This window comes from Shigella sp. FJ200513, from assembly GCF_040495915.1.
GTDB lineage: Bacteria > Pseudomonadota > Gammaproteobacteria > Enterobacterales > Enterobacteriaceae > ECMA0423.
On sequence record NZ_JBDYCV010000025.1, the window covers coordinates 1 to 46365 of the forward strand.

A 46365-nucleotide genomic window follows, 5' to 3' on the forward strand; every position below is an offset into this window, starting at 1 on the left:
ATCGGTGGAGCTGCATGACAAGGTCATCGGGCATTATCTGAACATAAAACACTATCAGTAAGTTGGAGTCATTACCTTTTGTTGTTAATAAAAAGCTTATAGATTTATAGTTGATAATTAAAACGCATCCGATATTTCAGCTTTTTCTATGCAAGATACAATTTTATAAGGTGTCCATTTTTATATGGAGGCGGTAGCGTGTCTGTTACTAGTGGTTTTATTTGCATAGTGAATATATTGGGATTGTTAAATACATAACTATGTATCCGCTCTGGTCGTTGTAAATATTGCTAATTGCTTAATATTATTAGTGATTATGACTGGAAAGATAAAGTGTGCTGTAAAGCGGTGATGGGTATTACATTCATGATTAAAAAAACAGAACCTGTCAATAAATAATTCCTTTATTAAAACGGACTATTTACATTATGACGGAATATTATCTCAACGAGGCGGTTTGGAAATACAGAGCCAGTTTCTCCGGGGTAACGAGCAGGTGTACCAGTGTCAGGTGGCATTTGTATTGCCGGGTGAGCGGGTCATGATGGCCTTCACCTACGCCAGAACCACACCGCTGACCCCGGCAGATATGACGCGCTGGGCTGAAATTAAAAAGAATCTGCGCTTCAGGATGCGGCAGGAAGTCAGGACGAATTAATCATACAGGGAACGGGACATGGAAGAGGCATTCTGGGCGGCAAGACAGGGTGATGCCCTGCTGCATACGTCGTTTATGGCAGATGTGCTGGGGGCGGTGCTGGAGGTGGCCGCAAATGTCGTTATTGATGCCCTCATTGTCGGCACAACCTCGTTACTGGCGACGTCAGTGGGGATCACGATGGGGTGCACGGCCGTCGTGCTGACCGGTTTTGTGGCGGGTGTGGCGATGGTGTACACCGGCGTGACAGAAAAGGTCAGCGAAGCCTGTTCAGCCCTCGCAAATATGCTTTTCCCGCCTCAGATTGAAGGTTACATCCTCACCGGCTCTGGTGACACATGGATCAACAGCAAACCTGCCGCGCGGGCAGCGGCGACTGCGGCATCGCGGCAGGACATAGAGGCGCAGGAAGCGCAGGCGAAGGCAGAACAGGAAGAAGCGCAGCGTCAGGAGGATGCCAGAACGTTCCGGGATGTGGCCGGGGAATATCTGGAAATGGCGGGGGCCATAGCCCTGGCGGTTAACCCGGTGACAGGGCCTGTGCTGATGTCCCGGGCTCTGCACGACCAGCTCAGTACGGAAGAAGGGCGTTCTGAAATGGTGGATGGCGTGACACATTTTGTGTCGGAACTATGGCAGCCCACTGTGGCCAGTGCGGCCCCGGGATCCACCCCGACCCCTGACGATAAAATCGACTGCCATAAACATCCTTCCTCACTGACGCAGTTTCTCGCACAAAAAAAAGCCGCCTTTCTGGATGACCCCCTGGGAACGGCCCTTAACCTGCTGAATCCGGGCGGTATGCTGGAAACCGCCTTTCAGGGAGTGAATGCGGTTATTGGCAGCATCAGTAATCTGTTCAAAGGCGATGACGAGCCGCCCGCAGCGGAATATATCGCGGAAGGCGCGCGGGATGTGCGTATCAACAGCCAGCCGGCGACACGCAGCGGGGCACGCTGTACCTGCGAGGCCAGGGTGGTGAATGAGCCGGGGAACGGGGCGTTTGTGTCACCGGATGTGCGCATTGGCGGTCCGTTACTGGTGGTCAGGGATATCAGAAGCGGCAGGTCGCAGATAACCCTGGTGGCAACCGTGGCGCTGATGTTTCTTCGCCCGGGCAAAATGCTTTCTAAAATCGCCTGTTTTGCTGCCAGTGTCGGGATGAGCATGCTGACGCAGAAGGCCACCAGTGCCCTTCCGCATCCGGTCAATGCCGCCACCGGGGCCAAATACCTGGCCGATGACGATGACTTCGATTTCAGTCTGCCGGGCCACTTTCCGCTGGACTGGCAGCGCGTGTACAGCAGTCGTGACGAACGTACGGAAGGAATGTTTGGTCAGGGCTGGAGTGTAATGTATGAAGTCAGCCTCGTGTGCACACCGGGTAGCGCAGACGAAAACTGCATGACCTTTGTGTCGGGCATGGGGCGACGCTTGGATATGGAAGCCGTACTGCCGGGGGGCGGGTTTTACAGCCCCGGTGAAGGGCTGGCGGTAAGGCGTGGTGAGCAGGGGCACTGGCTTATCAGCAGCGATGACGGGCAGTGTTTTCTGTTTGAGGCTGACCCGCACCACCCGCAGCGCCAGCGGCTGAAAATGCTGGGCGACCGTAACAGCAACTGTCTGAATCTGTACTACGACGACCGGGGCCGCATTGTGGAAATCAGCGGCGAACAGCAGCGTCCGTGCATCCGTCTGTATTACGAACTGGCGGCGCATCCCCGGCGGGTGACACAGATTTATCAGCATTTCCCTGAGACTGCACCTTTACTGCTGCGTCGTTACAGCTATGACGAGGCCGGCCACCTGAACGGCGTGTACGACAGCACGGGGCACCTGCTGCGTGAGTTTGCTTACGACGAAAACCACTGCATGACGCTGCACCGCCAGCCGGGCGGCGAAGGGTATTATTACCAGTGGGGCTGGTATGAAGGTCCGGATGACGCGGCATGGCGGGTGACGGGGCACCACACGGACAGCGGTGAACAGTACCGGCTGGCGTGGGACCTGGCGCAGCGCAGGCTGTGCGTGACGGACGGACTGGGGCGCACACGTTATCACCAGTGGGATGCGCAGAATCAGGTGACGGCGTACCAGGACGAAGCCGGACAGGTGACGACATTCCGCTGGAGCGACGAAGAACGACTGTTGCTGGGGATGACCGACCCTCAGGGCGGCAAATGGCGCTATGTGTATGACCTGCAGGGGCATATCACGGAGACGCACGACCCGCTGGGGCGGGTGGAGCAGGCGCAGTGGCACCCGGTGTGGCACCAGCCGGAAACGGAGGTGGACGCGGCGGGAAACCTGCTGGGGAGGCGCGCGGGGGAAAGGGCCACGGCAGAAAACAGCGTGGTGCCGTTCAACCGGCTGATGTCTTACCGTGGTGTGCACTACCGTTATGACGAATTTGGCCGTGCGGTGGAAAAGGAGGGCCGGAGCGGAACGCAGAGTTACCGTTATGATGCGGAACACCGGATGGTGGAAGTGACGACAGCGCGGGGGACATACCGGTATGTGTACGATGCACTGGGGAGGCGGACGGAAAAACAGCACATCAGCCCTGACGGTAAGCCGTACAACCGGACAAAATTTTTATGGGACGGAATGCGGCTGGCGCAGGAGAGCAGGCCGGAGGGAACAGGCAGCCTGTACATCTACAGGGACCAGGGGAGTTATGAACCGCTGGCGCGGGTGGATAAGGCGGGCAAAGAGGGCCCGAACCGGATACTGTATTTTCACACGGATGTGAACGGCGCGCCGGAAGAGATGACGGACAGCGACGGGAAAATCGTGTGGGAGACGGGGTATCAGGTCTGGGGTAACACGATACAGGAGAAGGACCACGGCGGGGTGGAGCAGAACCTGCGCTACCAGGGACAGTACCTCGACAGGGAAACGGGGCTGCACTACAATCTGCACAGGTACTATGATCCGGATGTCGGGCGGTTCATGGTAACTGACCCGATAGGGTTGAGAGGCGGTTTAAATCTCTACAGTTATGCACCTAATCCTCTAAAATATGCTGATCCACTTGGATTAACTCCATGTGCTGTTAGTAACCAAAAAGCGAATCGTTTATTAGATAGTAGTGAAACCAAAGTTACTGTTAGGTCTAGAAGTGACGCTGAACAATTGTTTATGGATAGATATTTAGGTCATAATTATAAAAATATGACAGGTGAGTCAGGCCCCAGCACTAAGAACTTAATGGAATATCTTACTGAAAATAAAACAAAAGCAGGTTCATATCATTGGGATGATATAAAAGATCCTTCTGTAACAAAACCTTCATATAGAGTGTCAGGTCATGGGCCAGGAAATCCTGATGGTGATTTACCACATTTACAAGTTCATCAACATGGTGGAAGTGTTAGACATATATTTTTCCCGTGGGAGACATAATAATGAACAATCTCAATACATTATTAAGTGGAAAGGTTTTGCTCAAAGAAATTAGTCCATTAATGCCTGGATATAGAACATGGATTGAAATTTCATTGATCGATGAATTAAAACCATCTTATCCTTTTAGATTAGATGAATATGCTATGATAGGGCATTCACCTTATGCCAATGAATGTAATAAAGATGAAGCTAAATTTAAACTACGAATATCATCATTTTTAGCTTCTGACATAGATAATGAATACGATCCATCATATGATTATGTTGGAAAATATGAAATTATCGCTTCACTTAATGAGTTAAAAACTAGGTTAAGTACTCTTCATGTAAACTTGGAGCAATTTATAAATTCATCGGAAGATGATGAGTATCCATTATAATAAGACAGAATAAAAAGCTAGGAAGGTTTTAAATCTTCCCAGCTTTTTTAATATTTAACTTTCGTTCAGCACACTAAACATCCCATCCCGCAGTTCCTGCACCTCGTCACTGTCAGCGATGATGGTCAGGCCCCCCTCCGAAATCTTCACCGTGACACCCCGTCCGGTATCAAATCCGGCCTCTTTCAGCCAGTCGCCCTTAAGGTGCAGACTGGGATGTTGTGAATAATACCGGGCTATACCGGTTTTGCGGTCCTGGTGGCGGGCTCTGACATAGCCGACTTTATAGCGGCGCTGTGTTTTGGAAATAGTGACTTCTGGCGTAATATCGTGTTCAGCCATGATTAACTACCTTGATTAGTTGCTTGCGGGGAGCGCGCTTTCGTAATCTTGCCCTGCTAGCGGATTAACTTCACAAACATCATTTACCAACGCCTACACTTACTCCTGTATACCGTTCAGGAGCAGTAATGAATCTACAACGATTTGATGACAGCACCCTAATCCGTATCTTCGCCCTTCATGAGTTACATCGACTGAAAGAACATGGCTTAACGCGCGGGGCGCTTCTCGATTATCACAGCCGCTATAAACTCGTCTTTCTGGCCCATTCTCAGCCCGAGTACCGCAAACTTGGCCCGTTTGTGGCTGATATTCATCAGTGGCAAAATCTGGATGATTTTTACAACCAGTACCGCCAACGCGTAATTGTTTTGCTTTCTCATCCCGCCAACCCGCGCGATCACACCAACGTTTTGATGCACGTTCAGGGTTATTTTCGCCCGCATATTGATTCCACAGAACGCCAGCAGCTGGCTGCGCTTATCGACAGTTATCGCCGTGGCGAGCAACCACTTCTTGCGCCGCTGATGCGTATCAAACACTATATGGCGCTTTATCCTGACGCCTGGCTTTCAGGGCAGCGTTATTTCGAACTTTGGCCGCGTGTGATTAACTTGCGCCATTCAGGAGTTTTATGACTACCCATCTGGCCTGGTTTCGCCAGGATTTACGTCTGCACGATAATCTCGCACTGGCTGCCGCCTGCCGCAATTCGTCTGCACGCGTGCTGGCGCTGTATATCGCTACACCACGCAAGTGGGAGACGCATAACATGTCGCCGCGTCAGGCTGAACTTATCAATGCTCAACTGAATGGGCTACAAATCGCGCTGGCGGAAAAAGGTATTCCTTTATTGTTCCGTGAAGTGGATGACTTTGTCGCCAGTGTCGAAATAGTTAAACAGGTGTGCGCGGAAAACAGCGTTACTCATCTTTTTTATAACTATCAGTATGAGGTGAATGAGCGAGCGCGGGATGTGGACGTTGAAAGAGCGCTGCGTAACGTGGTGTGTGAAGGATTTGATGACAGCGTGATCCTGCCGCCGGGGGCGGTGATGACCGGCAATCACGAGATGTACAAAGTCTTTACGCCTTTTAAGAATGCCTGGCTGAAACGGCTGCGGGAAGGGATGCCGGAGTGCGTCGCTGCACCAAAAGTTCGTAGTAGCGGATCGATAAAGCCCGCGCCATCCATTACGCTGAATTATCCTCGTCAGTCTTTCGATACTGCGCATTTCCCGGTGGAAGAAAAAGCGGCGATTGCGCAATTACGCCAGTTTTGCGAGAACGGTGCTGGAGAGTATGAGCAACAACGAGATTTTCCGGCAGTGGAAGGCACCAGCCGTTTGTCCGCCAGCTTGGCAACGGGCGGGTTATCGCCTCGCCAGTGTTTGCATCGCTTGTTGGCGGAACAGCCGCAGGCGCTGGACGGTGGGGCCGGTAGTGTCTGGCTTAGTGAGCTGATCTGGCGCGAGTTCTACCGTCATCTGATGACGTATTACCCCTCGTTGTGTAAACATCGTCCATTTATTGCCTGGACGGATCGTGTGCAGTGGCAAAGCAATCCCGCACATTTACAGGCCTGGCAGAAAGGCAAAACGGGATACCCGATTATTGATGCCGCTATGCGTCAGCTTAACAGCACTGGCTGGATGCATAACCGGCTACGGATGATTACAGCCAGTTTTCTGGTGAAAGATTTGTTGATCGACTGGCGCGAAGGCGAGCGATATTTCATGTCGCAGCTGATTGATGGTGATTTGGCAGCTAATAACGGTGGCTGGCAGTGGGCGGCTTCTACGGGTACTGATGCTGCGCCGTATTTTCGTATTTTCAATCCGATAACTCAGGGCGAGAAATTTGACCGTGAGGGCGAGTTTATTCGTCGATGGTTACCGGAGCTGCGCGATGTACCAGGGAAAGCGGTGCATGAGCCGTGGAAGTGGGCGCAGAAAGCAGGTGTGAAGCTGGATTATCCGCAACCGATAGTCGAGCACAAAGAGGCGAGAGTACAAACGTTGGCAGCGTATGAGGCGGCGCGGAAGGGGAAATAACAGACGCGTCAGGCAATCGAGCCCAGATGCCGGATGCGGCGTGAACGCCTAATCCAGCCTACAAATTTGTGCAAATTCAATAAATTGCAGGAAATACGTAGGCCTGATAAGACGCGTCAAGCGTCGCATCAGGCATCGGTGCTGGCCTATTATGACTCCAGCGCCAGCGCGCGGTTTCTGAATTTCAGCGCCTGATACAGCCAAATCATCAGTACCAGTCCTACACACGCCAGTGCGCCCCAGGTAATTTGATCAAATACTTCAATATATGCATTGATGGAGTAGTTGATCGCCCCGGAAGCATCAAACGAAGCCTGCGATGTCTGATCGGCAATCACGCCCGCCAGATAGTTCGCGATCGCGCCAGAAAGCAGCATGTAGATGCCGGTTAATACGCCGGTCACGCCCGGAATTTCAATGCGCGTAATTTGCGACATGGCAACCGGGTCGATAAACAGTTCCGCAAAGCCCATCACCGCGAGGCCTAACACCATCAGTGGCAGAGAAGAGTGACCATACATTGCGGACCAGCGGGCGCTTAAGGTCAGAATGCAGAATCCGGCGCTCATCAGGCCAAGGCCAAGAGCAAATTTTCCCCAGATGCGCACGGTACGATTACCTGCGACGCTTTCTTTAACCACCCACGCCAGGAACACACCGCACAGCATAACTGCGAAGGCATTAATCGACTGGAACATCGCGGTCGGAACGGTATAACCAAACATATCGCGGTTAACGAAGCGGTCGATATAAAGGCTAATCGAGCTACCGCCCTGTTGTGCGAAGGCCCAGAACAACATACTGAAGAAGGTGAGCGTCACAATCAGCCCCAGCTCCTTCCGCTGTTTCTGGTTTTCTGCTTTGCGATAAATTTTTGCCAGTACACCCAGGCCAATAATAGTCGCGACAATTAAGGCGTATACCGACCACTCTTTCCAGAACAGCACGGTAATCAGTGCAGGCGTTGCCACCAGCAGAACCAGCAGCCATCCCCAGTTCGGCAGGAGAAAGTTTGTCGCACGCAGTACTTTTTTGTTAACGCCGCGGGTATGAGTGAAATGACGATTGCCACATAAGAAAATGACCAGACCCGCGATCATTCCAACCGCCGCCAGGCCAAAGCCCATCGCCCAGCTGTACTCTTCCTGGGCGTAACCACAGGCGATAGGTGCGATAATAGACCCCACGTTACCCGCCGCATACATCAGCGAGAAACCGCCATCACGACGCGGATCGGTTGGCTCATACAGCTCGCCGAGCAGACAGCTTACGTTAGATTTAAACAGGCCATAGCCGCAGACGATAATCGCCAGGGACAGATAGAGGAATGACGGATGGATCTCACTGGCACCCAGCACCACATGACCGATCGCCATCAACAACGCCCCCAGCATCACCGCCATGCGATTGCCGAGAACTTTATCCGCCAAAAAGCCACCGAGGATTGGCGTGACATACACCAGCGAACAGTAGGCGCTAAATAACTCGTAGGCGTGAGTATCGTTGTATTTTAGTTGATTGGTGAGATAGAGAATCAGCAGGGCACGCATGCCGTAAAAGCTAAAATATTCCCAGATTTGCAGCGCAACGACATAGTAAATAGCGCGCGGTTGTGATGCGTGTTTATTCATAATAATTCCACAATTGACGGCAACGTCACGTAATAGTTGCGCGGCGTGCTTGTGTTTCCTTAAAGTTAAAACTTTGATACAGATCTGATTATTTATGCAATATGCTGTCTGATTGCATAAATATACATTAGCTGAAGCGTGATGATATAAACAATTTGCGTCTTTTGGCGTCGGGTTTGTTTCTTAATATGTCAAAAGATTGGCTATCGACGAACAGGCGATGTAACGCTATGTTAACGGTGTAGCTATCAGAATACGGAAGGCGCGAAGATGAAAAACACCGAACTGGAACAACTGATTAACGAAAAACTGAACAGCGCGGCGATTAGTGATTACGCGCCGAATGGTTTGCAGGTGGAAGGCAAAGAGACGGTGCAAAAAATTGTTACCGGTGTCACCGCCAGCCAGGCTTTGCTCGATGAGGCAGTGCGTCTGGGCGCGGATGCGGTCATTGTGCATCATGGCTACTTCTGGAAAGGAGAGTCTCCGGTCATTCGCGGAATGAAGCGTAACCGTTTAAAAACGTTGCTGGCGAATGATATCAACCTGTATGGCTGGCATTTGCCGCTTGACGCACATCCTGAGCTGGGCAATAACGCACAGCTGGCGGCGTTACTGGGGATCACGGTCATGGGCGAAATTGAGCCGTTGGTGCCGTGGGGAGAGCTGACCATGCCTGTGCCGGGAATGGAACTAGCCTCCTGGATTGAAGCGCGTCTGGGACGTAAGCCGTTATGGTGTGGCGATACCGGACCTGAGGTGGTCCAGCGCGTCGCCTGGTGCACGGGCGGCGGGCAAAGTTTTATCGATAGCGCCGCGCGTTTTGGCGTGGATGCTTTTATTACTGGCGAAGTTTCTGAACAGACCATTCATTCAGCCCGCGAGCAGGGATTGCATTTTTATGCTGCAGGTCACCATGCCACTGAACGCGGTGGTATTCGCGCATTGAGCGAGTGGCTGAATGAAAATACCGATCTTGATGTGACCTTTATTGATATTCCTAATCCTGCATAACGAATAATCAGAGGGATCGAAAGTGCAACGAGCGCGTTGTTATCTGATAGGTGAAACGGCGGTAGTGCTGGAACTGGAACCGCCGGTGACGCTGGCTAGCCAGAAACGGATCTGGCGACTGGCGCAGCGTCTGGTGGATATGCCGAATGTGGTTGAAGCCATTCCCGGCATGAACAATATCACGGTGATTTTGCGTAATCCTGAGTCGCTGGCGCTGGATGCCATAGAGCGTTTGCAACGCTGGTGGGAGGAGAGCGAGGCCCTGGAACCTGAGTCTCGCTTTATTGAAATTCCGGTGGTTTACGGTGGTGCAGGCGGACCGGATTTGGCGGTGGTCGCGGCGTATTGCGGGTTGAGCGAAAAACAGGTTGTTGAATTGCACTCCTCCGTGGAATACGTGGTCTGGTTTTTAGGTTTTCAACCGGGCTTCCCGTATCTCGGGAGTTTGCCGGAACAACTACACACGCCACGGCGCGCTGAACCGCGCTTGCTCGTTCCGGCAGGTTCTGTCGGGATCGGCGGGCCGCAGACTGGTGTTTATCCGCTGGCAACGCCGGGTGGCTGGCAGTTGATTGGTCATACCTCACTCAGCCTGTTTGATCCGGCGCGTGACGAACCCATCTTATTACGTCCGGGAGACAGCGTGCGATTTGTACCGCAGAAGGAGGGAATATGCTGAAGATTATTCGTGCGGGCATGTACACCACTGTGCAGGATGGCGGTCGTCACGGTTTTTGCCAGTCGGGTATCAGCCACTGTGGCGCACTGGATATGCCTGCGCTGCGCATTGCTAACCTGCTGGTGGGTAATGACGCCAATGCCCCCGCGCTGGAGATCACGCTCGGTCAGTTAACAGTTGAGTTCGAAACTGATGGGTGGTTTGCCCTGACGGGTGCAGGTTGCGAAGCGCGGTTGGATGATAACGCCGTCTGGACCGGCTGGCGATTGCCGATGAAAGCAGGCCAGCGTTTAACGCTTAAACGCCCGCAGCACGGGATGCGCAGTTATCTGGCGGTCGCGGGTGGTATTGATGTTCCGCCGGTAATGGGGTCATGCAGCACCGATCTCAAAGTGGGGATTGGCGGGCTGGAAGGCCGTTTACTGAAGGATGGTGACTGACTCCCGATTGGCAAATCGAAGCGTGATTTTATGGAAGCGCAGGGCGTTAAACAGCTGCTGTGGGGCAACCGCATTCGCGCCTTGCCGGGGCCGGAATATCATGAGTTCGATCGCGCCTCGCAGGATGCATTCTGGCGTTCGCCCTGGCAGCTTAGCTCGCAAAGTAACCGAATGGGCTATCGTTTACAGGGGCAAATTTTAAAACGCATCACCGATCGCGAACTGTTATCTCACGGTTTGTTACCGGGCGTGGTGCAGGTGCCGCATAACGGGCAGCCGATTGTGTTGATGAACGACGCACAGACCACCGGTGGTTATCCACGTATTGCCTGTATCATTGAGGCTGATATGTACCATCTGGCGCAAATTCCGCTCGGTCAGCCGATTCATTTTGTCCAGTGTTCACTGGAAGAGGCACTGAAAGCGCGGCAAGATCAGCAACGTTATTTTGAACAATTAGCGTGGCGGCTGCACAATGAAAATTGACCTGAACGCCGATCTGGGCGAAGGCTGCGCCAGCGACGCAGAGCTATTAACGCTGGTTTCCTCTGCCAATATTGCTTGTGGATTTCATGCAGGCGATGCGCAAACCATGCAGGCTTGCGTGCGTGAAGCAATAAAAAATGGTGTCGCGATTGGCGCTCACCCGAGTTTTCCCGACAGGGAAAATTTTGGTCGCAGCGCCATGCAGCTGCCGCCGGAAACCGTTTACGCCCAGACGCTGTATCAAATTGGCGCGCTGGCAACGATTGCCCGTGCGCAAGGCGGCGTAATGCGTCATGTCAAACCGCACGGCATGTTGTACAACCAGGCGGCGAAAGAAGCACAACTGGCAGACGCCATCGCCAGAGCGGTATACGCTTGCGATCCGGCATTGGTTCTCGTTGGGCTGGCAGGAAGCGAGCTGATTCGTGCAGGCAAGCAATATGGCCTGACAACGCGCGAGGAAGTGTTTGCCGATCGCGGTTATCAGGCTGACGGCTCGCTGGTGCCGCGAAGTCAGCCAGGCGCGTTGATTGAAAACGAAGAACAGGCGTTGGCGCAAACGCTGGAGATGGTGCAACACGGCAGAGTCAAAAGTATCACCGGCGAATGGGCAACGGTCGCGGCGCAAACGGTCTGCCTGCATGGCGACGGCGAGCACGCTCTGGCGTTCGCCCGCCGATTACGAGCTACATTTGCCAAAAAGGGGATTGTTGTCGCAGCATAACCCCGCTTAATAAAGAATGAAAAAAGGATATCACCATGCCTGAAGGCCCGGAGATCCGCCGTGCAGCGGATAACCTGGAGGCGGCGATCAAAGGCAAACCACTAACTGATGTCTGGTTTGCCTTCCCGCAGTTAAAAACTTATCAATCACAACTTATCGGTCAACACGTTACCCATGTGGAAACGCGTGGTAAGGCGTTGTTAACTCATTTTCCCAACGGTTTAACGCTCTACAGCCATAATCAGCTTTACGGCGTCTGGCGCGTGGTTGATACCGGCGAAGAGCCGCAGACCACGCGAGTATTGCGGGTAAAACTGCAAACGGCTGACAAAACCATTCTGCTTTATAGCGCCTCGGATATTGAGATGTTGAGGCCGGAACAACTGACCACGCATCCGTTTTTACAACGCGTTGGTCCCGATGTGCTGGATCCGAATCTGACGCCGGAGGTGGTAAAGGAACGGTTATTGTCGCCGCGCTTTCGTAACCGTCAGTTTGCAGGATTACTGCTCGATCAGGCGTTTCTGGCTGGGCTTGGCAATTATTTGCGGGTGGAGATCCTCTGGCAGGTTGGGTTGACTGGAAATCATAAAGCGAAAGATCTCAATGCGGCGCAACTGGATGCACTCGCACACGCGTTACTGGAGATTCCTCGGTTTTCTTACGCTACGCGGGGGCAGGTGGATGAGAATAAGCATCATGGGGCGCTGTTTCGCTTTAAGGTTTTTCATCGTGATGGCGAACTGTGCGAACGCTGTGGCGGCATCATTGAGAAAACCACGTTGTCCTCGCGCCCGTTTTACTGGTGTCCAGGCTGCCAGCACTAGGCCGACCGCTTCGGCGCATAGGTTGAAATAAACCGCGCAATGGCTGGCCCCGTCAGCAAAATACTGAACAGGCGCAGGGTTTGCATCGCCATAATAAGCGCCATATCGGCATTGCTCCCTGCGGCGATGACCGCCACGGTATCAAGCCCGCCGGGACTGGTGGCGAGGTAGGCAGTCATAAAATCAATATGCATAAACCGGGTCAGTCCCCACGCCATACCTGCACAAATAGCCAGCAGAGCAAAAATCGACAGCAGGATTTGCGGTAGCGGGCGTAGTGCCCGCAGTAAGATTTGTTTATCGAAACCAAGACCAATCCGCCAGCCAATTGCCATATACGCCATCGCCAGCAGCCATTCCGGTAGTTCGATGGTGATGAGCTGACCAGACTGGAGCACTGCGCCCGCCAGCATCGGGATGAGCATCGTGCCGGAAGGAAGACGCAGCATGCATCCCGCCGTACCGGCAACGACTGCGAGCAAAATCGTAAGCAGGAGATTAATGCTCACTGGCGGGAACCAGACGATTTGCTGGTTAACCGCTTCAGCGTTATCACCCAGCATCATGCGGGTGACCAGAACAGCGGCCCCCGCGACGAACAGCACTCGCAGATATTGCATAAACGCCACCAGGCGAATATCTGCGCCGTAATCTTGCGCCATAGCGACCATTGCCGCTGCGCCGCCTGGAGAAGAACCCCAGGCACCGGTATTTCCAGGCAGTGAGCTATAGCGCACCAATAACCAACCCACGATGGCGCTGGAAAGCAGCGTCACCAGTAAAATAGCAAGCACGATCGGCCAGTTGGCGGCCAGCGTGGTGAGAATCGAACCAGTGAGGTTTTGCGCAATCATGCAGCCAAGAATGGCCTGCGCGGCGAGAAAAGCGGAGCGGGGAAGTTGCAGAGTAATTCCGCGCATACTGAAGATGATCCCGGCGATCATCGGCCCAAGTAATAGCGCCGCCGGGAGATGTACCGCGAGGAAACCAATAGAAAGGAGAAGTGATAGCACACATAACATTCCCCACTGCAAAACTGGCATCCTTCGCTCCCTCATTATTTTCTCTTTGGTGTATCGATACAGCATAAAGAAAGCCGGGCTAGGAAAAAATAACAGCAATCAAGGAAAAGGGGAAAATCAGCAATTTTCTGAAAGAGATGCCCTTTCCGGCTGCAAAGGGCATCATGGCAAATCAGTTATAGTTAATTTTAAAAAGCACCACTGTATCGAAGGGCCCAGCCTCGATGGGGGTACCTGCAATGGACGAAAGTTCAGCTGTATAGGTTTTTTCGTAGACCAACATGTCGCTGGTGAAATCGGCGTATTCAGCATATTTATTGAAGGTATAAGGCGAGGCGTTTTCATCCAGCAAACGTAGCTTCAGACCATTACCAATCAACAATGCTTTATCTTCTTCAACCAACGTTTCTTCGGTATAAAAGGAGGAACTGACTTTAAATCCGTCGGTGCATTGGTCATTTTGTGATTTTGTCGTCTTAATACTGAATGTTTTCGACATTGTGTGGCGACGAATATCCAGCAAATTAAATTTACCAAAATCAATCATCTGTGTTTCCGGTGAAATGGAAAAATTGACGCTGCAATCCAGCACGCGAATGTTTTCCAGACCAGTAATATGATATTTCAGGTTTTGGGCAGTAGGGTCTTCGTTAACGCTACCGGCACCGTCAAATTGCACGACGATATAGTCGCTAAGCGTACTTTGATAATCATGCGGCGGCATTTCTCGTATTTTGACGTATAACCGCATGCGAGCGAGAAAGGTTCGCGACATGTGAATATTAGCGGGATCACCCGAGCAAATTTTGTTCTGCCATCCCATCAGGGGTATAAATGTCAATGTTCTTACTGTCGATACACTGGTTAGTGTCGATGCGGCTTTTTCCCTGGTTGGCGTCATAATCAACGCCATTGTAAGTTACTCCGAGTTGATAATAACGATCCTGCACCCCCGGGTAGGGGTTTACCCATACGTAGACATGTTCGCTTTCAAAGTTGCCGTTGGTATTGTTGTCACAATAGACGGGAATTTTAATATCGTCAGATTCCCAGATCTTATTTTAATATCGTCAGATTCCCAGATCTTATCGCCGAGTTTGGCATTGCCTGGTACAGCAAAAGGTTGAATCGCTTCTGATTTTTCTACCGAGCCACCGGATGAACCAAAGTAGCAGTTCAGGGCAAGCGCAGACTTCAACGACAGAAATAACAGACAGATGACGAGCAACACTCCCTTGCCAGCACTCATTTCTTCGCCTCCACGGCTTGTAAATGGCATTGTCCGCTGCAGTTGAGCGTCGTCATGCGTAACGCGCCGTAATCATCCATATAACCGAGATAAAACTGGCTGCCGCTATAATTTCCGGTGTTTGTGTTGACCGTACTAAAAGGCGCAACCATCACGGTTTTGAAGCCGGGGAGAACGCCTTTTTCATTTCGTCCCAGGTAGGCAATGGTCAGATAATACGCGGTAGGATTTTTCAGTGTCAGTTGGTTGCCCTGCTGGCTGACCTGTAACTGCAGTTCGACCTTTTCTCCTGCTTTCTTGCGTAATGCAGCCGGTCGCCAGAACACCTTGATACGACTCTGAATGGCGACTTGCAGAACGGCATGGTCGCTGTTTTTTTCCGGGGCGGGAGGAATTTCACGCATATTGTAGAAAAATAGCGTTTCGCGATCGCCCGGTAATTTTGTGGTCGAGGCTTGCTTTACTATCCGTACCTGTGTTGTTGCTTTCGGTTCCAGACGTTGTATCGGCGGCAGGGCGACCAGAAGATCATCGCTTTTCTCCCCTTTTTCATTTTCGAGCCAGGAATAAGCGAGGTAGGGGAGTTTATCGCTACGATTATCCACCCGCAGACTGGTAGCTTTATCATTAGCGTTAAACACAATACGAGTGCGATCGGGTTGTAGTGCAGCGTGGCTGCACAGACTGGCAACCAACAACAAAAGGGGTAGTCCTTTCATAAATGTCATTTTCATTTCCTTAATTAATGACAAGGTAAAATCAGGCGATTTGCGGTGTCTTCCATATGTTCAGGAAGATGGAGCGAGCAATGCTGGCTATCACCCCAGACCACGGTAAACTTTTGATTTTCAGCGACTCCGCTTAACCAGGCATGTCCTTCCTCGCCAACCATCCCCACGCTAATGCCGCTGTCATCCTGGCGGATATCCGCTCCGAGGGGAGGAAACTGACCGCTGGCGTTGCGAATGATGACGTTAACGTCTTTACCGGAACGGGAAGCCAGTGATTTGTAACCTATCGCGCCTTCAATCCACGTTTCTTTGATAACGTTTTCTGCAACTGTTACGCCGTCGGGTAAGTCATTCATGTTCACCGCCACGGTGGAAGGCTGGTAACTGGAAATCAACGGCACCACCGCAATGCCAAAATGGTTGGTGTAGTCGAGATTGCCCTGAACCGGAATATCTGCCACGCCATCGGTGCTGACCATCAGGCGTGGTTCATTGGTGGAGCTGCGGCGATGAAACGCTGCACCATATTGGGTTGCGGTGAAAGAACCGCTCCAGCTGCTGCTGACGGAACTGTAATCATTGGCGGCATAGGTACCAGAAATATCCCACTCACCCGCTGAACTCAGGTGCTGATAGTTACCGCTCACCTGGGCTCCATTGTCAGGACGGTCGGATTGCAGTCCGGCAGACATGCCCCAGCTATTACGTTCATCCAGCGTATCGTTCCACGACATGCGGTGTGTGGTGCTGTGGCTACTGTTTTGCATGTCATAGCCAACCCGACCACCGTTACCGAAGGGGAGCGAAATCGACAGGTAAATCTGGTTGTCGCGATCTTTATCTTCGTAATGGGTTGTATTGAATGACGTAGAAATAGAGATATCTCTCCAGTCACCAATATCAACATTAAAACCTGCCGTGATGTTGGCGGTCGTGGAGGCGTCTGCATTCCACCAGGTTTGATGTAGCAGGTTGGCGTAAAGATTGAGGTTTAGTGGGGTAATCGGTTGGCCCACAGATAAGCTGATCGTCTGTTTTTCGTCCTGCGCATCGCTGTCGTTGTATTTGTGATCCAGATAGTTGGCGTAGCTGTGAAAATGACGATCGGAGAAACGATAAGCGGCGAGGGAAATCGTGCTGTTAGTGGCATCCACTTGTTTGCTGTAATTAAAACGGTAGCTTAAGCCCCGCTCGTCCTGCTGAGTATCAAAATGGCTACTGGCCCACGTGACATCAAACGACAGCGCACCAAGCCACAGCATATTTTGCCCAATACCCATTGCGGCAGAATGGTAGTCATCACCAGAAAGCAGCAGGCCGCTGTACAGCGAGGTGTTTGACAGCATCCCCCAGGAAACTTCATTGCTAAAAAAGGTTTCATTTTCAGTTTGATGTGACATGGAGGGCCGTGGCTGACCCGCGGCCAGTTTATAGCGAACCTGTCCCTGACGAGTCAGGAAGGGCGTCGATGCTGCTGAAACCTGGAAATTGTTCACCCGACCATCTTCTTCCGTCACTTTGACATCCAGTGTGCCCTGAACAGACTGATTAAGGTCGTCAATGATAAATGGGCCTGGTGGGACTTTTTTCTGGTAAATGACGCGGCCTGATTGACTGATCGTCACCGTGGCATTGGTCTGTGCAATACCGCTAATTTGTGGGGCGTAGCCGCGTAGTTCCCATGGCAACATTCGATCGTCACTTGCCAGTGCCGCGCCGGTATAAGAAAAACCGTCGAAAATATTGGGACTAAAATCCGTTTCGCCGAGGGTTAATTTTGAACCTAATTGCGGTAACGGGCGAAAAAGATAGGTACGTGATATTTCGCCTGACTGTTCATGGTTATCATCGCTATCAGTATGATTCAACTGATAATCACTGCGTAAGCGCCATGCCCCCGTGTTGATTCCGGCTGTTCCATAGGCGTTAAGATTAGTGCTGCTGCTGCCATCCTGTGGGCGGTAGCTGCTGGCAAACAAGTTGTAATCCATCAGGACACCGGCGACACCTTCTTTCCATGTGGAGGGTGGGGTCCAGTTTTCTGAGTGCCACGCCAGCCAGGCTTGCGGAATACTAATATTCAGTTGCTGATTGGCTTGATCGAAATTGAAGAGCATTTCAGGTCGGGAGCTAAAATCGACGCACTGATTTATCAATGGTAACGACTGACGGACTTCAGGTTTTAAGCCAAATTTATCGACCAGTAAATCATTGATGCACGGAATGGTTTTATCGTCATTTTTGTGCCAGTTAATCTTTTGCTCGTTACTGATTTGGTTATTATTTACCGCAACGCTAACAAAATACTCACCGGGAGCAATGACTCCTTTTTCCTTTAATAATGAAATATCAATGCGGTCGCGCATTGATTTATCGAGAACATTCAGATTGAATTCGACCGCCAATGCGCAAGGCATCGCCACGACCAGGCAGGATACAAAAGAGAGTCGATAAATATTCACGGTGTCCATACCTGATAAATATTTTATGAAAGGCGGCGATAGCGCCGCCAAAGTAATACTTATTTATAATCCAGCACGTAGGTTGCATTCGCCGTAACTGCGCCTGGCGTTACAGGTGTAGCCTGATCAATTTGTTCCATCCAGGCAAAGAAATTCAGCGTTTGTTCGCTGGAGGTCGGAGCCAGGTCGATATCTGGAGTAGCGGTGCCTAAAACGATATTGCTTTGATCTTTATTCATTAAACGTACGCCGACGCCGGTGGCTTCACCCGTGCTGGTGTTGTTGAGAATCGGATCTGCGCCGGTGGTTTTCGCTGAGCTATCAAAGGTGACTGCAACTTTAGAAATCTTGCCACCGGAACCGTTGCTGGAGTTTTCCAGATCACAGTTGACTAAGAGCAGGTCGACAGCAACGGCATCGCTGTGATGTGACTGATTAATGTGGCTGGTGGTCACCTGACCGAGTTCAACCTCTTTATCAATATCATCCTGATGTATTTCACACGGTGCTTCAATAACTTCACCTTTAAAGTGAATTTCACCGGATCCTTCATCAGCCGCATAAACAGGTGCTGTGAACAGCAGAGATACGGCCAGTGCGGCCAATGTTTTTTGTCCTTTAAACATAACTGAGTCCTTTAACAGAAAAGAAAAAAGTATATCGGTGCAAGAATATCTTATTTGATTGTCGAATGTTTTTAGTTTTTCTTAAAAATATTATTAATTTTATTAAATGTAAAAGTAATTAATTGATGGTATGAATTAAATGTTTGATGAATAAAGTATTGGGAATTATAGGGGTGCGCTATATTTGGTGGTTTATTCATGTAACTGAGAGGAAGATAGATGATTAAAAATCATCTATTTGTTTATAATTTATACCGATGTATTTTTTTTTAGAATATATGAATGTCCGATAGTGGATTTTATTTTTACAATTTTTTGTGTTTAGGCATATAAAAATTAACCCGCCATTTGAACGGCGGGTTAAAATATTTACAACTTAGCAATCAACCATTAACGCTTGATATCGCTTTTAAAGTCGCGTTTTTCATATCCTGTATACAGCTGACGCGGACGGGCAATCTTCATACCGTAACTGTGCATTTCGCTCCAGTGGGCGATCCAGCCAACGGTACGTGCCATTGCGAAAATGACGGTGAACATGGAAGACGGAATACCCATCGCTTTCAGGATGATACCAGAGTAGAAATCGACGTTCGGGTACAGTTTCTTCTCGATAAAGTACGGGTCGTTCAGCGCGATGTTTTCCAGCTCCATAGCCACTTCCAGCAGGTCATCTTTGGTGCCCAGCTCTTTCAGAACTTCATGGCAGGTTTCACGCATTACGGTGGCGCGCGGGTCGTAATTTTTGTACACGCGGTGACCGAAGCCCATCAGGCGGAAAGAATCATTTTTATCTTTCGCACGACGAACAAATTCCGGAATGTGTTTAACGGAGCTAATTTCTTCCAGCATTTTCAGCGCCGCTTCGTTAGCACCACCGTGCGCAGGTCCCCACAGTGAAGCAATACCTGCTGCGATACAGGCAAACGGGTTCGCCCCCGAAGAGCCAGCGGTACACACGGTGGAGGTAGAGGCGTTCTGTTCATGGTCAGCGTGCAGGATCAGAATACGGTCCATAGCACGTTCCAGAATCGGATTAACTTCATACGGTTCGCACGGCGTGGAGAACATCATATTCAGGAAGTTACCGGCATAGGAGAGATCGTTGCGCGGATAAACAAATGGCTGACCAATGGAATACTTGTAACACATCGCGGCCATGGTCGGCATTTTCGACAGCAGGCGGAACGCGGCAATTTCACGATGACGAGGATTGTTAACATCCAGCGAGTCGTGATAGAACGCCGCCAGCGCGCCGGTAATACCACACATGACTGCCATTGGATGTGAGTCGCGACGGAAAGCGTGGAACAGACGGGTAATCTGCTCGTGGATCATGGTATGACGGGTCACCGTAGTTTTAAATTCGTCATACTGTTCCTGAGTCGGTTTTTCACCATTCAGCAGGATGTAACAAACTTCTAGGTAGTTAGAATCGGTCGCCAGCTGATCGATCGGGAAACCGCGGTGCAGCAAAATACCTTCATCACCATCAATAAAAGTAATTTTAGATTCGCAGGATGCGGTTGAAGTGAAGCCTGGGTCAAAGGTGAACACACCTTTTGAACCGAGAGTACGGATATCAATAACATCTTGACCCAGCGTGCCTTTCAGCACATCCAGTTCAACAGCTGTGTCCCCGTTGAGGTTGAGTTTTGCTTTTGTATCAGCCATTTAAGGTCTCCTTAGCGCCTTATTGCGTAAGACTGCCGGAACTTAAATTTGCCTTCGCACATCAACCTGGCTTTACCCGTTTGTTATTTGGCTCGCCGCTCTGTGAAAGAGGGGAAAACCTGGGTACAGAGCTCTGGGCGCTTGCAGGTAAAGAATCCATTGATGACGAATAAATGGCGAATCAAGTACTTAGCAATCCGAATTATTAAACTTGTCTACCACTAATAACTGTCCCGAATGAATTGGTCAATACTTCCACACTGTTACATAAGTTAATCTTAGGTGAAATACCGACTTCATAACTTTTACGCATTATATGCTTTTCCTGGTAATGTTTGTAACAACTTTGTTGAATGATTGTCAAATTAGATGATTAAAAATTAAATAAATGTTGTTATCGTGACCTGGATCACTGTTCAGGATAAAACCCGACAAACTATATGTAGGTTAATTGTAATGATTTTGTGAACAGCCTATACTGCCGCCAGGTCTCCGGAACACCCTGCAATCCCGAGCCACCCAGCGTTGTAACGTGTCGTTTTCGCATCTGGAAGCAGTGTTTTGCATGACGCGCAGTTATGGAAAGGACGCTGTCTGACCCGCAAGCAGACCGGAGGAAGGAAATCCCGACGTCTCCAGGTAACAGAAAGTTAACCTCTGTGCCCGTAGTCCCCAGGGAATAATAAGAACAGCATGTGGGCGTTATTCATGATAAGAAATGTGAAAAAACAAAGACCTGTTAATCTGGACCTACAGACCATCCGGTTCCCCATCACGGCGATAGCGTCCATTCTCCATCGCGTTTCCGGTGTGATCACCTTTGTTGCAGTGGGCATCCTGCAGTGGCTTCTGGGTACCAGCCTCTCTTCCCCTGAAGGTTTCGAGCAAGCTTCCGCGATTATGGGCAGCTTCTTCGTCAAATTTATCATGTGGGGCATCCTTACCGCTCTGGCGTATCACGTCGTCGTAGGTATTCGCCACATGATGATGGATTTTGGCTATCTGGAAGAAACATTCGAAGCGGGTAAACGCTCCGCCAAAATCTCCTTTGTTATTACTGTCGTGCTTTCACTTCTCGCAGGAGTCCTCGTATGGTAAGCAACGCCTCCGCATTAGGACGCAATGGCGTACATGATTTCATCCTCGTTCGCGCTACCGCTATCGTCCTGACGCTCTACATCATTTATATGGTCGGTTTTTTCGCCACCAGTGGCGAACTGACATATGAAGTCTGGATCGGTTTCTTCGCCTCTGCGTTCACCAAAGTGTTCACCCTGCTGGCGCTGTTTTCTATCTTGATTCATGCCTGGATCGGCATGTGGCAGGTGTTGACCGACTACGTTAAACCGCTGGCCTTGCGCCTGATGCTGCAACTGGTGATTGTCGTTGCACTGGTGGTTTACGTGATTTATGGATTCGTTGTGGTGTGGGGTGTGTGATGAAATTGCCAGTCAGAGAATTTGATGCAGTTGTGATTGGTGCCGGTGGCGCAGGTATGCGCGCGGCGCTGCAAATTTCCCAGAGCGGCCAGACCTGTGCCCTGCTCTCTAAAGTCTTCCCGACCCGTTCCCATACCGTTTCTGCGCAAGGCGGCATTACCGTTGCGCTGGGTAATACCCATGAAGATAACTGGGAATGGCATATGTACGACACCGTAAAAGGGTCGGACTATATCGGTGACCAGGACGCGATTGAATATATGTGTAAAACCGGGCCGGAAGCGATTCTGGAACTCGAACACATGGGCCTGCCGTTCTCGCGTCTCGATGATGGTCGTATCTATCAACGTCCGTTTGGCGGTCAGTCGAAAAACTTCGGCGGCGAGCAGGCGGCACGCACTGCGGCGGCTGCTGACCGTACCGGTCACGCACTGTTGCACACGCTTTATCAGCAGAACCTGAAAAACCACACCACCATTTTCTCCGAGTGGTATGCGCTGGATCTGGTGAAAAACCAGGATGGCGCGGTGGTGGGTTGTACCGCACTGTGCATCGAAACCGGTGAAGTGGTTTATTTCAAAGCCCGCGCTACCGTGCTGGCGACTGGCGGAGCAGGGCGTATTTATCAGTCCACCACTAACGCCCACATTAACACTGGCGACGGTGTCGGCATGGCTATCCGCGCAGGCGTACCGGTGCAGGATATGGAAATGTGGCAATTCCACCCGACCGGCATTGCCGGTGCGGGCGTACTGGTCACCGAAGGTTGCCGTGGTGAAGGCGGTTATCTGCTGAACAAACATGGCGAACGCTTTATGGAGCGTTATGCGCCGAACGCCAAAGACCTGGCGGGCCGTGATGTGGTGGCGCGTTCCATCATGATTGAAATCCGTGAAGGTCGCGGCTGTGATGGTCCGTGGGGGCCACACGCGAAACTGAAACTCGATCACCTGGGTAAAGAAGTTCTCGAATCCCGTCTGCCGGGTATCCTGGAGCTTTCCCGTACCTTCGCTCACGTCGATCCGGTGAAAGAGCCGATTCCGGTTATCCCAACCTGTCACTACATGATGGGCGGTATTCCGACCAAAGTTACCGGTCAGGCGCTGACTGTGAATGAGAAAGGCGAAGATGTGGTTGTTCCGGGACTGTTTGCCGTTGGTGAAATCGCTTGTGTATCGGTACACGGCGCTAACCGTCTGGGCGGCAACTCGCTGCTGGACCTGGTGGTCTTTGGTCGCGCGGCAGGTCTGCATCTGCAAGAGTCTATCGCCGAGCAGGGCGCACTGCACGATGCCAGCGAGTCTGATGTTGAAGCGTCTCTGGATCGCCTGAACCGGTGGAACAATAATCGTAACGGTGAAGATCCGGTGGCGATCCGTAAAGCGCTGCAAGAATGTATGCAGCATAACTTCTCGGTCTTCCGTGAAGGTGATGCGATGGCGAAAGGGCTTGAGCAGTTGAAAGTGATCCGCGAGCGTCTGAAAAATGCCCGTCTGGATGACACTTCCAGCGAGTTCAACACCCAGCGCGTTGAGTGCCTGGAACTGGATAACCTGATGGAAACGGCGTATGCAACGGCTGTTTCTGCCAACTTCCGTACCGAAAGCCGTGGCGCACATAGCCGCTTCGACTTCCCGGATCGTGATGATGAAAACTGGCTGTGCCACTCCCTGTATCTGCCTGAGTCGGAATCCATGACGCGCCGAAGCGTCAACATGGAACCGAAACTGCGCCCGGCATTCCCGCCGAAGATTCGTACTTACTAATGCGGAGACAGGAAAATGAGACTCGAGTTTTCAATTTATCGCTATAACCCGGATGTTGATGATGCTCCGCGTATGCAGGATTACACCCTGGAAGCGGAAGAAGGTCGCGACATGATGCTGCTGGATGCGCTTATCCAGCTGAAAGAGAAAGATCCCAGCCTGTCGTTCCGCCGCTCCTGCCGTGAAGGTGTGTGCGGTTCCGACGGTCTGAACATGAACGGCAAGAATGGTCTGGCCTGTATTACCCCGATTTCGGCACTCAACCAGCCGGGCAAGAAGATTGTGATTCGCCCGCTGCCAGGTTTACCGGTGATCCGCGATTTGGTGGTAGACATGGGACAATTCTATGCGCAATATGAGAAAATTAAGCCTTACCTGTTGAATAATGGACAAAATCCGCCAGCTCGCGAGCATTTACAGATGCCAGAGCAGCGCGAAAAACTCGACGGGCTGTATGAATGTATTCTCTGCGCATGTTGTTCAACCTCTTGTCCGTCTTTCTGGTGGAATCCCGATAAGTTTATCGGCCCGGCAGGCTTGTTAGCGGCATATCGTTTCCTGATCGATAGCCGTGATACCGAGACTGACAGCCGCCTCGACGGTTTGAGCGATGCATTCAGCGTATTCCGCTGTCACAGCATCATGAACTGCGTCAGTGTATGTCCGAAGGGGCTGAACCCGACGCGCGCCATCGGCCATATCAAGTCGATGTTGTTGCAACGTAATGCGTAAACTGTAGGCCTGATAAGACGCGCAAGCGTTGCATCAGGCAACCAGTGCCGGATGCGGCGTGAACGCCTTATCCGGCCTACAAGTCATTACCCGCAGGCCTGATAAGCGCAGCGCATCAGGCGTAACAAAGAAATGCAGGAAATCTTTAAAAACTGCCCCTGACACTAAGACAGTTTTTAAAGGTTCCTTCGCGAGCCACTACGTAGACAAGAGCTCGCAAGTGAACCCCGGCACGCACATCACTGTGCGTGGTAGTATCCACGGCGAAGTAAGCATAAAAAAGATGCTTAAGGGATCACGATGCAGAACAGCGCTTTGAAAGCCTGGTTGGACTCTTCTTACCTCTCTGGCGCAAACCAGAGCTGGATAGAACAGCTCTATGAAGACTTCTTAACCGATCCTGACTCGGTTGACGCTAACTGGCGTTCGACGTTCCAGCAGTTACCTGGTACGGGAGTCAAACCGGATCAATTCCACTCTCAAACGCGTGAATATTTCCGCCGCCTGGCGAAAGACGCTTCACGTTACTCTTCAACGATCTCCGACCCTGACACCAATGTGAAGCAGGTTAAAGTCCTGCAGCTCATTAACGCATACCGCTTCCGTGGTCACCAGCATGCGAATCTAGATCCGCTGGGACTGTGGCAGCAAGATAAAGTGGCCGATCTGGATCCGTCTTTCCACGATCTGACCGAAGCAGACTTCCAGGAAACCTTCAACGTCGGTTCATTTGCCAGCGGCAAAGAAACCATGAAACTCGGCGAGCTTATTTCCGCCCTCAAGCAAACCTACTGCGGCCCGATTGGTGCCGAGTATATGCACATCACCAGCACCGAAGAAAAACGCTGGATCCAACAGCGTATCGAGTCTGGTCGCGCGACTTTCAATAGCGAAGAGAAAAAACGCTTCTTAAGCGAACTGACCGCCGCTGAAGGCCTTGAGCGTTACCTCGGCGCAAAATTCCCTGGCGCAAAACGCTTCTCGCTGGAAGGCGGTGACGCGTTAATCCCGATGCTTAAAGAGATGATCCGCCACGCTGGCAACAGCGGCACCCGCGAAGTGGTTCTCGGGATGGCGCACCGTGGTCGTCTGAACGTGCTGGTGAACGTGCTGGGTAAAAAACCGCAAGACTTGTTCGACGAGTTCGCCGGTAAACATAAAGAACACCTCGGCACAGGCGACGTGAAATACCACATGGGCTTCTCGTCTGACTTCCAGACCGATGGCGGCCTGGTGCACCTGGCGCTGGCGTTTAACCCGTCTCACCTTGAGATTGTAAGCCCGGTCGTTATCGGCTCTGTTCGTGCCCGTCTGGACAGACTTGATGAGCCGAACAGCAACAAAGTGCTGCCAATCACCATCCACGGTGACGCCGCAGTGACCGGGCAGGGCGTGGTTCAGGAAACTCTGAACATGTCGAAAGCGCGTGGTTATGAAGTTGGCGGTACGGTACGTATCGTTATCAACAACCAGGTTGGTTTCACCACCTCTAACCCGCTGGATGCCCGTTCTACACCGTACTGTACTGATATCGGTAAGATGGTTCAGGCACCGATTTTCCACGTTAACGCGGATGATCCGGAAGCCGTTGCCTTTGTGACCCGTCTGGCGCTCGATTTCCGTAACACCTTTAAACGTGATGTCTTCATCGACCTGGTATGCTACCGCCGTCACGGCCACAACGAAGCCGACGAGCCGAGCGCAACCCAGCCACTGATGTATCAGAAAATCAAAAAACATCCGACACCGCGCAAAATCTACGCTGACAAGCTGGAGCAGGAAAAAGTGGCGACGCTGGAAGATGCCACCGAGATGGTTAACCTGTACCGCGATGCGCTGGATGCTGGCGATTGCGTAGTGGCAGAGTGGCGTCCGATGAACATGCACTCTTTCACCTGGTCGCCGTACCTCAACCACGAATGGGACGAAGAGTACCCGAACAAAGTTGAGATGAAGCGCCTGCAGGAACTGGCTAAACGTATCAGTACGGTACCAGAAGCAGTTGAAATGCAGTCTCGCGTTGCCAAGATTTATGGCGATCGCCAGGCGATGGCAGCCGGTGAGAAACTGTTCGACTGGGGCGGTGCGGAAAACCTCGCTTACGCCACGCTGGTTGATGAAGGCATTCCGGTTCGCCTGTCGGGTGAAGACTCCGGTCGCGGTACCTTCTTCCACCGCCACGCGGTGATCCACAACCAGTCTAACGGTTCCACTTACACGCCGCTGCAACACATCCATAACGGTCAGGGCGCGTTCCGTGTCTGGGACTCCGTACTGTCAGAAGAAGCCGTGCTGGCGTTTGAATATGGTTATGCCACCGCAGAACCACGCACCCTGACCATCTGGGAAGCGCAGTTCGGTGACTTCGCCAACGGTGCGCAGGTGGTTATCGACCAGTTCATCTCCTCTGGCGAGCAGAAATGGGGCCGGATGTGTGGTCTGGTGATGTTGCTGCCGCACGGTTACGAAGGGCAGGGGCCGGAGCACTCCTCCGCGCGTCTGGAACGTTATCTGCAACTTTGTGCTGAGCAAAACATGCAGGTTTGCGTACCGTCTACCCCGGCACAGGTTTACCACATGCTGCGTCGTCAGGCGCTGCGCGGGATGCGTCGTCCGCTGGTCGTGATGTCGCCGAAATCCCTGCTGCGTCATCCGCTGGCGGTTTCCAGCCTCGAAGAACTGGCGAACGGCACCTTCCTGCCAGCCATCGGTGAAATCGACGAGCTTGATCCGAAGGGCGTGAAGCGCGTAGTGATGTGTTCTGGTAAGGTTTATTACGACCTGCTGGAACAGCGTCGTAAGAACAATCAACACGATGTCGCCATTGTGCGTATCGAGCAACTCTACCCGTTCCCGCATAAAGCGATGCAGGAAGTGTTGCAGCAGTTTGCTCACGTCAAGGATTTTGTCTGGTGCCAGGAAGAGCCGCTCAACCAGGGCGCATGGTACTGCAGCCAGCATCATTTCCGTGAAGTGATTCCGTTTGGGGCTTCTCTGCGTTATGCAGGCCGCCCGGCCTCCGCCTCTCCGGCGGTAGGGTATATGTCCGTTCACCAGAAACAGCAACAAGATCTGGTTAATGACGCGCTGAACGTCGAATAAATAAAGGATACACAATGAGTAGCGTAGATATTCTGGTCCCTGACCTGCCTGAATCCGTAGCCGATGCCACCGTCGCAACCTGGCATAAAAAACCCGGCGACGCAGTCGTACGTGATGAAGTGCTGGTAGAAATCGAAACTGACAAAGTGGTACTGGAAGTACCGGCATCAGCAGACGGCATTCTGGATGCGGTTCTGGAAGATGAAGGTACAACGGTAACGTCTCGTCAGATCCTTGGTCGCCTGCGTGAAGGCAACAGCGCCGGTAAAGAAACCAGCGCCAAATCTGAAGAGAAAGCGTCCACTCCGGCGCAACGCCAGCAGGCGTCTCTGGAAGAGCAAAACAACGATGCGTTAAGCCCGGCGATCCGTCGCCTGCTGGCTGAACACAATCTCGACGCCAGCGCCATTAAAGGCACCGGTGTGGGTGGTCGTCTGACTCGTGAAGATGTGGAAAAACATCTGGCGAAAGCCCCGGCGAAAGAGTCTGCTCCGGCAGCGGCTGCTCCGGCGGCGCAACCGGCTCTGGCTGCACGTAGTGAAAAACGTGTCCCGATGACTCGCCTGCGTAAGCGTGTGGCAGAGCGTCTGCTGGAAGCGAAAAACTCCACCGCCATGCTGACCACGTTCAACGAAGTCAACATGAAGCCGATTATGGATCTGCGTAAGCAGTACGGTGAAGCGTTTGAAAAACGCCACGGCATCCGTCTGGGCTTTATGTCCTTCTACGTGAAAGCGGTGGTTGAAGCCCTGAAACGTTACCCGGAAGTGAACGCGTCTATCGACGGCGATGACGTGGTTTACCACAACTATTTCGACGTCAGCATGGCGGTTTCTACGCCGCGCGGCCTGGTGACGCCGGTTCTGCGTGATGTCGATACCCTCGGCATGGCAGACATCGAGAAGAAAATCAAAGAGCTGGCAGTCAAAGGCCGTGATGGCAAGCTGACGGTTGAAGATCTGACCGGTGGTAACTTCACCATCACCAACGGTGGTGTGTTCGGTTCCCTGATGTCTACGCCGATCATCAACCCGCCGCAGAGCGCAATTCTGGGTATGCACGCTATCAAAGATCGTCCGATGGCGGTGAATGGTCAGGTTGAGATCCTGCCGATGATGTACCTGGCGCTGTCCTACGATCACCGTCTGATCGATGGTCGCGAATCCGTGGGCTTCCTGGTAACGATCAAAGAGTTACTGGAAGAGCCGACGCGTCTGCTGCTGGACGTGTAGTAGTTTAAGCTTCACCTGCACTGTAGACCGACGTGGATAGGGTGTCGGTCTACGGTTTAAAAGATAACGATTACTGAAGGATGGACAGAACACATGAACTTACATGAATATCAGGCAAAACAACTGTTTGCCCGCTATGGCTTACCAGCACCGGTGGGTTATGCCTGTACTACTCCGCGCGAAGCAGAAGAAGCCGCTTCAAAAATCGGTGCCGGTCCGTGGGTAGTGAAATGTCAGGTTCACGCTGGTGGCCGCGGTAAAGCGGGCGGTGTGAAAGTTGTAAACAGCAAAGAAGACATCCGTGCTTTTGCAGAAAACTGGCTGGGCAAGCGTCTGGTAACGTATCAAACAGATGCCAATGGCCAACCGGTTAACCAGATTCTGGTTGAAGCGGCGACCGATATCGCTAAAGAGCTGTATCTCGGTGCCGTTGTAGACCGTAGTTCCCGTCGCGTGGTCTTTATGGCCTCCACCGAAGGCGGCGTGGAAATCGAAAAAGTGGCGGAAGAAACTCCGCACCTGATCCATAAAGTTGCGCTTGATCCGCTGACTGGCCCGATGCCGTATCAGGGACGCGAGCTGGCGTTCAAACTGGGTCTGGAAGGTAAACTGGTTCAGCAGTTCACCAAAATCTTCATGGGCCTGGCGACCATTTTCCTGGAGCGCGACCTGGCGCTGATCGAAATCAACCCGCTGGTCATCACCAAACAGGGCGATCTGATTTGCCTCGACGGCAAACTGGGCGCTGATGGCAACGCCCTGTTCCGCCAGCCTGATCTGCGCGAAATGCGTGACCAGTCGCAGGAAGATCCGCGTGAAGCACAGGCTGCACAGTGGGAACTGAACTACGTTGCGCTGGACGGTAACATCGGTTGTATGGTTAACGGCGCAGGTCTGGCGATGGGTACGATGGACATAGTTAAACTGCACGGCGGCGAACCGGCTAACTTCCTGGACGTTGGCGGCGGCGCAACCAAAGAACGTGTAACCGAAGCGTTCAAAATCATCCTCTCTGACGACAAAGTGAAAGCCGTTCTGGTTAACATCTTCGGCGGTATCGTTCGTTGCGACCTGATCGCTGACGGTATCATCGGCGCGGTAGCGGAAGTGGGTGTTAACGTACCGGTCGTGGTACGTCTGGAAGGTAACAACGCCGAACTCGGCGCGAAGAAACTGGCTGACAGCGGCCTGAATATTATTGCAGCAAAAGGTCTGACGGATGCAGCTCAGCAGGTTGTTGCCGCAGTGGAGGGGAAATAATGTCCATTTTAATTGATAAAAACACCAAGGTTATCTGCCAGGGCTTTACCGGTAGCCAGGGGACTTTCCACTCAGAACAGGCCATTGCATACGGCACTAAAATGGTTGGTGGCGTAACTCCAGGTAAAGGCGGCACTACCCACCTCGGCCTGCCGGTGTTCAACACCGTGCGTGAAGCTGTTGCTGCTACTGGCGCTTCCGCGTCTGTTATTTACGTACCAGCACCGTTCTGCAAAGACTCCATTCTGGAAGCTATCGATGCAGGCATCAAACTGATTATCACCATCACTGAAGGCATCCCGACGCTGGATATGCTGACCGTGAAAGTGAAACTGGACGAAGCAGGCGTTCGTATGATCGGCCCGAACTGCCCAGGCGTTATCACCCCGGGTGAATGCAAAATTGGTATCCAGCCGGGTCACATTCACAAACCGGGTAAAGTGGGTATCGTTTCCCGTTCCGGTACACTGACCTATGAAGCGGTTAAACAGACCACGGATTACGGTTTCGGTCAGTCGACCTGTGTCGGTATCGGCGGTGACCCGATCCCTGGCTCTAACTTTATCGACATTCTCGAAATGTTCGAAAAAGATCCGCAGACCGAAGCGATCGTGATGATCGGTGAGATCGGCGGTAGCGCTGAAGAAGAAGCGGCAGCGTACATCAAAGAGCATGTTACCAAGCCAGTTGTGGGTTACATCGCTGGTGTGACTGCGCCGAAAGGCAAACGTATGGGCCACGCGGGTGCGATCATTGCCGGTGGGAAAGGGACTGCGGATGAGAAATTCGCTGCTCTGGAAGCCGCAGGCGTGAAAACCGTTCGCAGCCTGGCGGATATCGGTGAAGCACTGAAAACTGTTCTGAAATAAATATCTGTAATAAGAAATAGCCCTCGCCGCTTCCCTCTACAGGAATGGCGAAGGGCTGTCGGTTTCGACATGGTTGGCCATCGTATGATGGCCTTTTTGTGCTTATCGCGATGATTTTCGCTGCGCTATCAGGGTAAATTTATAGTCATCGGTATTAAAAGCGTTGCGGCTATATTCAAACACCCGACCATCAACTAAATATCCACGCGATACTTTTTCAAGAATCGGCTTTGTCTGGCTGATATTAAGCAGACGGCTCATCTCTTCGGTTGGCATCAGAGGAATGATTTCCTGTTCGCTACGATCGATAACCATCTTCTTCACTTCTTCAATAAAGTGATATTTCGAATTTTCCATGACCTGCCAGGTGAGATCCGGGAACAACGCAAGCGGCATCCAGGTTTCTTCCAGCGCCATTGGCTTTTGCTTGCGATAGCGCACGCGCTTCACATGCCAAACACGATCCTGCACGGTGATTTGTAGCTGTTGCTGAAGAAAATCGTCAGCCGGAATCACTTCAAATATCAGAACTTCACTGTGTGTATCGACGTGACGGTCCGACAGTTTTTCATCAAAACTGGTTAACTGAAAAATATCGTAATTGACCCGCTCTTCTTTGACGTAAGTCCCGCTGCCCTGAATGCTTTCGAGGATCTGTTGCTCGACTAACTGGCGCAAAGCCTGACGCACCGTAACCCGGCTGACGCCAAACTCTGTTTGTAATGCCGATTCGGTAGGTAACGCATCGCCAGGTTTAAGCTCGCCACGCGCAATTTGCTCACGAATGCGATCAGCAATCTGTCGGTATAAGGGTTTGTGTCCCATTATTTAGCATCTCATTAATACGAATTTAGCCATTATGCCCGATAAACTCATCCTGTAAACAATACAAATAAAATGCAAATAATTTCAATCAAGTGAAATTGATTACGCAATGGTATTGTTTTGTCGGGCACACTGGCGCGACTATAAAAACGATCAAGTGAGGATCATGATGAACCTGACGACTCTGACCCACCGCGATGCGTTGTGTCTGAATGCGCGCTTTACCAGCCGTGAAGAGGCCATTCACGCGTTGACTCAACGTCTTGCTGCTCTGGGGAAAATTTCCAGTACTGAGCAATTTCTGAAAGAAGTGTATCGCCGTGAAAGCCTTGGCCCGACCGCCTTAAGTGAAGGGTTGGCTGTGCCGCATGGCAAAACTGCTGCGGTAAAAGAAGCGGCGTTTGCGGTCGCCACACTCAGCGAGCCGCTTCAGTGGGAAGGCGTGGATGGCCCGGAAGCGGTTGATTTAGTGGTGTTGCTGGCGATTCCCCTCAATGAAGCGGGTACTACGCACATGCAACTGCTGACAGCGCTGACCACGCGCCTGGCGGATGATGAGATTCGGGCGCGTATACAGTCGGCGACGACGCCTGATGAATTGCTCTCGGCGCTGGATGACAAGGGAGGCACGCAACCTTCTGCCTCTTTTTCCAACGCGCCAACTATCGTTTGCGTAACGGCCTGCCCGGCGGGTATTGCTCACACCTACATGGCTGCGGAGTATCTGGAAAAAGCCGGACGCAAACTCGGCGTGAATGTCTACGTTGAAAAGCAAGGTGCTAACGGTATTGAAGGGCGTTTAACGGCGGATCAACTCAATAGTGCAACTGCCTGTATTTTTGCGGCTGAAGTCGCCATCAAGGAGAGTGAGCGTTTTAACGGCATTCCTGCGCTTTCTGTGCCTGTTGCCGAGCCGATTCGCCATGCAGAAGCGTTGATCCAACAATCGCTTACCCTCGAGCGTGGCGATGAGACGCGTACCTTACAGCAAGATACGCAACCGGTGAAAAGCGTCAAAACGGAGCTGAAACAGGCACTGTTGAGCGGGATCTCTTTTGCCGTACCGTTGATTGTCGCGGGGGGGACGGTGCTGGCGGTCGCGGTATTACTGTCGCAAATCTTCGGGCTACAAGATCTGTTTAATGAAGAAAACTCCTGGCTGTGGATGTACCGCAAACTGGGCGGCGGGCTGCTCGGAATTTTGATGGTACCGGTGCTGGCAGCCTATACCGCCTATTCGCTGGCAGATAAACCGGCGTTAGCGCCAGGCTTTGCGGCTGGACTTGCCGCCAACATGATCGGCTCCGGGTTTCTCGGCGCGGTCGTTGGCGGATTGATAGCCGGTTACTTGATACGCTGGATGAAAAATCACTTGCGTCTTAGCAGTAAATTCAATGGCTTCCTGACTTTTTATCTCTACCCGGTGCTCGGTACATTGGGAGCGGGCAGTCTGATGCTGTTTGTGGTGGGGGAACCTGTCGCCTGGATCAATAACTCGCTTACCGCCTGGCTGAACGGTCTGTCAGGAAGTAACGCGCTGTTGCTGGGTGCCATTCTCGGTTTTATGTGTTCCTTTGACCTTGGAGGGCCAGTGAATAAAGCCGCTTATGCATTCTGCCTGGGCGCAATGGCGAACGGCGTTTACGGCCCGTATGCCATTTTCGCCTCCGTCAAAATGGTTTCGGCATTTACCGTAACCGCTTCCACGATGCTCGCACCGCGCCTGTTTAAAGAGTTTGAAATTGAGACCGGGAAATCCACCTGGCTGTTAGGGCTGGCAGGTATTACCGAAGGGGCGATCCCGATGGCGATTGAAGATCCGCTGCGGGTTATTGGTTCGTTTGTGCTGGGCTCTATGGTAACGGGCGCTATTGTCGGTGCGATGAATATCGGCCTTTCGACACCCGGTGCTGGCATTTTCTCGCTCTTTTTACTTCATGATAATGGCGCGGGCGGTGTTATGGCGGCAATTGGCTGGTTTGGTGCGGCATTGGTGGGGGCTGCAATCTCGACTGCAATTCTCCTGATCTGGCGGCGTCACGCGGTTAAGCATGGCAACTATCTGACTGATGGCGTAATGCCATAAACAAAAAGGAAACGACGATGAAAGCGGTATCTCGCGTTCACATCACCCCGCATATGCACTGGGATCGGGAGTGGTATTTCACCACCGAAGAGTCACGCATTCTGCTGGTCAATAATATGGAAGAGATCCTGTGCCGACTGGAACAGGACAACGAATACAAATATTACGTACTCGACGGGCAAACGGCGATCCTCGAAGATTATTTCGCGGTGAAACCGGAAAACAAAGACCGCTTGAAGAAACTGGTAGAAGCCGGCAAGTTGATTATCGGCCCCTGGTATACCCAGACCGATACCACGATTGTTTCTGCGGAATCCATCGTCCGTAATCTGATGTACGGAATGCGTGACTGCCTCGCGTTTGGCGAGCCGATGAAAATAGGTTATTTACCCGATTCCTTTGGCATGTCCGGGCAACTGCCGCATATCTACAATGGATTTGGCATTACCTGCACCATGTTCTGGCGTGGATGTTCTGAGCGCCACGGTACGGATAAAACCGAGTTTTTGTGGCAAAGCAGTGACGGTAGCGAAGTGACGGCGCAGGTGATGCCGTTGGGTTATGCCATCGGTAAGTACTTACCTGCGGACGAAAACGGATTACGCAAACGCCTCGACAGTTATTTTGACGTGCTGGAAAAAGCGTCTGTAACCAAAGAGATTTTGCTGCCGAATGGGCATGATCAGATGCCATTGCAGCAAAATATCTTCGAAGTGATGGAGAAACTGCGCGAAATTTATCCTCAACGAAAGTTTGTGATGAGCCGCTTTGAAGAGGTATTTGAGAAGATCGAAGCGCAGCGAGATAATCTGGCAACCCTGAAAGGGGAATTTATTGATGGCAAATATATGCGCGTGCATCGCACCATCGGTTCCACGCGCATGGATATCAAAGTTGCCCACGCACGTATTGAAAATAAGATTGTTAATCTGCTGGAACCGCTGGCAACGCTGGCCAGGACGTTGGGTTTTGGATACCACCACGGCTTGCTGGAGAAAATGTGGAAAGAGATCTTAAAAAATCATGCCCACGACAGCATCGGCTGCTGCTGTCGTGACAAAGTTCATCGCGAAATCGTCGCCCGCTTCGAACTGGCTGAAGACATGGCGGATAATCTGCTGCGTTTCTATATGCGTAAAATCGCCGACAACATGCCGCAGAGCGACGCCGACAAACTCGTCCTGTTTAACCTGATGCCCTGGCCGCGGGAAGAAGTGATCAACACCACTGTGCGGCTGCGCGCCAGCCAGTTTAATCTACGAGACGATCGCGGTCAGCCTGTACCGTATTTTATTCGCCATGCCCGTGAGATCGATCCAGGCCTAATCGATCGGCAAATAGTTCATTACGGTAATTACGATCCCTTTATGGAGTTTGATATACAGATCAACCAGATTGTCCCTTCTATGGGCTATCGCACGCTTTATATCGAAGCGAATCAGCCTGGCAACGTGATTGCGGCAAAAAGTGACGCTGAAGGGATACTGGAAAATGCTTTCTGGCAAATTGCGCTCAATGAGGATGGAACGCTACAACTGGTAGATAAAGATAGCGGTGTGCGCTATGACCGGGTGTTGCAAATTGAAGAAAGCTCTGATGATGGTGATGAATATGACTATTCACCCGCAAAAGAAGAGTGGGTAATTACTTCGGCGAATGCGAAACCGCAATGCGAGATTATTCATGAGGCCTGGCAGAGCAGGGCTGTTATCCGCTATGAAATGGCGGTGCCGCGTAATCTGCAACAACGCAGCGCAAGACAATCCACTGGCAGAGTAGATGTCGAGTTGGTTGTCACTCTTAGTCATAACAACAGGCGCATTGATGTGGATATCAACCTTGATAACCAGGCTGACGATCATCGCCTTCGCGTCCTGATCCCTACATCTTTTAACACCGATAGTGTTCTGGCAGATACCCAGTTTGGTTCGCTAACGCGCCCCGTGAACGACAGTGCAATGAACAACTGGCAGCAAGAAAGCTGGAAAGAAGCGCCGGTTCCGGTATGGAATATGCTCAACTATGCAGCCTTACAGGAAGGGCGTAACGGCATGGCTGTCTTTAGCGAAGGGCTACGTGAATTTGAAGTCATCGGTGAAGAGAAGAAAACCTTTGCCATTACGTTGCTGCGCGGCGTGGGCTTACTGGGGAAAGAAGATCTGCTTTTAAGGCCTAGGCGGCCTTCGGGAATTAAAATGCCAGTCCCGGACTCACAACTACGTGGTCTGCTTTCTTGTCGCCTAAGTTTATTGAGTTATACCGGTACGCCAACCGCCGCTGGTGTAGCTCAGCAGGCGCGAGCATGGCTGACTCCAGTACAGTGTTACAACAAAATCCCATGGGATGCGATGAAGCTCAACAAAGCCGGATTCAACGTGCCGGAAAGTTATAGTTTGTTGAAAATGCCCCCAGTGGGATGCCTGATAAGCGCACTTAAGAAAGCTGAAGACCGACAAGAAGTGATTTTACGGCTGTTTAATCCGGCTGAATCAGCAACCTGTGATGCGACTGTTGCTTTCAGTCGCGAGGTGATTTCTTGCTCAGAAACGATGATGGATGAACACATTACCACCGAGGAAAATCAAGGTTCAAATCTATCGGGGCCTTTTTTACCCGGCCAGTCACGGACGTTCAGTTACCGGCTTGCCTGAATAGCAATCAAACCGAAGCCACATATGCGCGGCCAGATTGTTGACAAAGGGCGCTTTGTTCATGCCGGATACGGCATGAACGCTTTATTCGGTCTACAAAAGCAGGCAAATTCAATATATTGCAGAGATGATGTAGACACTGGCAAGCGTAGCGCATCAGGTAATTTTGTGTTTATCTTCACTCTCAAGCTACGTATATGTGGCTTTATTTTTAACAAAATAATAACCACGGGTGAGTTAATTATAATATAATTATAAGTTAATTAAATGTTAATATCGGCGGGAGGGAGATTTATGCCTTTATTAATAATCCTGAAACTCTGCGTCGTATTAGCCAGTGACCAAAAAAAGAATTAAGGTCAACCGTGCTGTTTTTGCTTCGTCTCTTTTTATCTTTAATTGCCAACCGAAACTAATTTCAGTCTTATAATTCACACATTTTAAACATAAATATCACTAAAGTTACCTTGTTGAAACATGATTAACATAATTTGTAGAAATTGATATTTATCAATGTATAAGTCTTGGAAATGGGCATCAAAAAGAGATAAATTGTTCTCGATCAAATTGGCTGAAAGGCGGCAATTTAGCTATAAATTGATCACCGTCGAAAAATGCAAATTTGCTTCAACAAAAACCTGTTTATTGTAAGGATTTTGCGGCGTAATATATACGTGGGATCAATTTGAGTTTTTATTAACATGTTTGCAACCTTTCTTTACGCCGTTTTTGTGTGCATTCACATGGTATGATGAAAGTGTTCAAACAAATTTCTATTGGGGCATGCGTGTGACCCTTTCTAACGGGGTTCACTCTCGGAGTCTTCATGCGATGAGCAAGGAGTCATGATGTTAGATATAGTCGAACTGTCGCGCTTACAGTTTGCCTTGACCGCGATGTACCACTTCCTTTTTGTGCCACTGACGCTCGGTATGGCGTTCCTCCTGGCCATTATGGAAACGGTCTACGTCCTCTCCGGCAAACAGATTTATAAAGATATGACCAAGTTCTGGGGCAAGTTGTTTGGTATCAACTTCGCTCTGGGTGTGGCTACCGGTCTGACCATGGAGTTCCAGTTCGGGACTAACTGGTCTTACTATTCCCACTATGTAGGGGATATCTTCGGTGCGCCGCTGGCAATCGAAGGTCTGATGGCCTTCTTCCTCGAATCCACCTTTGTAGGTCTGTTCTTCTTCGGTTGGGATCGTCTGGGTAAAGTTCAGCATATGTGTGTCACCTGGCTGGTGGCGCTCGGTTCAAACCTGTCCGCACTGTGGATTCTGGTTGCGAACGGCTGGATGCAAAACCCAATCGCGTCCGATTTCAACTTTGAAACTATGCGTATGGAGATGGTGAGCTTCTCCGAGCTGGTGCTTAACCCGGTTGCTCAGGTGAAATTCGTTCACACTGTAGCGTCTGGTTATGTGACTGGCGCGATGTTCATCCTCGGTATCAGCGCATGGTATATGCTGAAAGGTCGTGACTTCGCCTTCGCTAAACGCTCCTTTGCTATCGCTGCCAGCTTCGGTATGGCTGCTGTTCTGTCTGTTATTGTTCTGGGTGATGAATCCGGCTACGAAATGGGCGACGTGCAGAAAACCAAACTGGCTGCTATTGAAGCCGAGTGGGAAACGCAACCTGCGCCTGCTGCCTTTACTTTGTTCGGCATTCCTGATCAGGAAGAGGAGACGAACAAATTTGCGATTCAGATCCCTTACGCACTGGGCATCATTGCAACGCGTTCCGTGGATACCCCGGTTATCGGCCTGAAAGAGCTGATGGTGCAGCATGAAGAACGCATTCGTAACGGGATGAAGGCGTACTCTCTGCTCGAACAACTGCGTTCTGGTTCTACCGACCAGACGGTTCGTGACCAGTTCAATAGCATGAAGAAAGACCTCGGTTACGGTCTGCTGCTGAAACGCTATACGCCAAACGTGGCTGATGCGACTGAAGCGCAGATTCAACAGGCAACCAAAGACTCCATCCCGCGTGTAGCGCCGCTGTACTTTGCGTTCCGTATCATGGTGGCGTGTGGCTTCCTGCTGCTGGCAATCATCGCGCTCTCTTTCTGGAGTGTCATCCGCAACCGCATTGGCGAGAAAAAATGGCTTCTGCGCGCCGCGCTGTACGGTATTCCGCTGCCGTGGATTGCTGTAGAAGCGGGCTGGTTCGTGGCTGAATATGGCCGCCAACCGTGGGCTATCGGTGAAGTGCTGCCGACAGCTGTGGCGAATTCGTCACTGACCGCAGGCGATCTCATCTTCTCAATGGTGCTGATTTGCGGCCTGTATACCCTGTTCCTGGTGGCAGAATTGTTCTTAATGTTCAAGTTTGCACGCCTCGGCCCAAGCAGCCTGAAAACCGGTCGCTATCACTTTGAGCAGTCTTCCACGACTACTCAGCCGGCACGCTAAGACAGGAGTCGTCAAATGATCGATTATGAAGTATTGCGTTTTATCTGGTGGCTGCTGGTTGGCGTTCTGCTGATTGGTTTTGCAGTCACTGACGGTTTCGACATGGGGGTGGGCATGCTCACCCGTTTCCTCGGTCGTAACGACACCGAGCGTCGAATTATGATTAACTCCATTGCACCACACTGGGACGGTAACCAGGTTTGGCTGATCACCGCGGGCGGCGCACTCTTTGCTGCCTGGCCGATGGTCTATGCCGCTGCGTTCTCCGGCTTCTATGTGGCGATGATCCTCGTGCTGGCGTCTTTGTTCTTCCGTCCGGTCGGTTTTGACTACCGCTCCAAGATTGAAGAAACCCGCTGGCGTAACATGTGGGACTGGGGCATCTTCATTGGTAGCTTCGTTCCGCCGCTGGTAATTGGTGTAGCGTTCGGTAACCTGTTGCAGGGCGTACCGTTCAACGTTGATGAATATCTGCGTCTGTACTACACCGGTAACTTCTTCCAGTTGCTTAACCCGTTCGGCCTGCTGGCAGGCGTGGTGAGCGTAGGGATGATCATTACTCAGGGCGCAACCTATCTGCAAATGCGTACCGTGGGCGAACTGCACCTGCGTACCCGTGCAACGGCTCAGGTGGCTGCGCTGGTGACACTGGTCTGTTTCGCACTGGCTGGCGTATGGGTGATGTACGGTATCGATGGTTATGTCGTGAAATCGACAATGGACCATTACGCAGCCTCTAACCCACTGAATAAAGAAGTGGTTCGTGAAGCTGGCGCATGGCTGGTTAACTTCAACAACACGCCAATTCTGTGGGCTATTCCGGCACTGGGTGTGGTTCTGCTGCTGCTGACCATCCTGACTGCACGTATGGATAAAGCCGCGTGGGCGTTTGTGTTCTCCTCCCTGACGCTGGCCTGCATCATCCTGACAGCCGGTATCGCAATGTTCCCGTTTGTGATGCCGTCCAGCACCATGATGAACGCAAGTCTGACAATGTGGGATGCAACTTCCAGCCAGCTGACGCTTAACGTCATGACCTGGGTTGCGGTGGTTCTGGTACCGATCATTCTGCTCTACACCGCCTGGTGTTACTGGAAAATGTTCGGTCGTATCACCAAAGAAGATATTGAACGTAACACCCACTCTCTGTACTAAGTAAGGAGCTAAAAATGTGGTATTTCGCATGGATTCTGGGAACGCTTCTTGCCTGTTCGTTTGGGGTAATCACCGCGCTGGCGCTTGAACACGTCGAATCAGGCAAAGCCGGTCAAGAAGACATCTGATGAGTAAGATTATCGCGACCTTGTATGCGGTAATGGACAAGCGCCCCCTGCGGGCGCTTTCCTTCGTGATGGCGCTTCTGTTAGCAGGATGTATGTTTTGGGACCCATCTCGTTTTGCCGCGAAGACCAGTGAACTGGAAATCTGGCATGGTTTATTGCTGATGTGGGCCGTCTGTGCTGGTGTGATTCACGGCGTGGGCTTTCGTCCGCAGAAGGTTCTTTGGCAAGGGATTTTTTGCCCATTGCTTGCCGATATTGTTCTCATTGTCGGGCTGATTTTCTTCTTCTTTTAAATCAGAATTCTCTTTAAAAAATTATGGGCCGCTCTAGGCCCATAAATTTTTACGCGCCCTTAACTTGCCCTCATTCCCAAACCTCAATCGCGCGCGTATAGTAGCAGCGTTTAAAAGCTCTAACTTTTGTTGCATTACCGGGATGTAAAGTGAATACAACGCTGTTTCGATGGCCGGTTCGCGTCTACTATGAAGATACCGATGCCGGTGGTGTGGTGTACCACGCCAGTTACGTCGCTTTTTATGAAAGAGCACGCACAGAGATGCTGCGTCATCATCACTTCAGTCAGCAGGCGCTGATGGCTGAACGCGTTGCCTTTGTGGTACGTAAAATGACGGTGGAATATTACGCACCTGCGCGGCTCGACGATATGCTCGAAATACAGACTGAAATAACATCAATGCGTGGCACCTCTTTGGTTTTCACGCAACGTATTGTCAACGCCGAGAATACTTTGCTGAATGAAGCAGAGGTTCTGGTTGTTTGCGTTGACCCACTCAAAATGAAGCCTCGTGCGCTTCCCAAGTCTATTGTCGCGGAGTTTAAGCAGTGACTGACATGAATATCCTTGATTTGTTCCTGAAGGCTAGCCTTCTGGTTAAACTTATCATGTTGATTTTGATTGGTTTTTCAATCGCATCCTGGGCCATTATTATCCAGCGAACCCGTATTCTTAACGCAGCGGCGCGTGAAGCCGAAGCGTTTGAAGATAAATTCTGGTCTGGAATCGAACTCTCTCGCCTCTATCAAGAGAGTCAGGGGAAACGGGATAATCTGACTGGTTCGGAACAAATCTTTTACAGCGGGTTCAAAGAGTTTGTGCGCCTGCATCGTGCCAATAGCCATGCGCCGGAAGCCGTAGTGGAAGGGGCGTCGCGTGCTATGCGTATCTCCATGAACCGTGAACTTGAAAATCTGGAAACGCACATTCCGTTCCTCGGTACGGTTGGCTCCATCAGCCCGTATATTGGTCTGTTTGGTACGGTCTGGGGGATCATGCACGCCTTTATCGCCCTCGGGGCGGTAAAACAAGCAACACTGCAAATGGTTGCGCCCGGTATCGCAGAAGCGTTGATTGCGACGGCAATTGGTCTGTTCGCCGCAATTCCGGCGGTAATGGCTTATAACCGTCTCAACCAGCGCGTAAACAAACTGGAACTGAATTACGACAACTTTATGGAAGAGTTTACCGCGATTCTGCACCGCCAGGCGTTTACCGTTAGCGAGAGCAACAAGGGGTAAGCCATGGCCAGAGCGCGTGGACGAGGTCGTCGCGATCTCAAGTCCGAAATCAACATTGTTCCGTTGCTGGACGTACTGCTGGTGCTGTTGCTGATCTTTATGGCGACAGCGCCCATCATCACCCAGAGCGTGGAGGTCGATCTGCCAGACGCTACTGAATCACAGGCGGTGAGCAGTAACGATAATCCGCCAGTGATTGTTGAAGTGTCTGGTATTGGTCAGTACACCGTGGTGGTTGAGAAAGATCGCCTGGAGCGTTTACCACCAGAGCAGGTGGTGGCGGAAGTGTCCAGCCGTTTCAAGGCCAACCCGAAAACGGTCTTTCTGATCGGTGGCGCAAAAGATGTGCCTTACGATGAAATAATTAAAGCACTGAACTTGTTACATAGTGCGGGTGTGAAATCGGTTGGTTTAATGACGCAGCCTATCTAAACATCTGCGTTTCCCTTGCTTGAAAGAGAGCGGGTAACAGGCGAACAGTTTTTGGAAACCGAGAGTGTCAAAGGCAACCGAACAAAACGACAAGCTCAAGCGGGCGATAATTATTTCAGCAGTGCTGCATGTCATCTTATTTGCGGCGCTGATCTGGAGTTCGTTCGATGAGAATATAGAAGCTTCAGCCGGAGGCGGCGGTGGTTCGTCCATCGACGCTGTCATGGTTGATTCAGGTGCGGTAGTTGAGCAGTACAAACGCATGCAAAGCCAGGAATCAAGCGCGAAGCGTTCTGATGAACAGCGCAAGATGAAGGAACAGCAGGCTGCTGAAGAACTGCGTGAGAAACAAGCGGCTGAACAGGAACGCCTGAAGCAACTTGAGAAAGAGCGGTTAGCGGCTCAGGAGCAGAAAAAGCAGGCTGAAGAAGCCGCAAAACAGGCCGAGTTAAAGCAGAAGCAAGCTGAAGTGGCGGCAGCGAAAGCGGCGGCAGATGCTAAAGCTGCGGAAGAAGCAGCGAAGAAAGCGGCTGCAGACGCGAAGAAAAAAGCAGAAGCAGAAGCCGCCAAAGCCGCAGCCGAAGCGCAGAAAAAAGCCGAGGTAGCCGCTGCGGCACTGAAGAAGAAAGCGGAAGCGGCAGAAGCAGCTGCAGCTGAAGCAAGAAAGAAAGCGGCAACTGAAGCTGCTGAAAAAGCCAAGGCAGAAGCTGAGAAGAAAGCGGCTGCTGAAAAGGCTGCAGCTGATAAGAAAGCGGCAGCAGAGAAAGCTGCAGCCGACAAAAAAGCAGCAGAAAAAGCGGCTGCTGATAAGGCAGCAGCTGATAAGAAAGCAGCGGCAGAAAAAGCCGCCGCAGACAAAAAAGCGGCAGCGGCAAAAGCAGCAGCTGAAAAAGCCGCTGCAGCAAAAGCTGCCGCAGAGGCAGATGATATTTTCGGTGAGCTAAGCTCTGGTAAGAATGCACCGAAAACGGGGGGAGGGGCGAAAGGGAACAATGCTTCGCCTGCCGGGAGTGGTAATACTAAAAACAATGGCGCATCAGGGGCCGATATCAATAACTATGCCGGGCAGATTAAATCTGCTATCGAAAGTAAGTTCTATGACGCATCGTCCTATGCAGGCAAAACCTGTACGCTGCGCATAAAACTGGCACCCGATGGTATGTTACTGGATATCAAACCTGAAGGTGGCGATCCCGCACTTTGTCAGGCTGCGTTGGCAGCAGCTAAACTTGCGAAGATCCCGAAACCACCAAGCCAGGCAGTATATGAAGTGTTCAAAAACGCGCCATTGGACTTCAAACCGTAATCGCGATGTTGACTGTTCGGACGGTCAACATCAGGCACCGGTTGCCACGGGGTTCTGGTAGTTTTGTGTATTTTAGTTTGTTAACATTCTGCTAAATTATCGTGGGCCATCGGTCCAGATAAGGGAGATATGATGAAGCAGGCATTACGAGTAGCATTTGGTTTTCTCATACTGTGGGCATCAGTTCTGCATGCTGAAGTCCGCATTGTGATCGACAGCGGTGTAGATTCCGGTCGTCCTATTGGTGTTGTTCCTTTCCAGTGGGCGGGGCCTGGTGCGGCACCTGAAGATATTGGCGGCATCGTTGCTGCTGACTTGCGTAACAGCGGTAAATTTAATCCGTTAGATCGCGCTCGTCTGCCACAGCAGCCGGGTAGTGCGCAGGAAGTACAACCAGCTGCATGGTCCGCACTGGGCATTGACGCTGTAGTTGTCGGTCAAGTCACTCCGAATCCGGATGGTTCTTACAATGTTGCTTATCAACTTGTTGACACTGGCGGCGCACCGGGTACTGTACTTGCTCAGAACTCGTACAAAGTGAACAAGCAGTGGCTGCGTTATGCTGGTCATACCGCCAGTGATGAAGTGTTTGAAAAACTGACCGGCATTAAAGGTGCGTTCCGTACCCGTATTGCCTACGTTGTTCAGACCAACGGCGGTCAGTTCCCGTATGAACTGCGCGTATCTGACTATGACGGTTACAACCAGTTTGTCGTTCACCGTTCACCGCAGCCGCTGATGTCTCCGGCGTGGTCACCAGACGGTTCTAAACTGGCTTATGTGACCTTCGAAAGCGGTCGTTCCGCGCTGGTTATTCAGACGCTGGCAAATGGCGCTGTACGTCAGGTGGCTTCATTCCCGCGTCACAACGGTGCACCTGCATTCTCGCCAGACGGCAGCAAACTGGCATTCGCCTTGTCGAAAACCGGTAGTCTGAACCTGTACGTAATGGATTTGGCTTCTGGTCAGATCCGCCAGGTGACTGATGGTCGCAGTAACAATACCGAACCGACCTGGTTCCCGGATAGCCAGAACCTGGCATTTACTTCTGACCAGGCCGGTCGTCCGCAGGTTTATAAAGTGAATATCAACGGCGGTGCGCCACAACGTATTACCTGGGAAGGTTCGCAGAACCAGGATGCGGATGTCAGCAGCGACGGTAAATTTATGGTAATGGTCAGCTCCAATGGTGGGCAGCAGCACATTGCCAAACAAGATCTGGCAACGGGAGGCGTACAAGTTCTGTCGTCCACGTTCCTGGATGAAACGCCAAGTCTGGCACCTAACGGCACTATGGTAATCTACAGCTCTTCTCAGGGGATGGGATCCGTGCTGAATTTGGTTTCTACAGATGGGCGTTTCAAAGCGCGTCTTCCGGCAACTGATGGACAGGTCAAATTCCCTGCCTGGTCGCCGTATCTGTGATAATAATTAATTGAATAGTAAAGGAATCATTGAAATGCAACTGAACAAAGTGCTGAAAGGGCTGATGATTGCTCTGCCTGTTATGGCAATTGCGGCATGTTCTTCCAACAAGAACGCCAGCAATGACGGCAGCGAAGGCATGCTGGGTGCCGGCACTGGTATGGATGCGAACGGCGGCAACGGCAACATGTCTTCCGAAGAGCAGGCTCGTCTGCAAATGCAACAGCTGCAGCAGAACAACATCGTTTACTTCGATCTGGACAAGTACGATATCCGTTCTGACTTCGCTCAAATGCTGGATGCACATGCAAACTTCCTGCGTAGCAACCCGTCTTACAAAGTCACCGTAGAAGGTCACGCGGACGAACGTGGTACTCCGGAATACAACATCTCCCTGGGTGAACGTCGTGCGAACGCCGTTAAGATGTACCTGCAGGGTAAAGGCGTTTCTGCAGACCAGATCTCCATCGTTTCTTACGGTAAAGAAAAACCTGCAGTACTGGGTCATGACGAAGCGGCATACTCCAAAAACCGTCGTGCGGTACTGGTTTACTAAGAGAATTGCATGAGCAGTAACTTCAGACATCAACTATTGAGTCTGTCGTTACTGGTTGGTATAGCGGCCCCCTGGGCCGCTTTTGCTCAGGCACCAATCAGTAGTGTCAGCTCAGGCTCGGTCGAAGACCGCGTCACTCAACTTGAGCGTATTTCTAATGCTCACAGCCAGCTTTTAACCCAACTCCAGCAACAACTTTCTGATAATCAATCCGATATTGATTCCCTGCGTGGTCAGATTCAGGAAAATCAGTATCAACTGAATCAGGTCGTGGAGCGGCAAAAGCAGATCCTGTTGCAGATCGACAGCCTCAGCAGCGGTGGTGCAGCGGCGCAATCAACCAGCAGCGATCAAAGCGGTGCGACGGCATCAACGACGCCGACAGCTGATGCTGGTACTGCGAATGCTGGCGCGCCGGTGAAAAGCGGCGATGCAAACACGGATTACAATGCAGCTATTGCGCTGGTGCAGGATAAATCCCGCCAGGATGACGCAATGGTGGCATTTCAGAATTTCATCAAAAATTACCCTGATTCAACTTACCTGCCAAACGCCAATTATTGGCTGGGTCAGTTAAACTACAACAAGGGTAAAAAAGATGATGCGGCGTACTATTTTGCTTCGGTAGTGAAAAACTATCCGAAGTCACCAAAGGCTGCTGATGCGATGTTTAAAGTCGGCGTCATCATGCAGGACAAAGGTGACACCGCAAAAGCGAAAGCCGTATACCAGCAGGTTATCAGTAAATACCCTGGTACTGATGGCGCTAAACAGGCACAAAAACGTCTGAACGCGATGTAATGCATAACACACGACCAGAAGTCGCATTATTTCTGGTCGTGTCGTGCGAATCATAAGCAGTTGAGTGATCTGCATCGAAATTTTTGTTGCGCTCAAGTCTGAAATCAGTAATATATGCCGCCGTTGCCACGGGATATCAAACAAACCGAAAGCAACGAAAAAGTGGGTCGTTAGCTCAGTTGGTAGAGCAGTTGACTTTTAATCAATTGGTCGCAGGTTCGAATCCTGCACGACCCACCAA

The 46365-nt window shown here is 51.3% G+C and carries 39 protein-coding genes, 1 tRNA gene and 3 pseudogenes; 33 read left to right on the forward strand and 10 right to left on the reverse strand.

Annotation, left to right across the window (positions count from 1 at the left end; genetic code table 11):
• The 4 genes and pseudogenes from ABZJ92_RS07830 to ABZJ92_RS07845 all read left to right on the forward strand — a co-directional run.
• A partial coding sequence (locus ABZJ92_RS07830; RefSeq protein WP_071528444.1) for an IS1 family transposase occupies window positions 1-61 on the forward strand: 61 nt, incomplete at its 5' end.
• Window positions 62-451: 390 nt separating this feature from the next.
• Window positions 452-658, forward strand: a pseudogene (locus tag ABZJ92_RS07835) (DcrB-related protein); the annotation flags it as partial.
• Between the two features lie 18 nt (window positions 659-676).
• A complete protein-coding gene (locus ABZJ92_RS07840; RefSeq protein ID WP_000390557.1) occupies window positions 677-4063 on the forward strand; it encodes an RHS repeat-associated core domain-containing protein in 3387 nt (1128 codons plus the stop codon).
• A gap of 2 nt (window positions 4064-4065) precedes the next feature.
• Complete coding sequence (locus tag ABZJ92_RS07845) at window positions 4066-4446, forward strand: hypothetical protein (RefSeq protein ID WP_025715253.1); 381 nt, start codon at window positions 4066-4068, stop codon at window positions 4444-4446.
• A 54-nt stretch (window positions 4447-4500) separates the two neighbouring features.
• On the opposite strand, the gene ABZJ92_RS07850 is transcribed toward ABZJ92_RS07845, so the two are convergent.
• Window positions 4501-4788, reverse strand: a complete 288-nt coding sequence (locus ABZJ92_RS07850) for a SymE family type I addiction module toxin (RefSeq protein ID WP_000807562.1) — start codon at window positions 4786-4788, stop codon at window positions 4501-4503.
• Window positions 4789-4916: 128 nt separating this feature from the next.
• Between ABZJ92_RS07850 and ABZJ92_RS07855 the strand changes: the two genes are divergently transcribed.
• Complete coding sequence (locus ABZJ92_RS07855) at window positions 4917-5426, forward strand: YbgA family protein (protein WP_001053303.1); 510 nt, start codon at window positions 4917-4919, stop codon at window positions 5424-5426.
• Window positions 5423-6841 carry a deoxyribodipyrimidine photo-lyase gene (phrB, locus tag ABZJ92_RS07860; RefSeq protein ID WP_000207079.1) on the forward strand — a complete coding sequence of 473 codons (1419 nt, stop codon included), beginning with the start codon at window positions 5423-5425 and terminating at the stop codon, window positions 6839-6841. Before ABZJ92_RS07855 ends, phrB begins: the two co-directional genes overlap by 4 nt.
• A gap of 149 nt (window positions 6842-6990) precedes the next feature.
• Here phrB and dtpD read toward each other — a convergent pair whose 3' ends face one another.
• Window positions 6991-8472, reverse strand: a complete 1482-nt coding sequence (dtpD, locus tag ABZJ92_RS07865; protein WP_001032694.1) for a dipeptide permease DtpD — start codon at window positions 8470-8472, stop codon at window positions 6991-6993.
• Window positions 8473-8742: 270 nt separating this feature from the next.
• Here dtpD and ybgI point away from each other — a divergent pair, with 270 nt between their 5' ends.
• The 5 genes and pseudogenes from ybgI (at window position 8743) to nei (ending at window position 12642) form a co-directional block, all read left to right on the forward strand.
• Window positions 8743-9486: a radiation resistance protein YbgI gene (gene ybgI, locus ABZJ92_RS07870; RefSeq protein WP_000798874.1), complete on the forward strand. Its 744-nt coding sequence runs from the start codon at window positions 8743-8745 to the stop codon at window positions 9484-9486.
• A 22-nt stretch (window positions 9487-9508) separates the two neighbouring features.
• Window positions 9509-10165 (forward strand): 5-oxoprolinase subunit PxpB, encoded by a 657-nt coding sequence (gene pxpB / locus ABZJ92_RS07875; RefSeq protein ID WP_001188346.1) that lies wholly within the window; start codon window positions 9509-9511, stop codon window positions 10163-10165.
• Window positions 10159-11091, forward strand: a pseudogene (gene pxpC, locus ABZJ92_RS07880) (5-oxoprolinase subunit PxpC). The gene pxpB and the pseudogene pxpC overlap by 7 nt, the downstream one beginning before the upstream one ends.
• Window positions 11081-11815: a 5-oxoprolinase subunit PxpA gene (gene pxpA / locus ABZJ92_RS07885; RefSeq protein WP_000687141.1), complete on the forward strand. Its 735-nt coding sequence runs from the start codon at window positions 11081-11083 to the stop codon at window positions 11813-11815. The pseudogene pxpC and the gene pxpA overlap by 11 nt, the downstream one beginning before the upstream one ends.
• A 35-nt stretch (window positions 11816-11850) precedes the next feature.
• Window positions 11851-12642 (forward strand): endonuclease VIII, encoded by a 792-nt coding sequence (nei, locus tag ABZJ92_RS07890; RefSeq protein ID WP_001114016.1) that lies wholly within the window; start codon window positions 11851-11853, stop codon window positions 12640-12642.
• Here nei and ABZJ92_RS07895 read toward each other — a convergent pair.
• From ABZJ92_RS07895 to ABZJ92_RS07925, 7 genes and pseudogenes are all read right to left on the reverse strand, one after another.
• The gene (locus ABZJ92_RS07895) at window positions 12639-13685 is read right to left on the reverse strand and encodes an AbrB family transcriptional regulator (RefSeq protein WP_001297246.1); all 1047 of its coding nucleotides are present in this window, start codon (window positions 13683-13685) and stop codon (window positions 12639-12641) included. The two genes, nei and ABZJ92_RS07895, sit on opposite strands and share 4 nt — an antisense overlap.
• Window positions 13686-13836: 151 nt before the next feature.
• Window positions 13837-14913: pseudogene (locus tag ABZJ92_RS07900) on the reverse strand (fimbrial protein).
• Entirely contained in the window at window positions 14910-15641 is a 732-nt protein-coding gene (locus ABZJ92_RS07905) for a fimbrial biogenesis chaperone (protein ID WP_000143529.1), read from the reverse strand. Before ABZJ92_RS07905 ends, ABZJ92_RS07900 begins: the two are co-directional and overlap by 4 nt.
• Window positions 15642-15655: 14 nt before the next feature.
• Entirely contained in the window at window positions 15656-18115 is a 2460-nt protein-coding gene (locus tag ABZJ92_RS07910) for a fimbria/pilus outer membrane usher protein (protein ID WP_005049401.1), read from the reverse strand.
• Between the two features lie 50 nt (window positions 18116-18165).
• Window positions 18166-18732 carry a fimbrial protein gene (locus tag ABZJ92_RS07915; RefSeq protein WP_000472417.1) on the reverse strand — a complete coding sequence of 189 codons (567 nt, stop codon included), beginning with the start codon at window positions 18730-18732 and terminating at the stop codon, window positions 18166-18168.
• 390 nt (window positions 18733-19122) lie between these two features.
• Window positions 19123-20406, reverse strand: a complete 1284-nt coding sequence (gene gltA / locus ABZJ92_RS07920; protein ID WP_353765434.1) for a citrate synthase — start codon at window positions 20404-20406, stop codon at window positions 19123-19125.
• Window positions 20407-20611: 205 nt separating this feature from the next.
• Window positions 20612-20719: a hypothetical protein gene (locus tag ABZJ92_RS07925; RefSeq protein WP_001305582.1), complete on the reverse strand. Its 108-nt coding sequence runs from the start codon at window positions 20717-20719 to the stop codon at window positions 20612-20614.
• A 380-nt stretch (window positions 20720-21099) separates the two neighbouring features.
• On the opposite strand from ABZJ92_RS07925, the gene sdhC reads away from it, so the two are divergent.
• The 8 genes from sdhC to sucD all read left to right on the forward strand — a co-directional run bounded on the left by sdhC (window position 21100) and on the right by sucD (window position 30806).
• On the forward strand, window positions 21100-21504 hold the full coding sequence (sdhC, locus tag ABZJ92_RS07930) for a succinate dehydrogenase cytochrome b556 subunit (RefSeq protein WP_000263349.1): 405 nt from the start codon (window positions 21100-21102) through the stop codon (window positions 21502-21504).
• Complete coding sequence (sdhD, locus tag ABZJ92_RS07935; protein ID WP_000254365.1) at window positions 21498-21845, forward strand: succinate dehydrogenase membrane anchor subunit; 348 nt, start codon at window positions 21498-21500, stop codon at window positions 21843-21845. The genes sdhC and sdhD overlap by 7 nt, the downstream gene beginning before the upstream one ends.
• Complete coding sequence (gene sdhA / locus ABZJ92_RS07940) at window positions 21845-23611, forward strand: succinate dehydrogenase flavoprotein subunit (RefSeq protein ID WP_000775536.1); 1767 nt, start codon at window positions 21845-21847, stop codon at window positions 23609-23611. The genes sdhD and sdhA overlap by 1 nt, the downstream gene beginning before the upstream one ends.
• Window positions 23612-23626: 15 nt before the next feature.
• A complete protein-coding gene (gene sdhB / locus ABZJ92_RS07945) occupies window positions 23627-24343 on the forward strand; it encodes a succinate dehydrogenase iron-sulfur subunit SdhB (RefSeq protein WP_001235263.1) in 717 nt (238 codons plus the stop codon).
• Between the two features lie 300 nt (window positions 24344-24643).
• Window positions 24644-27445, forward strand: coding sequence for a 2-oxoglutarate dehydrogenase E1 component (gene sucA / locus ABZJ92_RS07950; RefSeq protein ID WP_001181461.1), 2802 nt, complete (start codon window positions 24644-24646; stop codon window positions 27443-27445).
• A 14-nt stretch (window positions 27446-27459) separates the two neighbouring features.
• Entirely contained in the window at window positions 27460-28677 is a 1218-nt protein-coding gene (odhB, locus tag ABZJ92_RS07955) for a 2-oxoglutarate dehydrogenase complex dihydrolipoyllysine-residue succinyltransferase (protein ID WP_000099824.1), read from the forward strand.
• Window positions 28678-28770: 93 nt separating this feature from the next.
• The gene (sucC, locus tag ABZJ92_RS07960; RefSeq protein ID WP_001048602.1) at window positions 28771-29937 is read left to right on the forward strand and encodes an ADP-forming succinate--CoA ligase subunit beta; all 1167 of its coding nucleotides are present in this window, start codon (window positions 28771-28773) and stop codon (window positions 29935-29937) included.
• Window positions 29937-30806: a succinate--CoA ligase subunit alpha gene (sucD, locus tag ABZJ92_RS07965; RefSeq protein ID WP_000025451.1), complete on the forward strand. Its 870-nt coding sequence runs from the start codon at window positions 29937-29939 to the stop codon at window positions 30804-30806. Before sucC ends, sucD begins: the two co-directional genes overlap by 1 nt.
• A 102-nt stretch (window positions 30807-30908) precedes the next feature.
• On the opposite strand, the gene mngR is transcribed toward sucD, so the two are convergent.
• The gene (mngR, locus tag ABZJ92_RS07970; protein ID WP_000509906.1) at window positions 30909-31631 is read right to left on the reverse strand and encodes a mannosyl-D-glycerate transport/metabolism system transcriptional repressor MngR; all 723 of its coding nucleotides are present in this window, start codon (window positions 31629-31631) and stop codon (window positions 30909-30911) included.
• A 169-nt stretch (window positions 31632-31800) separates the two neighbouring features.
• Here mngR and mngA point away from each other — a divergent pair, with 169 nt between their 5' ends.
• From mngA to ABZJ92_RS08040, 14 genes are all read left to right on the forward strand, one after another.
• Window positions 31801-33717: a PTS 2-O-a-mannosyl-D-glycerate transporter subunit IIABC gene (gene mngA, locus ABZJ92_RS07975; RefSeq protein WP_001054875.1), complete on the forward strand. Its 1917-nt coding sequence runs from the start codon at window positions 31801-31803 to the stop codon at window positions 33715-33717.
• 17 nt (window positions 33718-33734) lie between these two features.
• Complete coding sequence (gene mngB / locus ABZJ92_RS07980; RefSeq protein WP_000648943.1) at window positions 33735-36368, forward strand: mannosylglycerate hydrolase; 2634 nt, start codon at window positions 33735-33737, stop codon at window positions 36366-36368.
• 848 nt (window positions 36369-37216) lie between these two features.
• The gene (cydA, locus tag ABZJ92_RS07985) at window positions 37217-38785 is read left to right on the forward strand and encodes a cytochrome ubiquinol oxidase subunit I (protein WP_005049381.1); all 1569 of its coding nucleotides are present in this window, start codon (window positions 37217-37219) and stop codon (window positions 38783-38785) included.
• Between the two features lie 15 nt (window positions 38786-38800).
• Window positions 38801-39940: a cytochrome d ubiquinol oxidase subunit II gene (gene cydB / locus ABZJ92_RS07990; protein WP_000568274.1), complete on the forward strand. Its 1140-nt coding sequence runs from the start codon at window positions 38801-38803 to the stop codon at window positions 39938-39940.
• Window positions 39941-39954: 14 nt separating this feature from the next.
• Window positions 39955-40068 (forward strand): cytochrome bd-I oxidase subunit CydX, encoded by a 114-nt coding sequence (gene cydX / locus ABZJ92_RS07995; RefSeq protein ID WP_000270282.1) that lies wholly within the window; start codon window positions 39955-39957, stop codon window positions 40066-40068.
• On the forward strand, window positions 40068-40361 hold the full coding sequence (gene ybgE, locus ABZJ92_RS08000) for a cyd operon protein YbgE (protein WP_000034602.1): 294 nt from the start codon (window positions 40068-40070) through the stop codon (window positions 40359-40361). Before cydX ends, ybgE begins: the two co-directional genes overlap by 1 nt.
• 149 nt (window positions 40362-40510) lie before the next feature.
• Window positions 40511-40915, forward strand: a complete 405-nt coding sequence (ybgC, locus tag ABZJ92_RS08005; protein WP_001098384.1) for a tol-pal system-associated acyl-CoA thioesterase — start codon at window positions 40511-40513, stop codon at window positions 40913-40915.
• Complete coding sequence (tolQ, locus tag ABZJ92_RS08010; RefSeq protein ID WP_000131314.1) at window positions 40912-41604, forward strand: Tol-Pal system protein TolQ; 693 nt, start codon at window positions 40912-40914, stop codon at window positions 41602-41604. The genes ybgC and tolQ overlap by 4 nt, the downstream gene beginning before the upstream one ends.
• Before the next feature lie 3 nt (window positions 41605-41607).
• On the forward strand, window positions 41608-42036 hold the full coding sequence (gene tolR / locus ABZJ92_RS08015) for a colicin uptake protein TolR (RefSeq protein ID WP_000090097.1): 429 nt from the start codon (window positions 41608-41610) through the stop codon (window positions 42034-42036).
• Window positions 42037-42100: 64 nt separating this feature from the next.
• Complete coding sequence (gene tolA / locus ABZJ92_RS08020) at window positions 42101-43342, forward strand: cell envelope integrity protein TolA (protein ID WP_000030694.1); 1242 nt, start codon at window positions 42101-42103, stop codon at window positions 43340-43342.
• 132 nt (window positions 43343-43474) lie between these two features.
• Window positions 43475-44767, forward strand: coding sequence for a Tol-Pal system beta propeller repeat protein TolB (tolB, locus tag ABZJ92_RS08025; RefSeq protein ID WP_001295307.1), 1293 nt, complete (start codon window positions 43475-43477; stop codon window positions 44765-44767).
• 34 nt (window positions 44768-44801) lie between these two features.
• Window positions 44802-45323, forward strand: a complete 522-nt coding sequence (gene pal, locus ABZJ92_RS08030) for a peptidoglycan-associated lipoprotein Pal (RefSeq protein WP_001295306.1) — start codon at window positions 44802-44804, stop codon at window positions 45321-45323.
• Window positions 45324-45332: 9 nt separating this feature from the next.
• A complete protein-coding gene (cpoB, locus tag ABZJ92_RS08035) occupies window positions 45333-46124 on the forward strand; it encodes a cell division protein CpoB (protein ID WP_000097586.1) in 792 nt (263 codons plus the stop codon).
• A 164-nt stretch (window positions 46125-46288) separates the two neighbouring features.
• Window positions 46289-46364: transfer RNA gene (locus tag ABZJ92_RS08040), tRNA-Lys, on the forward strand.
• Window position 46365: the final 1 nt, after the last annotated feature.

Coding starts and splice junctions, on each gene's coding strand:
- ABZJ92_RS07840 (WP_000390557.1), top strand. CDS start 677: ATGGAAGAGGCATTCTGGGCGGCAAGACAGGGTGATGCCCTGCTGCAT.
- ABZJ92_RS07845 (WP_025715253.1), top strand. CDS start 4,066: ATGAACAATCTCAATACATTATTAAGTGGAAAGGTTTTGCTCAAAGAA.
- ABZJ92_RS07850 (WP_000807562.1), bottom strand. CDS start 4,788: ATGGCTGAACACGATATTACGCCAGAAGTCACTATTTCCAAAACACAG.
- ABZJ92_RS07855 (WP_001053303.1), top strand. CDS start 4,917: ATGAATCTACAACGATTTGATGACAGCACCCTAATCCGTATCTTCGCC.
- phrB (WP_000207079.1), top strand. CDS start 5,423: ATGACTACCCATCTGGCCTGGTTTCGCCAGGATTTACGTCTGCACGAT.
- dtpD (WP_001032694.1), bottom strand. CDS start 8,472: ATGAATAAACACGCATCACAACCGCGCGCTATTTACTATGTCGTTGCG.
- ybgI (WP_000798874.1), top strand. CDS start 8,743: ATGAAAAACACCGAACTGGAACAACTGATTAACGAAAAACTGAACAGC.
- pxpA (WP_000687141.1), top strand. CDS start 11,081: ATGAAAATTGACCTGAACGCCGATCTGGGCGAAGGCTGCGCCAGCGAC.
- nei (WP_001114016.1), top strand. CDS start 11,851: ATGCCTGAAGGCCCGGAGATCCGCCGTGCAGCGGATAACCTGGAGGCG.
- ABZJ92_RS07895 (WP_001297246.1), bottom strand. CDS start 13,685: ATGCCAGTTTTGCAGTGGGGAATGTTATGTGTGCTATCACTTCTCCTT.
- ABZJ92_RS07905 (WP_000143529.1), bottom strand. CDS start 15,641: ATGACATTTATGAAAGGACTACCCCTTTTGTTGTTGGTTGCCAGTCTG.
- ABZJ92_RS07910 (WP_005049401.1), bottom strand. CDS start 18,115: ATGGACACCGTGAATATTTATCGACTCTCTTTTGTATCCTGCCTGGTC.
- ABZJ92_RS07915 (WP_000472417.1), bottom strand. CDS start 18,732: ATGTTTAAAGGACAAAAAACATTGGCCGCACTGGCCGTATCTCTGCTG.
- gltA (WP_353765434.1), bottom strand. CDS start 20,406: ATGGCTGATACAAAAGCAAAACTCAACCTCAACGGGGACACAGCTGTT.
- ABZJ92_RS07925 (WP_001305582.1), bottom strand. CDS start 20,719: ATGCGTAAAAGTTATGAAGTCGGTATTTCACCTAAGATTAACTTATGT.
- sdhC (WP_000263349.1), top strand. CDS start 21,100: ATGTGGGCGTTATTCATGATAAGAAATGTGAAAAAACAAAGACCTGTT.
- sdhD (WP_000254365.1), top strand. CDS start 21,498: ATGGTAAGCAACGCCTCCGCATTAGGACGCAATGGCGTACATGATTTC.
- sdhA (WP_000775536.1), top strand. CDS start 21,845: ATGAAATTGCCAGTCAGAGAATTTGATGCAGTTGTGATTGGTGCCGGT.
- sdhB (WP_001235263.1), top strand. CDS start 23,627: ATGAGACTCGAGTTTTCAATTTATCGCTATAACCCGGATGTTGATGAT.
- sucA (WP_001181461.1), top strand. CDS start 24,644: ATGCAGAACAGCGCTTTGAAAGCCTGGTTGGACTCTTCTTACCTCTCT.
- odhB (WP_000099824.1), top strand. CDS start 27,460: ATGAGTAGCGTAGATATTCTGGTCCCTGACCTGCCTGAATCCGTAGCC.
- sucC (WP_001048602.1), top strand. CDS start 28,771: ATGAACTTACATGAATATCAGGCAAAACAACTGTTTGCCCGCTATGGC.
- sucD (WP_000025451.1), top strand. CDS start 29,937: ATGTCCATTTTAATTGATAAAAACACCAAGGTTATCTGCCAGGGCTTT.
- mngR (WP_000509906.1), bottom strand. CDS start 31,631: ATGGGACACAAACCCTTATACCGACAGATTGCTGATCGCATTCGTGAG.
- mngA (WP_001054875.1), top strand. CDS start 31,801: ATGAACCTGACGACTCTGACCCACCGCGATGCGTTGTGTCTGAATGCG.
- mngB (WP_000648943.1), top strand. CDS start 33,735: ATGAAAGCGGTATCTCGCGTTCACATCACCCCGCATATGCACTGGGAT.
- cydA (WP_005049381.1), top strand. CDS start 37,217: ATGTTAGATATAGTCGAACTGTCGCGCTTACAGTTTGCCTTGACCGCG.
- cydB (WP_000568274.1), top strand. CDS start 38,801: ATGATCGATTATGAAGTATTGCGTTTTATCTGGTGGCTGCTGGTTGGC.
- cydX (WP_000270282.1), top strand. CDS start 39,955: ATGTGGTATTTCGCATGGATTCTGGGAACGCTTCTTGCCTGTTCGTTT.
- ybgE (WP_000034602.1), top strand. CDS start 40,068: ATGAGTAAGATTATCGCGACCTTGTATGCGGTAATGGACAAGCGCCCC.
- tolR (WP_000090097.1), top strand. CDS start 41,608: ATGGCCAGAGCGCGTGGACGAGGTCGTCGCGATCTCAAGTCCGAAATC.
- tolB (WP_001295307.1), top strand. CDS start 43,475: ATGAAGCAGGCATTACGAGTAGCATTTGGTTTTCTCATACTGTGGGCA.
- pal (WP_001295306.1), top strand. CDS start 44,802: ATGCAACTGAACAAAGTGCTGAAAGGGCTGATGATTGCTCTGCCTGTT.
- cpoB (WP_000097586.1), top strand. CDS start 45,333: ATGAGCAGTAACTTCAGACATCAACTATTGAGTCTGTCGTTACTGGTT.